The organism is Planctomycetota bacterium (assembly GCA_016125255.1).
Lineage (GTDB): Bacteria > Planctomycetota > Phycisphaerae > Phycisphaerales > Zrk34 > RI-421.
Map to the genome: position 1 here is coordinate 1 of WGMD01000005.1, position 57671 is coordinate 57671.

Consider the following 57671-nt stretch of genomic DNA (forward strand, 5'->3'; position numbering starts at 1 on the left):
GCATCAAGATGACGAGCTTCGACCGTCAACAGATCGATGCGATCCGAAAGGAACTGAATCAGACCTTCAACACCCAACACCAACCCGCCGTCCAGACACCCGCCCCTTCACGAATTTACAGCACGACAGGGACTTGACCTTGCCCAGCCGGGCGCCGAGGCGGGCGAGGGAGGCGGAGTGGTCGAGTTTGTCGAGATGCACGTTGAGGATGCTGAAGCAGGCGGTGTTGGCGGCGGCGCGGGTTAAGGCGTCTTCGAGTTCGCCTTCGGTGCGCACCTCGGCCCCCCATCCTTCGCGGACGAGCTGCGGGTACAGGTGATACGCCCAGTTGTGGATGTCGTTGTAGGGGCCTTCGTGGATGATGCGCTCGGTGGTGTAGCCCTTGTTGTTGAGGACGAAGATGATCGGGTTCAGATGATGGCGCACGAGGGTGGAGATTTCGTGACAGGTCATCTGAAACGCGCCGTCGCCGACGAAGACGACGGGGCGCTTTTTGCGGTCGGCGATCTGGGCCCCCAGCGCAGCGGGGACGGCGAAGCCCATCGAGGTGTAGTAGGCCGGCGAAAGGAACTCGGTCTTCTGGTGGATCGTCAGGTCCGTCGCGCCGAAGAGCGAGTCGCCGATGTCGCAGATGACGGTGGTGTGGTCACCGATGTATTGATCGAGCCGCTCAAAGAAGCGTCGGACGGTCACGGGCTTGCTGATGCGCGGCTTGAAGGGTTTGACGGCGGGCTTTTTCGGCACGACGTTACGGCGGCGTTTTCCGATGTCGGCCTTGGCGAGCTTTTCTATAAAATCGCGCAATGTCACGTCTTCATAGTGATGATGCGAGATGGTGATGCGCTCGGAAGTCGCGTTGATCGTGCGCGATTCGTCGAGGCGGGCGGTGTGGATGCCGAGGTTGATGTCGGTCATGAAGGCGCCGGTGATGAGCAGCGCATCGGCGTTTTCGATGGGCTTGCGCACAGCGTCGCGGCCCATCGCGCCTTCGTAGACGCCCAGGTATTGCGGGTGACGCTCGGAGAGGACGGACTTGCCCAACAGGGTCGCGGCGACGGGGTAGCCGGTGCGTTCGACGAGCTTGATGAGCTGTTTTTGCAGGGCGAAACGGTGGATTTCGACGCCGGCGAGGAGGGCGGGATGCCTGGCGGCGCGGAGCAGATCGGCGGCTTCGGCGACGGCCTCCGCGAGGGCGTGCGGATCGCTGCGCGCCGGATCGTTCTTGAGCGGGGACGGCGCGGCGCAGGGGGCGTCGACCATGTCGCGCGGGATTTCGATGTAGACCGGCCGCTTGTGACGCTGCGCGGCGGCGAGGGCATCGTCGATCTGACGCGGGGCTTCGGCGGGGTCTTCGAGGGCGACGGCGGCGACGGTGACTTTCTCGTAAATCTGAAACTGCGTGCGGTAGTCGCGGACCTGATGATGAAGCAGGGTTGAGCGGCGGCGTTCGGACAAGCCGGGGGCGCCGCTGATGACGATCAGCGGGGACTTCTCGGCGTAAGCGCCGGCGACGGCGTTGAGGGCGTTGAGTCCGCCGACGCAGTAGGTGATGCACAGGGCGCCGAGGCCGTTGACGCGGGCGTAGGCGTCGGCGGCGTAGCCCGCGCCGATTTCGGTGCATGTGCCGATGACTTTCATCTTCGAGGCGACGAGCAGGTCGTAGAAGCTCAGGACATAGTCGCCGGGGATGCCGAAGACATGAGCGAGGCCGGTCGCTTCGAGGCGGCGGACGAGGTACTGGCCGACGGTCGAGCGGGGCATGGCGAATCCTCCATCGAATACTACGCATATCGGCGAAATGAGACCTTTGGAAAACTGAACCACCAAGGCACCAAGGCCACCAAGGAATGCCTTGGTGAGTTCAAAGCCCTGCATTCGCCTTGGTGTTCTTGGTGCCTTGGTGGTTATTCAGAGATCTCAATAGTGTGCTTGCCGGTCAGCGGGCGAATCGGTAAGGTCTGGCGATGGGCGATGAGGCATCGGCTTTGAATGTGACGAATGCGGACGACGTCTGCGCGGTTTTCGCGGCGGCGGCGGCGGCGTACCGCGGCAGTTCGCTGCGTATGGGCTGCGTCGATCATCTGCCGCCCTACGGCCGGTGCACGTTCACCGGCGATCTGCACGATCACCGCGAAAACTTCACGAAGATCCTCACCGTCGCCAAACTCGAACGCGATGCGGGCAACCACCTGGTCGTGCAGGAAATCACACATCCCGATCGGCTCATCAACGGGATGGACCTGTCGTATCGCTCGCTGGTCCGGGCGGCGGAATTGAAGCAGCGGTATCCGAAACAGGTGCATCACGTTCTATCGAATCATGAGCTGGCGCAGGCGCGCGGCGAGAAGATCATGAAGGCCGGCGGATCGCAGATCGAGGCGTTCGCCAACGGGCTCGACTACGTGTTCGGCGACGGGGCGGAGGAGGTGCAGAAGGCGATCGCCGACTACATCCGCGCGCTGCCGCTGGCGGTGCGGACGGCGAGCGGGATTCTCTGTGCCCATTCGCTGCCGTCGCCGCGCATGCTTGAACGGTTCGACAAGGCGCTCCTGCTGCGCGAGATGAACGAAGCGGACATCACGGGCCCGTCGGGCAGCGCGTATCTGATGATCTGGGGCCGGAATCTGAATGAGGAACTGGCGCGGACGCTGGGCGGGATCTGGGACGTGCAGGTGTTCGTGCTCGGGCATCAGCATGCGGATATGGGTTACGAAGAAATCGGCGATTCGATCGTCGTGATCAATTCGGATCATAATCATGCGATGGCGCTGCCGGTCGATTTATCCAAAACGTACACGCGGGATCAGTTGCTCGATGCGCTGATTCCGCTGGCTTCGATCATTGTGTGAAGGTGAAACATGGCGTCGGACTATCCGCGCATCGGGCATTTCAAGACGGCGACGGCGTTCATCGAGCATGTGCGGTCGCTGGGGCTGGACCTGCCGATTGACGAGGCGATGCTCACGGCGGCGGCGGGCTCTCCGCTGGCGGAGCCGCTGCGTGTCGGCGATCGGTTGGTCGGCAACCGGTGGGCGATTCATCCGATGGAGGGATGGGACGCCACCGCCGACGGGCTGCCGACCGAGCACACGATCCGGCGATGGGTCCACTTCGGCTTGAGCGGCGCGAAGCTCATCTGGGGCGGCGAAGCGTTCGCGGTCCAGCGGGATGGGCGCGCCAATCCGAATCAGCTTTATTACGAAGCGGATCATGCGGACGCGATGCGACAGCTTCTCGAATCATTGGAGCGCGCGCATGCAGAGCGCTTCGGGCCGACGGCGGTGGACGATCTTTTGGTGGGTCTTCAACTGACGCATTCGGGTCGCTTTTCGCGCCCCAACCGCAAGGACAAACTCGAGCCGCGCATTGCGTATCACCATCCGGTGCTCGACCGCAAGTTCAACATCGCGGCGGACGACGATTCGGTGGTGCTGAGCGATGATGATGTGAAACGGCTCATCGAGGCGTACATCACCAGCGCGAAGATGGCGCAGCAGATCGGCTTCCGTTTCGTCGATGTCAAACATTGTCATGGTTATCTCGGTCACGAATTTCTCTCGGCGTACGATCGGCCGGGGGCGTACGGCGGGAGTTTCGAGAATCGCACGCGATTCCTGCGCGAGATCGTCGAGGGGATTCACGCGGAATGTCCGGGGCTTTTGATCGGGGTGCGGCTGAGCGTGTTCGACATGCCGCCGTTTCGGCCGGACCCGGCGCTGACCGGCGGCGGGAAGTTCGGGCCGGGCATTCCCGATGAATATCCCGCGAGCGGGTATCCGGGCTTTGGGTGCGTTCGCAATGATCCGCTCAAGCCGGACCTCACGGAGCCGATTGCGCTGCTGACGATGATGCGCGATGAATTGAAAATCGCGATGGTGAATTTGTCGGCGGGGTCGCCGTATTACAATCCGCACATTCAGAGGCCCGCCTATTTCCCGCCGAGCGACGGGTACACGCCGCCGGAGGATCCGATCATCGGGTGCGCCCGGCAGATCGCGATCGTGGGCCAGATCAAGAAGGCGGTCAGCGGACTGCCCATTGTCGGGTCGGCGTACAGTTATTTTCAGGAGTATCTGCCGCACGTCGGACAGGCGGCGGTGCGGTCGGGGATGGTGGACCTCATCGGGATCGGGCGCGGCGTCTTGAGCTATCCGGACATGCCGGCGGACGTGCTGGCGGGCAACCCGCTGCGCGACAAGAAAATCTGCCGCACGTTCAGCGACTGCACCACCGCGCCGCGCAACGGGATCATCTCCGGCTGCTATCCGCTGGACGACTATTACAAGAAAGCTCCGGAAGCCGAGGCGCTCAAGGAAGCCAAAGCGCAGCTTCGCATTCGGCTCAAGACGATGGATTCAGGGGCGAAATCATAATTGTCTTGCCTCCGCGGCGGCGCGTCGGTATCCTGCGATTCACGAAGTCCGCCACTGAGGCAACGATCCATGGACATTTCAAGTCGGCGTGAACTCATTCGCGTGAGCGTGCGCGTCGTCGGTGCGGCCGGGCTTTTGTTTTTCCCGCTGGCGTCGGATGTGCTGGCGGGGAAAAAGCACAAGAAGAACAACGGCAACGGTAAAAACAAGGACAACGGGCCCAAGGCCATCGAAGCGAGCGGCGCGGTGCCGGGCAAGGGATACCTGCGCGTGGCGTTTGAACTTGATCCGAACGGGCCGGCCCCGCAGTTCCGATTCACCGCCTACACAAGTGGCCTGTCCTCCACCGGGCAACCCCTCTGGCGCGCCGCCATCAACGAAGGTCTCTACGAGAAGGCCGTCACCAGCGCGACGCGTCCGATTCCCGTCAACGCCTGCAACGCCAAGATCAGCGTCGCCGGTCTGCATGTGGACTATCGCGTGCAGCTTCAGTTCAAGGCGGAGGACGGCTCCGAGTACACCTCCGTGTGCGAAAAGCAGGGCAAGGTCTGACGCTTTTTTCCGCCCCGCCGCCGCCGGGCCATCGACGAAATGTCTTTGGCAATCGCCCGCGTCGTGATACACTGATCGTCCCGCCAGTCACTCGTCGTGGGAACGGCACTATGGGCAACATGACAAGACGCGAAGTGGTCCGCGCCGGCGTGCGTGTGGTCGGGGCGATGGGGTTGATCGGCGGGCCGACGGCGACGTGGGTCATGGCGGGCGGCAAGGAGGCCAAGAGCAAGATTCCCGGCAAGGGGTATCTGCGCGTGGCGTACCAGCTCAAGCCCGTCGGCAGCTATCAGGAGTTCGAGTTCAGCGTCTGGACCAGCTACCTGAGCGTCGGCACGGAGGCGTGGCGGAATGTTTTCAACGAGGGCCCCTTCCGAAAAGCCGCCAGCGGATTCACACGGACGATCAAGGTCGGGGCGGCGGATGTGAAATTCAACTCCTCCGGCCGGGGCTTCGAGTACCGCCTCCAGCTCCAGTTCAAGGAAGAGAACGGCAACAGCTACACCGCGCTGCTGGAGGATCAGGGTCAGGTCTGACCGGATGCTCGGCGCGCCGAATTCGACGGAGTTTTACATGCAATCCAGGCGCGCTTTTTCATGGGTCATCATGTCCCTGCTGCTTGTCGCCGGCTCGGGGGTGTGCTCCGCACAGACAAAGGTCGATCCCTACATCACATTGCGCGGCTCGCTGGACAACTGCCGCATCCGCTTCGAGCGCGACAAGGTCGGCCGAGTCGTCTTCCTCGGCGGATCGATCACGCACATGAACGGCTGGCGCGCGATGGTCAGTGCCGAGATTCAGAAGCGTTTTCCCGAGACGAAGTTCGAATTCGTCGATGCGGGTATTCCATCGACCGGCTCGGTGCCCGGAGCGTTCCGTTTCGAGCGCGATGTGCTGGGGGGCGGCCCCGTCGATCTGCTCTTTGAGGAAGCGGCGGTCAACGACTCGACGAACGGGCGATCCGACACGGCCCAGGTGCGCGGCATGGAGGGCATCATCCGTCACGCCCGCCTCGCCAATCCCAACACCGATATCGTCATGCTCTACTTCGTCGATGACGAAAAAATCAACCAGTTCAAGAAAGGCATGATCCCGCCGGTCATCGCCAATCATGAAAAGGTCGCGTCGTACTACGGCGTGTCCGACATCGATCTGGCGCATCGCATCACGGACATGATCGAGGCGCATCAGATCACATGGAAAGAGTTCGGCGGGATTCACCCCGCGCCGCCCGGGCACAAGCTCTACACCGAAAGCATCATGAAGCTGCTCGATGCGGCGTGGGCCAAGCCGCTCGCCGGCGACGCCAAGATCGAGCCGCATGCCTGTCCCGACAAGCCGCTCGATACGCTGAGTTATTTTCACGGCAAACTCGCGGGGCTCGACGATGCGAAGCTCGTCGAGGGGTTTGAGCATGTGCCGACTTGGAAGCCGGCGGACCGCACGGGGACGCGCCCGGGATTCGTCGAGGTGCCGATGCTCATCGCCGAGCAGCCCGGCGCGATGCTCAAGTTTCCGTTCAAGGGCACGGCCGTGGGCATCTTCGTGGCGGCGGGCAACGATGCGGGGACCGTCGAATACCAGATCGACGGCGGCGACTGGAAGACGCAGGACCTGTTCACGCAATGGAGCAAGGGGCTGCATATTCCGTGGGCGTACGTGCTGGCGGACGAATTGTCGGACGGGCCGCACGAACTGACGCTGCGCGTCGCCAAGGACGCCAACGACAAGAGCAAGGGTCACGCCCTGCGCATCGTGCATTTTCTGGTGAACGGCGGGTGAATCGATCAGCGGGGTTTGACCGGCGGGGCGTCGGCGTCTTTGGTCAGCTTCGCGACATCCAGCTCGAAGGACACGCGGCGCTCGGTGGTTTCGGTGGCGAGGATGATGCGCATCTGAATCGGCGCGGACTTCTCATCGGTCGGGTAGAAGCGCACCATGCCCGTCCCGTTGCCGGTCACATAGTTGTAGGGCGGGGCGCGCAGGGGCACGGGCTTGGACTGCGCGTCCAGGCCGGTGATGGCGTACAGAAACGGCGGTCGGTCGAGGGCGTCGATCGACAGATTGCCCTCGCGGACATACTGGTACGCGACGTTCAGGAACGAGTTGGGGTCCTGCTTTTCGATATGGTCGACGCGCACCTTGATGCCGGGCGCGAGAGGCGTCATCGTCGCCGAGGGCGCGAGCAGGATGTCCGTCTCGTGCGTGCCGGTCACTTCGAGCAGATAGATGACGCCGCGGATTTTCGCCACGCGCGACGTGTCCGTCACGAGGCGCGACAGGTCCACGCCGATGCCCTGCGCGCCTGACCCGTCGGCGGGGGCCATGATGCGGTTGACGTTGTAGCCCTCGCTGCGCCCGCTCCAGCGCGTCGGCTTGGAGCGCATCACCGACTCGCCCGCCGCATCCGTGATCTGCGTCAGCTCGATGATGTACGCGGCGTATCGACGCTGCGCCGGGAAGGTGATCTGCCCGTTGAGCGACATCTGATTGTCGACCGAGCCGTCCTTGAGATCGAACGTCGCGGAGGAATTGATGGAGTTCCACTCGATTTCGACGCCGGTGTCGGCATCAACCTGCGGCGGCACTTCGTCGGCGGCGCGGGTATGGACCGGCAGCGCGAACAACAACAGCGTCAGACACGCAAAGCGCAGGCGTCGGTCCATTGTTCGAGCATAGCCGCCGCATCGCACGGCGGCAACGCGGCGGGCGTCAATTCATCCCCGCCTCTTCCAGGCCGTACTGCTTGATCTTCTTGTAAAGCGTGGTGCGATTGATGTCGAGCACCTCGGCGGTCTTCTGCCGGTTCCAGTCATTGGCGCGGAGCGTGGCGAGAATAATCTGGCGCTCGGGCTCCTGAAGCGCATCGCGCAGCGGCTGCGGCCGCCAGCTCGGACCGGCCCACCAGCCGGGCCGGCGACGCCGCTCCACGAACCCCGGCTCCCCGTCGGGCGACTGACAACGGATCGACTCGGGCAGATCGTCCGCATCGATCACCGGACGACGGCTCAGCACGACGGCGCGCTCCACCGCATTTTCCAATTCCCGCACATTGCCCGGCCAGCGATAGCGGATCATCGCCTCGATCGCCTCCTGACCGAATCCCGTGATGACCTTCCCGGTCTCGCGGCAATACTTGTGCAGGAAGTGCTCGGCCAGCAACGGCACATCGCTCGGCCGCTCGCGCAGCGTCGGCAGCGTCAGCAGCACGACGTTGATGCGGTAATACAAATCCTCACGGAACCGCCCCTGCTCCACGAGCTTATCGAGCGGCTCGTTGGCGGCGATCACGAAACGCACATCCGCCTTGACCGTCTGGTGCGAACCGACCGGCTCGAACTGCTTTTCCTGTAGCACGCGCAGGAGCTTGAGCTGAAGCGCGGGCGTGGCGGAGTTGATTTCATCGATGAACAGCGTGCCGCCCTCGGCCGCGCGCAGCTTGCCGAGCTTGTCGGAGTCGGCGCCGGTGAAAGCGCCTTTGACATGGCCGAACAGTTCGGATTCGAGCAGCGTTTCGGGGATCGAGCCGCAGGCGAAGGTGATGAACGGCTTGTCGCGCCGGGTGGAGCGTTCATGAATCGCGCGGGCGACCATCGTCTTGCCCGTGCCGCTCTCGCCGCCGATCGAGACGGTCGTCGTCGTCGGCGCGACGGCCTCGACGAGGTCGTACACTTTCTGCATCCGCCGATCCTGCCCGATCATCGACTCGACGCCGCCGCGGCCGGCGAGTCGATTCCGCAGCGTGGCGTTCTCGGCGATCAGCGCCTGCTGGCGCAGCGCCTTCGCCACCGTGAGCATCAGTTCCTCATCCACGACCGGCTTCGTCAGATAGTCGAATGCACCGAGCTTGACGGCTTCGACCGCTGACTCGATCGTGCCGTAGCCGGTCAGCACGATGACGACGATCGAATCGTGCTGCTTACGCACCTGTTTGAGCAATTCGAGCCCGCCGGTGCGCGGCATGTTCACATCGGTGAGCACGAGATTGAACGGGTCCTCATCGTGCTCCGCCGCATCGCGCAGCAGCGCCATCGCCTCCGACCCGTCGCAGGCGGTCGCCGTACGGTAGCCGGCGTTTTGCAGGAATTTCTCGAGGGATTCGCTGATGATTGGATCGTCATCGACGACGAGAATCCGTGCTTTTTGCGTCGGGCTGTCACTGCTCATGTCTCACCCCTGCGTTTGATGGAGTCGCCATGCGACGCTGAGGCGCGTGCCGCCGCCGTCGCGGGTTTCGATTCGGATGCTTCCGCCGATCGATTCGACGATCTGGCGGCTGATGGCCAGGCCCATGCCGTGGCCGGAGGTCTTTGTGGTGGCGCCGGGCGCGATCCATCCGTCGCCGAGGCGCGGCAAGGTCGGATCGAGCCCGGGGCCGTTGTCTTCGATGTCGAGCGTCACGATGCCCGCCGCTTCATGGGCGCGAATCATCACCTGCCCGTCGCGCCCGATGGCTTCGACGGCGTTCTGAAGGGCGTTGGCGATGACCGGATACATCGGGCCGGCGGGCGTGCGCTCGATCGTGTCGGGCACGTCGATGGTCAATTCGATGTTGGCCGCCTCCGCGGCGGGCTCGATCATCTTAAGCGCGTAATGCAGCGCATCGCCGAACGTCGACTGCTGCCAGTAGAGCCGCGCGGGATCGCCGGCGCCCCCCGCCGCCATCCATCGCCGCAGCAGCACCGCCATCTGGCGCAGCCCGTCGCTGGCGGTGCGCAGGCGGTCGTGTGCATCGTCGCCGACCGCTTCGTCGGTCTGGCGATCGATGTCGCTCAGCGCCAGCGTCATGTTGCGCAGCGAGCCGTCGAGCAGATTTGAAAGCTCGTGCGCGAATCGCCGGCCCGATTCGGGGGTCGCCTCCGGTGCCGGGGCCTCGGCGCTCTCCGCCGTGCCCACGAGGCGCAGAAATGGCGCGGTCGTGTTGCGTGAATCCGACATATACACAGAAAATCGGCCGAATCGGGGCGTCAATTCAGTGCATGTTGCGGAAAATCAACCGCCCGATAAGCGCTCAGTTGGATCGCTGCAATTCCGTGGCGATCATGCGATCGACCTCGCCGACCGCCGTCGCCGCCACCGGCTTGACCGTCATCGCCGGATCGCTCACCGCAATACTCGTCGTCGGTTTGACCGCCAACGATGCGACCGGCATCGCGCCCTGCATCGACGCCGGACCCTTGGCGACCGGCTGCGCGTTGAGGTACGTCGAATAACGATAAAGCATCTGCGGCCGGCGACCGTCGCTGGTGCTCACCGCATTGTGATACCGCGTATACGTCATCGAGTGCGACACGCCCGCCGTGTCCGCCGCCCGCACCGCGCCCGTCATCACCGCCATCGCCACCAATCCGCCGCCGATCTTCTGGATCATCCTGGACATCATCGAGTCTCCATTGAGGGTGAAAAGACTCGCCAAAACTACGATTGGAATGTCGACAAGCCAAACCCCGCGCACGACAAAGTCAGGGCGAACCCGTACCGTTCGCCGGCCAATCGTTACAACCGTCACATTTTCACAGGATCACGCCACGCCGATCGCCGCCGCGTCGCGGTCGGTGAGCATGCCGCCGTCAGCCCGCGGCCTGACCGTCCCGTCGCGCTTCCACGACCGCTCGCAGCGCGGCTCGTCTGATAAGTCGTCGACGCCGATCGTCTCGCCGCCTTGTGCTTCGACAAGCGTGAACCGGCTCACGCCGCACAGGTCCGCCATCTCGCCTGCCAGCGGTGCGATCGCCTGATAGTTCGCCGCGGGCAGCGAAGCGGTGATCCCCGCGTCGAGCGGATTGTCCAGCCCCCGCTGCGCCTTGGCGTCCTCCAGCGCCCGCAGCGCCCGGTCGCGCAGCGACATCGCCTGCGTCCAACCCGCGTGCGCCGCGACGGACTTCGCCGCCGGAAGCTCCAGCGTATGCACCGTCGCCTCCGTATCCATCGCCGCGCCGCTCAGCGCCAGGTGCGCTTCGTCCGCCGTATGCACCAGCACCGGCGCGACAAGGCGAATCAATGCGTCGGCCATGTCGTACATGACTGTCTGTGTGCGCCGTCGGCGATCGGATGCAGCCGCGTCGCAGTAGAGACGATCCTTCGTCGCGCTCAGGTAGATCGCGCTGAGCGTGTCGTTGCAGAACTGGAAGATCGCTTCGTGCACCTTGCGGAAGCGATAGGATTCGTAGCCCGCCCGCACCTCGGCGACGAGCTGCGACAATTCGTTCATCGCCCATGCGTCCAGACTCGTCGCGTCCGCCGCCGTCAGGTCACGCCGATCGGTCGCCGCGTTGAAGTCGCTCAAATTCGAGAGGAGGAAGCGAATCGTGTTCCGCACCTTGCGATACTCTTCGCCGGCCAGCTTGAAGTAATCCAGGTCCGACTTGATGTCGTTGTCCGTGTTGAGCGACGCGACCCACCACCGGCAGACATCCGCCCCGAAATCCTTGAGCAGATCCTCGACGGCCAGCGCGTTGCCGCCCGACTTGCTCATCTTCTTGCCGTGCTTGTCGACCATGAACCCGTGCGTGAGCACCGTATTGAACGGCGAAACGCCCGACGCGCCGAGTCCCGCCAGCAGCGACACCTGAAACCACCCGCGATGCTGATCGCTTCCTTCCAGGTACAGATCGACCGGATACTTCATCCCCCGCTGCCGCACCACCGCGTTCCACGAACAGCCGGAGTCGAACCAGACGTCGAAAATGTCCGCGCCTTTGCGAAGTGCGGCGTGGGGAGTGCGGAGTGCGGAGTGAACCCACTGCGGCGCATCCGCATCGTTGGCGACGTCGTATTTAGCCAGCAGTTCCTCCGGCGACGCGCTGAACCAGATGTCGCTGCCCTTTTCGCGCACCATGTCGGCGATCGCCTTGACGCTCGCCGCCGTCATCAATACTTGTCCCTTTTCCGGGCCGTAGAAAGCGGGGATCGGTAATCCCCATGAGCGTTGCCGGCTGATGCACCAGTCGGGGCGCGTCTCAAGCATGCCGCGCATCCGGTTGCGGCCCCACTCGGGGACGAACTTCACATCGCTCGCCGTCGTGTCCAGCGCCATTTGGCGCAGCGAAGTATTCGCATCATCCACGCGGATGAACCATTGTTCGGTCGCGCGGAAGATCACCGGCGTTTTGCTGCGCCAATCGTGCGGATAGCTGTGCATGAACTTGTGATCGCGGTACAGGTAGCCCGTCTCGCGCAGATGTTCGATGACCAGTTCGTTGGCCTTCCACACATCGACGCCGCGCAGCCAATCCGGCGCGGTCGAATCGAATGTGCCGTCGCCCTGCACGGGGCAGTAGATGTCCATGCCGTAGCGCAGGCCGGTCTGATAGTCCTCGACGCCGTGGCCCGGCGCGGTATGCACAAGGCCGGTGCCGTCTTCGAGCGTGACATATTCCGCGGTGACGAGCGGGCTGACGCGGTCGATGAACGGGTGGCGATACTTGACGCCCGCCGCTTCGAGTTCCTCGCCGCTGGCCAGGCCCAGCCGATCGAAGCTCGCGCCGACCGCGCCGAAAATCTGCTCCGCCATGTCCGCCGCGACGATGACCCGCGCGATGCGGTTTTCCCATGTGATGCGGTACAGCCCGTACTCCGCGCGCGGCGACGCCGCCACGGCGAGGTTCGCCGGCAAGGTCCACGGCGTCGTCGTCCAGATCATCAGATTGATCGATTCGCCCGGCCGGGCGTTGAGGCGCGACGGCAAATCCTGCGGATTCTCCACCGTGAACATCACATAAACGCTCGTGTCCTCGCGGTCCTCGTATTCGAGCTCCGCCTCCGCAAGCGCGGTCTGATTGGCGATCGACCAGTGCACGGGCTTGAGGTCGCGGTAGACGAGCCCCTTGCCGACGAGGTCCGCGAAGACTTCGAGCGTCGCCGCTTCGTAGGCCGGGTTCATGGTCAGATACGGATTCTCGTAGTCGCCGACCGTGCCGAGGCGCTGCATCTGTTTGCCTTGCAGTTTCACGAACTTGGCCGCGTCGTCCTGACAGCGCTTGCGAATCTGCGGCGCGACCATCGTCCTGGCCTTGTCGCCCAGATCCTTCATGACCTTGTGCTCGATCGGCAGACCGTGACAGTCCCAGCCGGGCACGAACGGCGTGTCGAACCCCATCATGCAGCGCGAACGCACCACAATATCCTTGAGCACCTTGTTCAAAAGATGCCCCAGATGAATCGGCCCGTTCGCGTACGGCGGACCATCGTGCAGCACGAACGATTCGCGCCCCTTGCGGGCGTCGCGCATGCGCTGATAAAGCCCGAGCTTGTCCCAGCGCTTCTGAAACTCCGGCTCGCGCTGCACCAGATTCGCCTTCATCGCGAAACTGGTCTTGGGCAGGTTCAACGTCTGTTTGTACGACCGTTTTTCGGCTTGCTCGCTCATGGCTGTCTTGATCCGTGATGGCAGACCGACATGATAGCACATGCCCCCCGGAATCTCGCATTCGGCGATGAATCAGAAGAATTGAACCGCCGAGACGCCGAGGACGCGGAGACAAAATGCCTTGAAACCTGCTTTACTGCGTGGCTCTCCGTGGCCCCCCGTGTTGAACTGCCTTCTCTCCGCGTCCTCGGCGTCTCGGCGGTTTATTCCCTCATGCCCCCCGCAAACCGCGCATCACCGCCGCGCGGTCTTTGGCGTTGAACAGGGCGCTGGCGGCGACGATGGCGTCGCAACCGGCTTCGCGGCACTGCCCCGCCGTCTTGTCGCTCACGCCGCCGTCCATCTCGATGCGCGTCGCCTGCGGCGAATGATCGCGCAGCCACCGCACCTTCGGCAGCACTTCGCGCTTGAACGACTGGCCCGAAAAGCCCGGCTGCACGCTCATCACCAGCACCATGTCCACCTTGCCAAGCACATGACCGATCGACTCGGCGGTCGTCCGCGGATTGATGACGATCCCGGCCTGACAGCCCGCCCCGTGAATCTGCTCGATCAGGTCCAGCTCATTGTGCGTCGCCCGCCCCGCCGTCGCTTCAATGTGGAAACTGATATTGTTCGCCCCCGCCTTCGCGAACGGCTCGACGTAGTCCTGCGGGTCCGTCACCATCAGATGCACATCCATGTAAACCTGCGGAAATTTCCTCCGCAGGTCTTCGAGCACCTTCGGGCCCATCGAGAGATTCGGCACGAAATGCCCGTCCATGATGTCCACATGCAGCCCGTCCGCCCCCAGCGCGATCACGTCCGCGCATTCGTCGGCGAGGCGCGAAAAGTCCGCTCCGAAAATCGAAGGGAAAATCAAGGGCAAGCGCGGCGGCGCGGCGAGTAGATGAGAGGTATTCATGCGGCCGATTGTAGCCCATTTGATCGAGGCGCTGAACCCCCTCTCCCTCCGGGAGAGGGCCGGGGTGAGGGTGGCCACGGAGTCGGGCGCGCTCGTCATCGGAAGCGGTCAGTGATTGAACGCCCCCTCACCCGGCCCTTGAGGGCCGACCTCTCCCCGAGGGAGAGGTGAAGAAAGCCGCTCATTTGATCGACACACGCCGCTCGTCCAACTCCGCTGACAACTTCCGCAGCACCTCCGCATGACCCGAATCATGCGCGAGATTGTGCATCTCGTTGGGGTCCTCATGCAGATCGTAAAGCTCCTCGAACGGCGGGGCGTCGCGGTGGTCAGGGTCGAGGGTGCGAATGTATTTGTATCGCTCGGTGCGGAGGGCCCAGAGCGGATGCGACCCCAGCGCGGGGGTCGGGGCTTCGTAATAAAAACTCGCGCGCCACTCGGTCCTTTCGTTATGCAAAAGCGGCAGCAGACTCGTGCCATGCATGTCGTCCGCGCCGCCGAGTTTCGCCAATGCGAGGATCGTCGGGGCGATGTCGGCGTTGAGCACCAGCTCATCGCGCACGGCCGGAGCGATGCCCGGGCCGGCGACCAGAAACGGGACGCGCATCGACGGCTCGTAGGCGAGGACCTTGCTGGTGAATCCGTGGTCCCCGATCATCCAGCCGTTGTCGCCCATCAGGAAGATGTACGTATTGTCGCGCAGGCCCATGCGATCGACCGCCGCCAGCAGTGCGCCGAGGCGCTGGTCCATGTCCGTCACCGCGGCGCGGTATCGCTTCATGTGATTGCGAATGTTCTCGGGCTTGTCGTAACCATATTCGAGCGCCTGCGTGCGCGAGCGCGCGGTCTTAAGATAATCGGGCTTGCCGGAAAGGTCGTCGTTCCATGTGGACGGCAGCGACATTTCGTCGGCGTCGTACTGCGCGAGCGCCGCATCAGAGGCGGGCCAATCAAAATGATTGTCCATGTGCGGCACCTGCGTGCAGTGCCACAGAAAAAACGGCTTGCCGTCCGCCTTCGCCGATTCGATGAAGCGGATCGACTGCTGCGTGTTCCAATCTTCGATGTAGCCCTTGGCGAGAGCGTCCTTGCCGTCTTCGATCACGTGGCGGTTGTGGTACGTGCCGTTGGAGTGAAAGTATTGGGCGTCGTCGAAGCCGAGGTCCTGCGGCTTGTTGCCCAGGTGCCACTTGCCGACGATCCCCGTGCGATAGCCCGCCGCCTTGAGCAGCTCGGCGACGGTCGATTGGCCCTTGCGGACGGGCTGACCAAGCGTGGTCACGCCATTGACGGACCCGTAGCGCCCGGTGAGGACGGTTGCGCGGCTCGGGCTGCAGATCGCGAGCGTGACGAACCCATGCGTAAAACGCACCCCCGACTGCGCCAGCTTGTCCATCGCCGGCGTGTGCATCTGCGGATCGCCGAGCACGCCCAACGCATCGAAGCGCTGATCGTCGGTGAGAATGACAATGAAATTCGGCGGCGAGGCACGGGCGAATGAGACCGACAGCAGAACAATCCACACCACCCTCAGCATCAGCCGCGTGCGTTGCATGTCATTTCTCGTCGAGAATCTCCACGGATTCGAACTTGCGGCCTTCGAGCATTTCCAGGGACGCGCCGCCGCCGGTGGAGACGTGACTGACCTGGTCGGCGAAGCCGAGCTGTTCGATCGCCGCCGCGGAGTCGCCGCCGCCGATGATGCTCACGGAGTCCGAGTCGGCGATGGCCTGAGCGACGGCTTTCGTTCCCGCATCGAACGGAGGCATCTCGAACACGCCCATCGGGCCGTTCCAGACGACGGTCTTGGCGCTCTTGACGATCGAGGCGAAGAGCTTCGCCGACTCGGGTCCGATGTCCAGACCTTCGTAATCGTCGGGAATCTGGCCGGCTTTGACGATCTTCTTGTTGCAGTCGCCCTTGAAGGCGTCGCCGGCGTGCGTATCGACCGGCAGCACCAGCTTGGGGCCGCCCTTGGCGATGAGTTCCTTCGCGAGTTCGACCTTGTCTTTTTCGACGAGGGACTTGCCGACCTTGCCGCCCTGCGCGAGGGAGAAGGTGTAGGCCATCGCGCCGCCGATGATGACTTTGTCGCAGATGCCCAGAAGATTGTTGATCACGTTGATTTTGTCGGAGACTTTCGCCCCGCCGAGGATCGCCACGAACGGGCGGGCCGGCTTGGCGATGGCTTCGGAGAGGTACTTGATTTCCTTTTCCACGAGGAACCCGACCACGGCCGGCTTGCCCGCATCCTTCATCGCCTTGGGCACGGCGTACATCGACGCTTCGGTGCGGTGACACGTGCCGAACGCATCGTTGCAGTACGCGTCGCCGAACCCGGCCAGCGTGCTGACATACGCCGCGTCATCGCCCTTCTTCTCCCCCGCGTTGAAGCGCACGTTCTCGAGCACGAGCACTTCGCCGGCCTTGAGCGAGGCGACCTGCTTCTTCGCATCGTCGCCGACCGTGTCGGCAGCGAACTTGACGGCCTTGCCGAGCAGGTCCGTGAGGCGGACGGCGGTGGGCGCCAGCGAGAACTCGGGCTCGGGGCCTTTGCCCTTGGGCCGGCCGAGGTGGCTCATCAGCACGGCCTTCCCGCCGCGCTCGATCACGCTCTGAATCGACGGCATCGCCATGCGGATGCGGCGGTCGTCGGTGATGTTCCGGTTGTCATCGAGCGGCACATTGAAATCGACGCGCATCAGCACGGTTTTCCCGGCCAGGTTCACGTCAGCGATGGTCTTCTTGGCCATGTCAAAAGCTCCGTAAGAATGAGCGGAATACTGTACGACCCCCGGAAGCTTGTTGCAACGCGGGGGGCGGCGGACGCGCCGCTCGTTGAGCGGCGGCTATTGTAGAATTGCGATATGAAGACTTTCACCGTTTCAACACGCTCGCGCGACCAGATGGTCCAGATCACCGACCGCGTCCGGCGGATCGTCGCGGAGGCGGGCGTCACTGATGGAACCGTCATCGTTTACGTGCCGCACACCACGGCCGGCGTGACGATCAACGAGAACGCCGACCCGGATGTGGTGCACGATTTTCTGAAGCAGCTTGATGTGATGGTGCCGTGGCGCCAGCCGTTTTATCAGCATGGGGAGGGCAACAGCGCGTCGCATGTCAAGGCGTCGATGATGGGTTCGAGCGTGACGGTGCTGATCGACGGCGGGGAGCTGGTGCTGGGCACATGGCAGGGGATTTGGTTTTGCGAGTTTGACGGCCCGCGGGAGCGGAAGGTGCATGTCAAGGTTGGGGCGGGATGAGCGAGCAGCGGCGAGATCGGATGGTGGTGATCGTCGGGCCGACGGCGGGCGGGAAAACGGCGCTGGCGGTGGCGATGGCGCGGGCGCTTGGAGGCGAGATCATCAGCGCCGATTCGATGCAGGTGTATCGACATCTGGATGCGGGGACGGCGAAGCCCGGTGCGGCGGAGCGTGCGGCGGCGGTGCATCATCTGATCGACATCGTGGAGCCGACGGAGAGTTGGACGGTGGCGCACTGGCTGGAGCGGGCGGAGGCGCTGATCGCGGACATGCACGGGCGCGGCGTCGTGCCGATCGTCGTGGGGGGGACGAATCTATATGTGAAGGCGCTTTTGGAGGGCATGTTCGACGGCCCGCCGGCGGACGAAGCTTTCCGCGCCGCAATGGCGAACGTGTCTTCGACCGAACTACACAAGCGGCTCGCGGCGATCGACCGTGACGCGGCGGATCGCATCGACCCGCAGGATCACAAGCGGCTCGTGCGGGCGCTGGAGGTGCATCATGCGACGGGACAGCCCATCAGCGTGCTCCAACAGCAATGGTCCGAGTCGGCGGACAAGACGTACCGCCACGACCCGATCATGATCGGGCTCAACTGGCCCCCGGAATTGATCAACCCGCGGATCAATGCGCGTGTCAGGCAGATGTTCGCCGCGGACAGCGGGCGGGAGGACCTGGTGGCGGAGACAAGCCGGCTCCTGGCAGCGGGCTTGCTCGGCCCGCAGGCCAAGGAAGCGATCGGGACCAAACAGGTGCTCGATCATCTGGCCGGTCGCTGCACGCGCGACGAGGCGATGGAGCGGGTCAAGATCGATACCCGCCGCTTCGCCAAGACGCAAAGGACTTGGCTCAAGCGGTATCGGCATGTCCACTGGCTCGACGCGGGGGCGCTTCCCCCCGCCGAACTGGCCGACCAGGCCATCCAAATCGCCCGCCGGGAGCTGGGTCAGAGCCGATAAGCGAACGAACCGAACGGGGGTCGAATTCGTAAATGCCATATGTGACAGTAATTTACGTTGCCGCCTTGACAAATGCCCGCTGATGCATTCAATTCCACGGCCCGGCGGAACCGCAATTCCGACTGGAACCGGACCGGGTCACGAACCGATAGACGCACTGGTGCCATGGCTAAAAAGACGCAAAAATCGACGACCCAAAAGGCCTCGACCGGCAAGTCCGGGGGGCGTGCGGATGGCGCGACCGATGCGGCCGGAAAGCACCTGGTCATCGTCGAATCCCCCGCCAAGGCCAAGACCATTAACAAATACCTCGGCCCGGGGTACGTCGTGAAGGCGTCCGTCGGCCACGTCCGCGACCTGCCCAAACGGAACCCCAAGGGTGTCAAGGCCCCCGTGCCCGGCGTCGACCTCGAAGCCGACTTCGCGCCGACCTATGAGGTCATCGAAGGCAAGGGCAAGACGATCACGGACCTGAAGCGGGCCGCCAAGTCCGCCTCCGACATCTGGCTCGCCACCGACTTGGACCGCGAAGGGGAGGCGATCGCCTGGCACCTCGCCGAGGCGCTGAAGGTGCCGGAGGAGAAGGCCAAGCGGGTCGTGTTCAACGCCATCACCAAAGACGAAATCCGCCGCGCCTTCGAGAAGCCGCGCCCGCTGAACATGGACAAGGTCAACGCGCAGCAGGCCCGCCGCATCCTCGACCGCATCGTCGGCTACCAGGTTTCGCCGCTGCTCTGGAAAAAGGTCGCCGGCGGATTGAGCGCCGGTCGCGTGCAGTCCGTCGCCGTCCGCCTCATCGTCGAGCGCGAACGCGAGATCGATGCGTTCAACCCCGAAGAATACTGGAAGGTCACCGGCTACTTCACCGCCGACCTCGCCCAGCGCGATGCCTACGCCAAGGCGTGGCGCAAGTGGCTCGACTCGGCCCCGGAAAAGTCGCCCGCCGGTCGCCCGCTGTCCGGTCGCACGGTCCGCGAGAAGAACGCCTGGCTCAACGAGCACGAAAGCATCTCGGCGGAACTCGTCGAAGTCGACGGCGAGCGGTTCGAGCCCAAGGATCAGAAAGCCGCGCTCGCCATCGCCAAACTCGCCGGCTTTGCGCTCGAAGATGAGCAGGTCACGCCCGACCCGAAGGGCAAAGGCCCCGCGGCGAACAAGACCAAGCTCATCGGCACGCTGGCGGAGCCGCAGCCGGATTGGCGCGTGCGTTCGATCAAGACCAAGCGCACCCGCAGCCGCCCGTATCCCCCGTACATCACCTCGACGCTTCAGCAGGCGGCGGCGAACGTGCTCTCCTTCGCCGCGCAGACCACCATGCGCACCGCCCAGCAGCTCTACGAAGGCGTCGAAATCGCCGGCATGGGCAGCGTCGGTCTGATCACCTACATGCGTACCGACTCGACGTTCCTGTCCAACGAAGCCATCAACATGGCTCGCGGGTACATCGAAAAAAGCTACGGCTCCGAGTACCTGCCCGAAAAGCCCAACTTCTACCGCTCCTCCAACAAGGCCGCGCAGGAAGCCCACGAAGCGATCCGCCCCACCGATGTGACGCTTCACCCGGACGACCCGGCCGTGAAACGCTCGCTCGACGAACGGCAGTACAAGCTGTACCGACTCATCTGGCAGCGCTTCGTGGCGTGTCAGATGACGCCGGCGGAATGGGATTCGACGGCCGTGCTGCTGGGCGCGAAGGTCAGCGGGACGGACCTCGTGTTCAAATGCACGGGGCGGCATCTCGTCTTCGACGGGTTTTACCGCGCGATCGGCGTGCCGAATGTCAGCGACGATCTGATTCTGCCCAAGGTGGAGGAAGGTCAGCCGTTCGGCGCGATTCAGATGGACCCGACGCAGCACTTCACCAGTCCCCCGCCGCGCTACACCGAAGCGTCGCTCGTCAAGAAGCTCGAAGCCGAGGGCATCGGCCGGCCGTCGACGTACGCCTCGATCATCAGCGTCATTCAGAACCGCAAGTACGTCGAGAAGCAGGGCACCGCGTTTCACGCCACCGATCTGGGCATGGTCGTCACCGACAAGCTCATCGAGGGGTTCCCGACGATCATGGACGTGGGCTACACCCGCGCGATGGAAGCGGAGCTTGACGCGGTCGAAGACCAGCACAACGACTGGGTGCAGATGCTGCACAATTTCTACGGCCCGTTCCGCGAGAATCTGGCCAAAGCGCATGACGCCATGACGCACGCCAAGGCCGAGACGGAGCCGGCGCCGCATACCTGTCCCGAATGCGGCGCGTCGACCGTGTATCGCTTCGGGCGCAATGGGCGCTTCCTTTCCTGCTCGCGCTATCCCGATTGCAAGTACGCCGCCCCGATCGACAAGGAAGGCAACCCGCAGACGCCGGAGCTGACGGAAGTGGCGTGCCCCAACTGCGGGCGACCGATGCTGCTGCGCAAGGGGCGCTTCGGGCCGTTCCTTTCGTGCAGCGGATATCCCGACTGCAAGGGCATCGTGAACATCGACCGCAAGGGCTTCGTCACGCCGCCGAAGGTTCCGCCGGTCTTGACGGATATTCCCTGCCCCAAGTGTCAGGCCCCGATGAACCTGCGCAGCTCCAAGCGCGGGCCGTGGCTCAGTTGCTCCAAGTTCCCCAAGTGCCGCGGGCGGCTCGCATGGACCAAATTGCCCGAAGATCAACAGAAAAAATGGGAGCTCATTCTCGCCAACCACGAGAAGGAAAACCCCCAGCCGATCATCAAAACCATCCACGGCAAACCCATCGGCGACGAGTACAAACCGACCATCGCGGGATCGGAAGAAGAAGCCGGCGAGGACTCGGAAGTCAACGAAGACCTCGACGCGGCGTGAGTTTCACCGCGTCCTCCGCCGCACCGCCGCGGCAATCGCAATCATCATCAATGGAAACAGACTCGCCGCCATCGCGTGAGCGACCCACCGTGCGCCCAGTTCCCGCCGGATCGCCTCACTGCAATCGCCGTCGAACCAGATCGCATCGCTCATCACGTACAACATGATCGCCGACAGCGCCCCCGCGATCAGCACCATCGCCCCGTCACGCCGCACGCAAGTGAAGACCATCAACAGCGGCAGCGAAACCGCGACGCAGAGGCGCCACAGGTCGACAGCCGTTGGTGTTTTGTCGGCAATTTCGGCAAGGGTGAGCATCATGCTGCATGATGATATCGGCCGGCGGTCATCGAAATGAACAAACCCACGGATTCAATCCGTGGGCTTCGGGTGGGCGCGATTCGGGTGTTTGTTCAGCGGGGAGTTTCGTCCGGGTCGGCGCGGCGAGCGGCGGATCAACTGCGCCATTTCACCCACACCGCGCGCACCGGTGTTTCGCATTTCGCGCACTGGGAAGGCAAAAAGCGCACCGGCGCGGCAAAAGGCGCATGGGCGCGACGCGTGATGGATGTAACTTCTGAAAAGTCGCGCACCGGCGCGGCGCCGCCTTCCGCGCCGGTGCGCACGGGTCTGCGCGTGCGCGCTGTTATGGCCATGCGGCGTGCGTGAAACGGCGATTTTGAGCCACGAACGACGGCGCACGCACGCGGCAAAAAAGATGGGGCGCGCCGCGCCGGTGCGAGGCGGGCAACGGGCCACAGGCGCGTGAAGCAGCCCACGGATTCAATCCGTGGGCTTCGGGTGGATGCGCGGGTGGAATGGTCGAGTCAGAAGGGAATTTCGTCGGGGTCGGTGTCGGCGTCCTCGTCGGGGTCGAGGTGGCGGTGATGGATATTGATCACTTTGACCAGGTGTTCGCCGAAGATGGGCGCGATGGCGTTCAAGGTCGCGACGGCTTCGTCGTCGAAGGGCTCGTTGGCGTCGCGGAAGAGCATCAGGCACGCGAGGACTTCGCCGTCGTGATGGCACGGCAGGCCGATGACTTCGCAATCGACGAGCCAGGCGCTGTCGTCGGAGAGCCAGAGGTTGATGTCCATGTTGTCCTTGAGATGGATCACCTCGGCGCGGTCGGCGATGCGCGGAGCGGCGACGTCGGCCAGATGCGTGAGCAACACATCGGCGGCGGATTTGTCGAAGGTGTAGTTGATGTAGCCGCCGACCGTGAACCCGCCGACCTGCGCGGGGAGGAAGACGGCGGCGTTGGTGGGGCCAAGCTGCTGCAACACGAATTCGAGCATGCGGCGCAGGAGCTGTTCGAGGTCGAGCTCCTGATCGATGATGGTCTGAAACTGCGTGGTGGCCTGCACGTGCTTGAGCTGCTCGGCGAGTTCCTGATAGGCGCTGACCAGATCGTTGCAGAGGATGTCCACCTGCTGCGTGACTTCATGGCGGGCGGTGTTGAGCTTGCGGCAGAGGTTCTTGAGCCGCTTGACCCGATCGGCGGCGCGTGTTTCGTCGCGGTGACGGCCCAGCGCGCGATCGACGCCGGCGCGAAGATCGGTCACGTTGAACGGCTTGGGCAGGAAGTCGGTGGCGCCGGCGCGGATGGCCTGCACGGCGGAATCGACGCTGGGGGCGCCGGTCATGACGATCGAGTGCACGCTGGGGGAGCGCTGCTGAAGTTCGCCGGCCAGTTCCATGCCGTCGCCGTCGGGCAGCTTCAGGTCGATCAGCGCCAGGTCGAGCCGATGACGCCGGGCCATCGCGCGGGCTTCGGTAATCGACGCGGCGTGATGGATGGTCATCGTCGACGACGCGAGCGCGTCGGCGACCGTGCTGCGGATGTCCTGTTCATCGTCGACGACAAGCACACTGAGCCGGCGGCGGCGCTTGGCGCGACGGGGCGGATCATTCGTCGATAGCGGCGGCATTGACTTCACGGACGGTTCCTCCACGAGCCGTTCCCTCGGCCCGTTGCGGCGTCTGACTCTCACTCATCGCCGCGTCGTGCGGCGAACGAATCGGAATGGCGATCCGAGCCGTGGTCCCCACGCCCACCACGCTCGTCAACTCGATCGTGCCCCCGAGCAGTTCGATCATGCGCCGGGCTCTGGAGAGGCCCAGTCCGACCTGTCGGCCGGCGGGCTTGGCGCTGAAGAACGGGTCGAAAGCGTGTTCGAGTGTCGCAGCATCCATGCCGCAGCCGTCGTCCTTGACCAGTAGGATTAATCGGTCGTTCAATGTGTCGACTGAAGCCTGCACACGCACCGACTGGGCCGGTTTCGATTCGGCCGCATTGACCAGCAGTTCCGACAGAAGCGCCGCCAACTGCTCGCGGTCCGTGAACAGCAATGGGGCCGTCTCCAGCCCGCTGACGCGGATCGCCGGCACCGCCGGCGCCCGACGCTTCATCCGCCCCACCGCGTCCTCCAGCACGTCCGCCAGATTCACGGTGGCGAGCTTGGGCTCCGGCGGATGCGCGAACAGGCGCATCGAGGTGATCAGGTCGCTGAGCCGCTCCGCCTGATGCCACACCACGTCCGCATCCTGCCGCTCGCGCGAGCCCATCGGCAGGCGCTGAATCAGAAGTTGAGCGCGGCCGCTGATGACGGCCAGGGGGTTGTTCATCTCGTGCGCCGCCCCCGCCGCCATCTCGCCCAGCTGCGCCATCGACTGCGTGCGCAGCACGGTCTGCTGCGCCTCGACGAGCTGGCGGTTGGTGTCGGCAAGCTGCTCGGCGAGGCGACGGGCGCTTTGATGCTCCGCCGCGGCGGCGATGGCGGCGCCCCACGTCTGTCGCAGCGCTTCGCAGTGCGCTTCGTTCTCGGTGTCGGCGAGGCGCGGTCGATCGTGCAGCAGCACCGCCGCGGCGCCCCATCCGCACGGCAGCGACAGCACGCTGACGTTCGCCGGCTCCACATGATCGGGAACCTGCGGCGCGATCCACGCCAGCGCGACGTTCATGTGCATCATCACCGGCTGCTGGCGGCACAATTCGGCGAGCGAACCGGACCCGACCGGCGGCTGAACGAATTCGCTGCCGACGAGGCGGCCGGCGCGACTGTATGTGTTGAAAAGCCACGGCTGGGCGGGCGCGGGCTGAAACAGCACCGCGTAGAACCCTTCGCCGAACGAGCCCACGGCGGAGGCGACGACGCTCGTGAGGGCGGTCTGCACGCTGCGCGTCGGACCGGCCGAGCGGGCGTGAAAATGAACGATGGCGTCGAGCACCTTCGACTGACCGGCGGCGGTGCGACGGTGCGTGGCCAGTTCGGTGTTGAGCCGGCCCAGCACGGCGTTGGCCTGCATGATCGATTCGAGAAACAGCTTGCGGCTGGGCGTCTGACCCAGTCCCATCGCCGCGGCGCGCCGCTCCAGTTCCTCGCGCAATCGATCGACCACGCCCTCGACTTTTTTCGGATCGAACCCGGCATCGGTCGCGCGGCGGGCCAGATCCTCGCCGATGGCGTGATTGCCGCTGTAACCGATGTGCTGACGCCGCACCAGCAGGTCCGCCAGCGCGACCAATTCGATCATCCGCCGATGCGGCAGGTCCGGCAGCGCCTGCGCCGGCGAGCCGTGAAGCCAGATGGCGTCGCGGATCATGTCCGGCATCTGCCAGTGCTCGGCCAGATGCTTGCCGACGGTCATGTGATCGAGCCCGATCACGCGGCGCTCGACGTCGGCGATGTTGACCTGGTGCTGTTCGGTCAGCTCGATGACGCGCTGATAGCTCTTGGGTAAAAGATGTTCGATCGCGAGCTTGCCCACGTCATGCAAAAGACCGCAAACGAACGCCTCGCCCGGCGGAATGTTCTTGAGGCGCGGATGCGCCGCGGCGATCAACTCGGCGGCGACGGCGACGGCCAGACTGTGACGCCAGAACGCCGCCACGCTGAAACCCGAAGCCGTATGCGCTTCGCCATTGCCGGTCTCGTCCGCGAAAACCTCGAGCACCTTGATGGACAGGACGGCATTGCGGATCGCCTCGAAGCCGAGCATCAGCACGGCCCGGCCGACGGTCGTGACCGATTCGTTGAGGCCCTTTTCAGCGGTGCGGCAGAGCGACAGAACCTTGGCGGTCAGCGCCTGGTCGGAGGCGACAAGCTCGATGACCTGCTGGGCATCGGAGTCGTCGGCGCTGGTGACCTGAAGCAGGCGCGTGGCGACGGCCGGGAGCGTCGGCAGCGCATCGAGCTGCTGCAGAATCAGCTCCAATCGATCGGCGCGCTGTGCTTCGCGAGTGTCCATGAGAAATGCTGATAGGGCGATTTCGTGAAGTGGTGACGTCTTCAAATCGCGGGATCACCACTTCGCCATATCGCCCTGTGAATCAGTTCATCTCCAGCAGGTTCGTGATCGTCCCCACGAGCTTGTCGATGTTGAAGGGCTTTTTGACGAACTCGTCGGCGCCGCTGGCGATCAGCTCGTTGATCTCATCCTGGTTGACGACGCCGGAGACGATGATGATCTTCGTGTCGGCGAACTCGGGGTTCTGGCGGATGGTGCGGCAGACGACGTTGCCGTTGATGTCCGGGAGCATGAAGTCCAGCAGGATCAGGTCGGGGTGGAACTGGTGGGTGAGGACGCCGGCGTCGTAACCGGTGCTGGCGGTCTTGACGTCGAATCGCCCGTCGCGCTCCAGCACGTCGACGAACAGCTCGACGATCTGCTCATCGTCATCCACGACAAGCACCCGCCGCTTGCCTCCGTCGAGGCGGTCGAGCGGAATGGCGTTGTCACGCATGAAACGGACGAGTTCCTCGCGCGGAATCCGCCGAAAGCGCGACCCCGGCACGCGAAATCCCCTCAGTCGCCCGGCATCAAAGCAGCGAATGATCGTCTGCTGCGAAACCTGACAAACCTCCGCCGCCTCACCGGTCGTGAAGACCTGCTTGGTACGCAATTCACCTGGTGTTTCGTCGGCCATCCCGTCGCCTCCAACCGCCCTTCCAGTGGGCCTATGTGGTTCAGTCCGTTTATTTAACCCAAATTGACTATATTAACTATTTTGACATCGGTCAATCCCATCGCGCCCTTTAAGGCGCGGGCGGGTGACGGGTCAAAGACGAAGTATGAATTGCGCGGACTACGTGGAATTAACCATCGATTGGACACACAGATGTATCGATGGTATAAAAATGTTGTTAAGCCCATACCCCTCGACCCCGGAGGGCGGTTGGGTCGCAGTTCCTGCGATCCGCCGCCTTTTTTATTGGGCGGAGCATCAGGTCGCCCTCGGGTTCAACCATGAAAAAACCCGCCGGCAGCGGCGGGTTGAATCGACGGATGATGTCCCGAAGCCATCAGGGCAGCGGCTTGATCGTCACGTTGCGGTACGACACCGCGTGGCCGTGGTCCTGGTATCCAATATGTCCGGTGCGCGGCAGGTCCTTCAGCGCGGTGTTGAACTTGTTGTCGCTGCCATCGGGGTTCTTGTGCGCCGTCGCCCATTCATCGAGATTCACTTCCAGAATCTTCTGCCCGTTGGCCGTCACCGTCACGATCGGCCCCTTGGCCCTGATGACCATCGTGTTCCATTCGCCCGGCTGCTTCACCACGTTCGCCGTCGGCGCCATCGCATCATAGAGCGCGCCGAAGTCGTGCTTGTCCGCATGATCCTTGCCGAACGAGTCGAGCACCTGGATTTCGAAGCCGTGCTGCACGGGGTCTTTCGGATCGGTGCGGAAGAACACGCCGCTGTTGCAGCCCTTGGTGGTCATCACTTCAAGCGACAGTTCGAAGTCGCCGTATGTGTCCTTCGTCCAGAGATATCCGCCGTTGGGCTGGAGCGACATTTCGCCGTTCTCGAATTTCCATCCGCCTTCCTTAAAGTCCCACTTTCCCGGATCGCCCATGTCGATCGCCGCCGCCTTCGTCTCCGCACGCGGCGAAGCATCGGCCTTCAGATCGCCCAGCGCCCATTGAATCCCGTCCAGATAGAACGCCATGATCGTCGGGTTCCACCAGATTTCCTCCCGGTGCCCGAGCGACGAATAGAACACGCGCCCTTCGCCGTACGACTTGGCCCACGCGATGGCGAAGTCGCCGTCGTGCCGGGCGATGCCGCCCTTGTTCATGTTCGTACGCGATGTGTCCATCGACAGCAGCACGCGCCGATCGCTGCGCGTGTATTCGTTGCCGAACTGATAGATCTCATCGGTGATGTCGAAGCCGGTCGCGCCGCTGAACGCCCGGCTCAAGGGATGCCCCGGCTCCTCGATGGTGACGCCGATCTTCTCGTGCCACGGATGCCCGTGAAACAATCCGCCGATCATCTTCGTGAACTCGGGCCACTGGCTGTTGGCGTCCGTCGCGGAGTGAAACCCGACAAGCCCCTTCCCGCCCGACACGAAATCGAGGAGACTCTTTTTCAGTAGCGCCTCCGCCGCATCCTTGTCGGCCGCGCCCAGCTTTTTTACATCCTCATCCGTCGGCTTGATCCACTGCCCCGTCGTGTTGCACAGCGCCACCGCATCGAACTGCGCCAGCGAATCGGGCGCGAACAGGGACAGATCATCACTGATGACCGTCTCGAAAGCGCCGGTCTTCTTGCCCATCTCGGCGATGGCCGCCGCCGTGTAGGGAATCGACGCATGCTTGTAGCCGGTCGCGCGCGTGAAGGCGAGCACCCGGCGCGGTTTGACGGGTTTGGCGCTCGCCGCAGCCGGCGCCGCCGCTTCAATCTTCGCCGCATCCTCCGGCTTGACCTGCGCGAACGCCAGCGAGGTGATGCACAACAAAACGCAAACGGCAAATTGACGGACGCGGTTCATGGCGGGCTCCGTGAAGAGAATGTCCAATGTCCGAGCACCAATGACCAAGGGAATGTTCAAAAAGCCAATGTCAAAATGAAAGGCAGCATGCCGTTCCTTCATTGGTCATCGGGGTTTGGTCATTGGTCATTCCTTTGATTAATTAATCGGCTTGATGTTCACATTGCGGAACTGCACCGGGTCGTTGTGACCGGCGAAGCCGAAGTGTCCGCTCAGGCGGTCGCGGCCCTTGAACTTGTCGATGGGGTAGTGCATCTTCGCCGGGTCGGCCTTGTCCAGATCGGTGTCGAGGATGATGAAACCGTTGAGCTCGACGGTGATGTGATGACCTTTGACGGTGACGGTCTGGTAGTTCCATTCGCCGACGGGTCGCTGGTAGCCCTGCAGCGCGGCGACCTGCGAGTAGGCCGAGCCGTGGAACTGGGCGGGGTGCAGATCCTTGTACTGCGGGGCGGTGTTGTCGAGCACCTGCAGTTCGCACATGCCCACATAAGCCGTGTCGCCCTGTCCGGGGTAACGGATGGCCAGCCCGTTGTTGCCGCCGGGGGGCAGGAGGAATTCGAGCGTGGCGACGAAATCGCCGTATTCCTTGTCGGTGTAGATGGTGCCGCCCTTGCCGGGTTTGCACATGAGCGTGCCCTGCTCGGTGACCTGGTAGTTATCGACGGGGCCTTTGAGGCCGGTCATGTCTTTGCCGTTGAACACGGGTTCGAACCCGCCGTCTTTCTCAGCCATGTCGCGCAGGAACTTGTTGGCTTCTTCCGCGGGGATTTCACGCAGGAAGACGTTGCGCCAGCGGATTTCCCCGCCGTGGGTCTGAAGCTGGATCGGGCCGTACATCGGCACGGGCAGATACCCGTCGGTCAGGTCCTTGCCCTTGCTGTAGTAGTTATGGAACGGGGCCTTGTCGACGACGAGCTGATCGTTGAGCCAGACGCTCACGTAGTCACCGACCATGAGAATGCGCAGATGATTCCACTCGCCGAAGGGTTTGTCGGCGAGGACGGAGGGATTCTTGCCGGGCCAGCTCGGCGGATTGTTCCACAGGCCGCCGGACCCCTTGTCCGCGCCGAGGTTCCACTTGCCGCCTTCCTTGGTGTAGTCCCAGATCTGCACCTGCGGCACGCCGCGCAGATACACGCCCGAGTCGGCCTGTGCGACGGTCTTGTAGTCGACGAGCAGTTCGAAGTCGCCGTAGTTCTTGTCGGTGGTCAGGTACAGGCCGTGCCCGTCATTGACCAGTTCGCCGTTGTCAACGGACCAGTGGGCCTTGATGTCGGCCTGGCTCTTTTCCTTTTTCTCCGCCAGTTTCTCGGGCGGGAGGGACAGGTAGCCGCGCGGGTCTTCGGTCGTTGCGCCCCACCAGCCGTCCAGGTCCTTGCCGTTGAACAGCGCGGTGAAACCAGCCGGCGGCTGATTGTCCGCCGCGTGCAGCGGGGCCAGGCATGAAAGCAGAATCACACCGCAGAACCAGATCGCATTTTTCATGATGAACTCCAGGGAGCTAGAGAGATCGCAGGCGGGATGGTCATTGTACAACGGCAATCAGGCGCCCGCCATTGCGGCGGACCGAGGCGGGTGGACTTATGTCCCCCCGCCTTGTTGCAGCGCGATGAACGCCTCCCAAAGGTCCTTGCGGATGTAGAGCGTCAGCACCACGCCCCGGCGGAGGCCGAAGAATTCGTGATGATGCGTCATCTCCAGCACCGGCTCCAGCACGCCGTCGATCCGCGGCCCGGCGATGACCAGGGGGGCCGACGCCAATTCCCCCGGCTCGCCCGGCGCCGCCGCGAAATACCCCACCTTCGCAAACCCGTGCAGATAAAACGGCAGCGGCCAGTAGTTGCCCTCATCGTAAAGCCGAATCGGCAGGTCGCGCTGCTCCTTCGTGAGTGCGGCGATCTGCCGGCAGCGCTCCGCGAGTCGGCGCACATCGCGACCGGGATGCGCATAGACCCAGGGATTGCGCGCATCCGTGTGGAACCGGAAGTTCGTCGCATACGCCTGCTGCGCAAGCTGACCGAAACCGGCTCCGAGCGCGAGGACGATGATCACGCGCAGCGGCAACATCCGCAGCTTCCGCACGATGACGACGGCCGCGATGCCGCCGAGCACCATCATGCCGTGATAAAAACCGAGCAGACACCACGGCGTCTTGTACGGAATCGCCGAGTACATCAGCGCCAGCATCAGCGTGTACACCGCCACGAACCGCGCCCGCGGCCGGTGCTCGATGCTCAAGCCCCACCCGGCGAAAGCAATGACCCATCCCGCCAGCGACAGCACGACGATGAACGCTTCGCTCCACCACGGACCCGCCGCGGGGTGATGCCAGATCAATAGATCAAAGTACCAGTGCCACGGATGATTGTGCACCGCCTCGCCGCCGCCGCCGCCGACCTGACCGGACCCGATCGACAGCCACGAAAAATACGTGCGGACCGAATCGAGCGGACCGGCCATGTTCGTGAAGAACGAGGAAAAGAGCGTCACCGACACGATCATCGCCGCGGCGACCGCCGCGCCGAGGTGCGCCGGTTTCCACGCGGCGGGGTGGTACGGATCGCGCTTGGAAAAGTGCGTGGCAATACCGGCGACGATCATGGCGATCCATACCAGCAGGCAGGTCTCTTTGGTGGCGTGCATGAGTCCGACGCTGACGCCGCAGGCGATGGCCCATGCGAATCGCGGCTCGCGCAGATATCGCCAGGCCGTGAAGATCGCGGAGGCGGAAAAGAGCACGAGGAGCATTTCATGAATGTAGTAGCGGCTGTAGAAGCTCATCGCGGGGCTGATCGCGCAGGCGAGGGCGGCGATGATGGCGGGCCAGAACCCCAGGCCGCGCGCGGCGAAGAGCGTGATGACGACCAGGAGCGATCCGGCCACGGCGGACACGACGCGGAAGAACGCCTCATCCGTCTGCGCGAACGATTTCGCCGGACTGATCCATGCGAAGGGCAACGTCGCGTACGGCAGCGCCGGGCCGTGAAATTCATGCGGGTCGTAGACGTAGCGTCCGTCCCGCCAGAGCGCGGCGAATTTGACGGCGTTGACCGCCTCGTCGCCGTGCATCGGGCGGGCGTCCAGATCGGGGAAGCGCAAAAAAACCGCCGCGAAGATGACGGCAATCATCGCGGCGGAAGTGATCAGGCGTGTGGTCATCACGCGTTCATTCTACGGGAAACAGGCCGCAAGCGACCCCGCTAAATTCACTGGGGCTTGCGGGCGAAGACTTCGACTTCCGCGTAGTGGTTCTGATCGTCGGCGGTCGAGCCGTTGGACCAGAGACGCACATAGCGGGCGACCTTGCCGTCGACGGGGGCCAGTTCGCCTTCGAAGTTCTCGAAGTATTCGTAGTTCTTGCCCACGCCGAAGCCGGAGGAGTTGTCGTTGTCGTTGTTGAAGACGGTCGTGACGTCTTTCTCGAACTTGGGATCATCGCTGACCTGCACGACGACATCGCGATACACGCGGGGGTCGAGGTGGTTATGCCAGAAGAGGATCGCGTAGATCTGGTAATCCTCGCCCAAGTCGATCTGGACCCACTGCTTGCCCGGCGCCAGCTCGACGTATCGGCCGTCGAGCGCTTCCTTGTCGCCGTCGGTGACGAGGTCGAGACTGCCGATGATGGGGTTGGCGTCGGAGCTGGTGACGGGCTTATTGAGCGCGACGTTGGTCAGACCCTTGGGGGCCATGAACGGTTCGCGCGGCTTGCCGTGGCGCTTGCGGTCGATGTTCACGCCCTCGGGAATCTCCTTGGGCGTCCCGGCGAAGACGGGATTGGGCAGCTCGATCTCGAGCTCGGCCAGCTCTTCCTTGCCCGCGGGCTTGGGGGCCTCGGCGGCGGGCGCGGGGGTTTCGGACTTGGGGGCCTCGGCGGCATGTTCATGCTCGGTCGCCGTCGGCGCCTGCGCATGCTCGTCGCCGTGTTCGGCCGGCATGGGCTTGGTGTTGACGGTCATGACCAGCACGACCGCCGCGATGACGATCAGCACGCCGATGCCGATCGCCACAGCCGGTCCGCCGCCGCCGCCGGGATTGCCTTGTTCATTGCTCATAAGTCGATACCTTTCATCTGTGCGTCGAAATAACCGCGGTTTTGCGTGGGAATTACCGGAGGCCCAGTCGGCCCAGAATCACAGAGTATACGTGAATCACCGCCACCGCGACAAGTGCCAGACCGGCGTAGCGATGGATGGCGATCATGCGTTCGATGTCGTGCGTGCCGAGGAGGGGGAGCATGTTGATGAGCATCGTGGCGAGCACGACGAAGCCGGCGATGAGCATCAGCCAGAAGGTCAGCTTGGTGAGGCAGGAGAAGCGCGCCGGTTTCGTCGGCGTCGCCTCGCTCGAGTCACATTTGGAGCCGGTGCAGCACTCGCTTCGTGCCGCGCCGCCCCAGGTCAGCGCGATCAGCGCGAAGGCGACGACGAACGCCCCCGCCGCCATCAGGTGCAGCCACAGCGCCCAACCGCCCATGAATCCGACGGTCAGCACCGTGTAGAACGACGTGGCCGCGAGCACGAGGATGGTGACCATCAGCGCCAGGTACAAGAGCCGCTCCCACCAGTTCCACCGCGGCCGACGACCCAGCGACTTGCCGCGCTGCGCCAGCGCCACGAACAGATGCAGCACGAGGAAGACGGCGACGGCGATGAGCGTGTAGGTGATGGTTTGAGCGTACATGCGGCGACCTCACGAATCCTTGCGGCACCGGCCCGGCGCCCACCAGCGCATCATCGCCGACAGCGCCGACAGCAGCACGGCCGCCAGCACCACGCCGACGACGCCCAGCGCGACGGTGGCGATCGTCTTGAACTTGCTGCGCGCCTCAAACGACTGCTCCCAGGCGGCGAGGAGCTTCGCGTCCTGACCCTGAAGCTCGTGCATGACGAGCGTCGGCGGGTTGGGATCGGGCGCGGGGCCGACGGCGGCGACAGTGCTGTAATAGATGGGCTTGCCCGGGCCGTGACATTCCATGCAGCCGGTCGCGCCCAGCGCCTGTCGGGCCGGGCGGACATCGTGGCCGAACGACCAGCGGTACGGATTGGCCGCTTCATTGTCGAAGCTGACGATCGTCTTGCCGTCGTCACTGAGCTTGTAGGCCCGGCCCCCGCTGACGTAGACGGGCGTGGCGTCGGGCGCATCCTTGGCGAGCGTCCCCAGCGCCTTGACCAGCGCCGCGTTGAACTGCTCCACCGACTTCGTCGCGGTCAGCTTGTCGAGCTTGGCCTTCTCGTCGGCGGTGAGCTGATCGTCGGTCGCCTTGGAGCGTTCTTCGCCGAGGGCTTCGGTGCGGTCCTTTGATGAAAGTTTGACCGCGACGACTTCCGCGCGGAAATCCTTGCGGACGCGCAGCGGGCTGCGCAGTTTGCCGTACGCGGTGTCGGGGTCGAGGGGCGTGATCCTGTTGTCCTTCATCTCGCCCCAGAAGGCGGGCCAGACGATGCGCTGCGGGTGGATCAGGCCGTCGTCGCCCTTGGCGAAGACCGGCTCGCGAATCAGCGGCATGTCGTCATCGGTGCGGGTCTGCGACATGGTGCCGAGCTGATGTGCCATGGCGGTCTTGATCGCCATCGCCGTGTCGCCGGGGCGCGGACCGGCATGGCAGGTCGTGCAGGCGATGCGGTCAAAATGCACCGGCGGCAGTCCCTTGTGCACGAGCTTGGGCGAGCCGAGCCGGCCGGTCTGGTGACAACCCATGCAGGTGAGCGAATCGACCTTCACGCCGGCGTGGTCTTCTTCGCCCTTGTAGCCGCGCACCGTGTCGTGCGCGATGCCATTGCGATGGCAGTCCACGCACATCAGCCCCGCCTTGATGTGCACATCGCCGTCGTGCGTCCAATCCTCGCCGGCATTGGGCCCGACGCGCTGGACGGTGTGGCACTGATAGCACTGATTGTTCGTCGGCTTGCGGATCACATCGAAGAAGACGCGTTTTTCCGCGTCGAACTTCGTCAGGTCATAGTTGGCTTTTTCGCCGTCGGCGGTTTTCGTCGCCTTGCCCAGTCCGATCGACTCCATCGACGCCGCCTCGTAGTCGCCCTTGCCGACGCGTTCGTTCCATGTGTCGAAGCTGAAGCGGTGCGAATTGTCGTGACAGATGAGGCAGTCGATGACGAGCGGAGCGGCGGGCTTGGCGTTTTCACCTTCGGGTTTGGCGAACAGCGTGCCGGCTCCGCCGCCGGGGATGAATCCGCCAAAGGTCTTGGTGAAGGTTTCGGGCGTGATGCCCAGGTCGGCGGGTTTGAACGTGCCCTTCCATCCGCGATAGGACAGCGGGATTTGCGAGCCGGTGCGTGCATCGGTCCAGATCCAGGGCTCCCCCGGCCGGCCGGGCGTCGCGCCTTCGAGCGCCGCATTGAAGTGATACCCGTGCGAGATCGTCGCGTAGTCGTGGCACTTGCCGCAGGTATTGGCGGGCGAGTACGGCGGCGGGTTCTCCGCGGCGGGGTCGATCTGCCGCTTCTGCGCATCGTAAAGATGGATGTTGTGCACGAACTGGCTGCGGCTGTCGGTGCGCTCGAAGTTGCTGGCCCAAGCCGCGGGGGCGATGAGCAAGAGCAGCGCGGTCCATGCCAGACACCGGGTCGTGGTGGTTTGCCTCGTTTGCATGCGCGTCAGACTCCGAACCGGGGGAAGCGGGCACAACGATGCGCGGTGTGCCATTGTCCGCCAACGCGGCTGATTTTGCAACCGTTCGCCGCCTCGCGACCCCGCCGGTAATTCCGTATCATGATCGACCCCACCGGAAGGAAATCGCCATGATTCAAAGCTGCGTGACCATCAGTCTGGTCGAACAAGCCCGCGGCGGACCGTTCGTTTTCTGGGACGATCTGGCGGACGCGATCGCCAAGGCGTCCAAGCTCAAGTACGACGCCGTCGAACTGTTCGCGCCGGGGCCCGATGCGGTCAAGGCGTCGGACCTGGCGAAGATGCTCGAAGATCATGCGCTGGCGCTGGCGGCGGTCGGCACGGGTGCGGGGTGGGTCATTCACAAACTTCAGCTCTGCGATCCCGATGAGAAGAAGCGCACGCTCGCCATCGACTTCATCAAGACGATGATCGACTTCGGCGGCCCGCTGGGCGCGCCGGCGATCATCGGGTCGATGCAGGGACGCCACGGCGGCGATGTCGATGAGATGACCGCGATGTGCTACCTGGGCGAGGCGCTGCAGGAATTGGGCGAGCACGCGGCGGGGTACGACGTACCGCTGATTTACGAGCCGCTCAATCGCTACGAGACGAACCTGATCAATCGGCTCGTCGACGCGTCGGATTTTCTGGGCACGCTCGACACGCTCAACGTGCGGCTGCTGGCGGATCTGTTTCACATGAACATCGAGGAGCAGGACGTCGCGGGGGCGCTGCTGGAAGCGGGCGGGACGGTGGGTCATGTCCACTTCGTCGACTCCAACCGCCGCCCCGCCGGCTGCGGGCACACGATCTTCGAACCCATCGTCGCGGCGCTGCGGCAGATCGGCTACGAGGGCTATGTCAGTGCCGAGGCCCTGCCGTATCCATCACCGGAGGAGGCGGCCGAGCTGCACATGCTCGCATATCAGAAGTATTTCCCGCCGGGGGAGGAGTGAGAAACCGGGAGTTGGGAGCCGAAGAGAGGCACGCCGCGAGCGGCATCGCTGAACGGAGGACGGGGTCAGTTGGGTTCGGTCGTGATGGGGGGTTCCTTTTCTTCGCCGGTCAGGGTGGATTTGACCTTTTCGTAGGTTTGCTCGGCATCGTCGAGGGCCTGGGTCATGCCAGCCTTGGCTTCGTCCCATGCTTGGCCGGTCGTATCTTTGAGCTTGGCGAGCTTCTCGGCGGCGGCGGCCTTCTGAATCTCCAGTTGCTCGCGCATCTTCCGCCATGACGACTTGGCGCTGTCGGACAATTCGCTCGTCTTGTCGGACGCCTTGTCCTTGAGCGCATCAATCTTGTCGCTCAGCTCGGCGAGCTTGACCTTCGCGGCGGCGATGAACTCGTCCTTTTTCTGATCGGCGTACTTGGCGGTCGTCGTCACGGCTTCGCCGACTTCCTTCTTGACGTCGTCGGCGGTGACCTTCGGTTCGGTCGGCTCCGCAGCGGGCGACTCCGCGGCAGGTTTGGGTTCCGCAGCGGGGGCCTGCGGTGCGGGCGGTGCGGGGGCGGGTGGCTTGTTGCATCCGACGAGCATCAACGCGATGAGGCAACTGAGGGCAAGGAGCGCTTTCATGGTGAACCTCCGATGGAAAGTTCAGGGATGGCCATCCCTGAACATTCGGCTTTTGATTGATCATAGAAGTATTCGACGCATACATACGCCGGCGGGATGATCGCGATTGCCGAAAGTGGGACATCTTCGCGGATTTGTTCGATTTCCGGCAATCGAGCGGCGGGGCGATATGATATGGGCATGGGAACGGATGCCCCCGCCAATGCCTGTGCGCTGCTGGATGAACTGGGCGCGACGTATGAGCGCGACACGCCGCTGGGGCCGCTGACATGGTACGGCGTCGGCGGGGTCGCCCGGACGCTGGCCCACCCGGCGAACACCGAACAACTGGCTGCCCTCGTCGAACGCTGCGCCGCAGCTTCGATCCCGGTGCATGTGCTGGGCAAGGGGGCGAACCTGCTCGTGCCCGAAGGCGTCGTCGAGGGCATCGTCATCGTGCTCGACGCCCCGCCCTTCCGCACGTTCGCCATCGACGCGACGCGCATCATCGCCGGCGGCGGGGCGGACCTGGAACGCATCATCACCGCCAGCGTCCGCGCGGGCCTCGCCGGTCTCGAAGGACTGGCGGGCATCCCGGCGAGCGTCGGCGGAGCGGTCCGCATGAACGCCGGGGGCGCGTACGGCGAAATCGGCCCGTATGTCGAATCCGTCACGGCCATCGAACCCGACGGCCGCATCGTCACGCTCGACCGCGCGCAGCTTCAATTCACCTACCGGCACTCGAATATCGGTGAGCGATTCATCGCGGCGGCGACGTTCGCGCTGAGCCCGACCGATGATCAACCCGCCCTGCGCGAGAAGCTCAAAAGCGTCATGGCGTACAAAAAGAACTCGCAGCCGATGGCGGCCTCGTCGGCGGGCTGCGCGTTCAAAAACCCGAAGAAAGTCAGCCCCAAAGGCGCCGGTCAACTCATCGACGAAGCTGGGCTCAAGGGCCTGCGCGTCGGCGGGGCGGAGGTGTCGAACGTACACGCCAACTTCATCGTGCTGCATCCGGGCGGGGCGGCTTCGGATGTGCTGTCGGTGATGGACGAGGTTCAGAAGCGCGTGGCGGCGCATCACGGGATCGCATTGGAGCGGGAGGTGGTGGTCTGGCCGACGAATGAGGGGGCGGCGTAGCGGGGTGTGCGGTTCGGGGTATCGATCATGAGAGGGTCACGACGGTGAACGACACATTGACGGTGCTGGTGCTGGGCGGCGGACCGGACCGGGAGCGGGACGTCTCGCTGGTCAGCGCGGCGGCGGTGGCGGCGGCGCTGCGCAGCGGCGGGTATCAGGTGATCGAATCCGACATCGGGCCGGGCAATGAATCGGCGCTGGACGGGAAGTTCGACGTGGTGTTCCCGGTATTGCACGGCAAATGGGGCGAAGGGGGCGCGCTTCAGCGGATCATGGAGATGCGGAAACTCAAATTCGTCGGCTGCGGATCGCGCGCGGCTTCGACGGCGATGGACAAATACGCATCGAAACAGGTGGCGGAAAAGTCAGGCGTGCCCACCGCCCCGTATCAACTGTTGGGCCCGAGCACGCCGATCGCCCTCGACGCCCCGATGGTCATCAAGGCCCTGACCGAAGGCAGCAGTTTCGGCATGGCGATCTGCCCGACGCTCGAGGAAGCGGTCGCGGCGCGGAAGGAGATGGTCAGCCATTTTGCCTTTCAGATGGCTGAAAAGTACATCGCTGGTCGCGAGCTGACCGTCGGCATTGTCGACGACAAGGTCCTGCCGCCGATCCAGATCGTGCCCAAGGCCAAGTTCTACGACTATCACGCCAAGTACAAGGCCAATGATACCGATTACCTGTTCGACATCGACCTTCCGCCGGAGGTGATCGAGTCGATCAAGGGTTATGCCATGACGATGCACCGGGCGATCGGCTGCCGGCATCTGAGCCGGGTGGATTTCATGGTTGATGCCGACGCCCGCCCGTGGTTTTTGGAGATCAACACGATGCCGGGGTTCACGGACCATTCGCTGGTGCCGATGGCGGCGCGGCGGTCGGGAATGGAGATGGGGGCGTTATGCGACCGATTGGTTCGGCTGGCGCGGGAAGGATGAATTTGCCGATATGAGATTCGGACACGTTGGAGCGCCGGAGGATTGTGCGCGCCGGTTTTATCGGAAGGACACGACGACATGGGTTGGTTTTTAGGTTCCAAACCGCAGAAGAAGAAAAAGCCCGCCGCCAAAAAGAGCACGGGGAAACGCGAGCCGTGGGACCCGGCCAAGACGCTGCGGGCGGTTCGGGCCGGCGTCTGGGTCGTGCTCGTCGGCGGGGCGGCCATCGGATGGGTGCTCGGGCAAAAGGCCCTCAAGCAGCACATCGCCGCCACGAAAGCCACCATGCCGATCGTCGATCTTCATGACGCCCCGGTCTGGATGCCGCCGACGGTGGCGGATCACCTGCGCAGCATCGTCGCGTCGGGCGTGGAACCCGATCCGTTCGATCAGGCGTCGCTGGCGAATGTCGTCGGCGACCTTCAGGAAAGCGCCTGGGTCGAGCATGTGCAGCGCGTGCAGCGTCTGCCCGGCGGGCGCATCGAAGTGATCGCCTCCTACCGCCGGCCCGTCGCATTGATCGAATCGGGCGACGGGTATCACCTCGTCGACGGGCGCGGCGTGCTGCTGCCCCTGACCTACCCGGCGGACAAGGCGGCGATGCTCGGACTGCCGATGATCCGCGGCGTGCAGCATGCGCCGCCGCTGCCGGGCGATACATGGGCCGGGGGCGATGTGCGGGCGGGGCTGCGGCTGGGGCTGCTGGCGTACGCCGAGCCGTGGGCCAATCAGGTGCGCTCGATCGACGTGACCAACTACGGCGGGCGCATCGACCGGTCGGCGCCGCAACTGCTCATCGCGACGCGGCACGGACTGGTGCGATGGGGCCGCGGCATCGGCGAGGAGCAGTTCTACGAGCCGCCGGCTTCGACGAAGCTCGCGCACGTCGATCTGATCATGCGCAAGTTCCACACCATCGACGCCGGCGGACAAGTCGTCGACGTGTTCGGCGACTCGGTCGTGACGCATCCGATCGCCGAGGCGCCGGAGCTGCGATACACTTCAGCACAGTGAGCGAATCGTTTCCGCATCGCGTGGTTTCCCGGCCGCTGGTCATGGGCTGGTGCGCCTGGCTGCTGGTCAGTTGGGTGTTGAATCTGGATGTGGTGTCGGCGCAGTGGCTCACCGAGCCGGCGATCGAACCGGCGGTGCGCGGGCTGATGCAGTCGATCATGATCGGATTGGGGCTGCTCTGGCCGGTGTGCCGATTGAGCATCGCGGTCGACGATCCACCGGGCATCGCGACGGCCGTCGACCTGGCGACGTTACTGATCATCGTGCAGCCGGTGCTGTGGCTGGTGCGGCTTCAAGCGGGCTGGACGCTCGACCGCACGCTGCTCATCGACGTGACGCTGACGGTCTGGGCGGCGGCGGCGGGACTGTTCATCTGGGCCGGCCGCATGAGCGCGAGCAACGCCGGTCGATCGGGGGCGATGGCGGCATGCGTCGGGCTGATGATCGGCGGATGGTTCGTTACGCTGCTGACGGGCATCGCCGAACCGGCGAGCTGGTCGCCGCCGCATATGCTCTGGGCCCTGACGCGGGAGATTTCGGTCGATGAGGCCCGCGCGGAGGCGGGGCGGCTGGTCGTGCTTTCGGCGGGAGTGGCGATTGCGTGGCTGGTGATGTTGATTCGGTATCGCCCCGCCGCTCAAACAGGGGTATAGTGTTCTCTGGCGGCGTCAAAGGTGACCCGTCTCGGTTGAAGCTTGGAGCAATGATTCATGGATTTCATCACCGCCGACGAAAAAGCCCAGATTGAGGCGCGCCTCAACGATCTGATCGCCCACCGCCCCGTCATCTCGCAGCGCATCGCCGAAGCGCGTGCGCTCGGTGACCTCAAGGAAAACGCCGAGTACCACGCCGCCCGCGAAGACCAGGGACTCGAAGAAGCCGAGATTCGCCGGCTCGAGCAGCGGCTCAAGACCGCTCAGGTCGCCGACGACGTATCGGTCCCCGAAGACATGGTCTTCCTCGGCGCCGTCGTGAAGCTGCGCGACACGGCCAACGGCGACGAAGACCTCTACAAACTCGTGGGCGAAGCGTCGGGCAATTTCGACATGGAAGTGATCGAAGTCACCGTGACGAGCCCGATGGGCGAAGCGCTGATGAAAGCGCGCGTCGGCGAAGTCGTGAAAGTCGACCTGCCCCGCGGCATCAAGCGCTTCGAAATCATCGAGCTGATCTGACCCTTTTGCATCACAACCACTGCCCAACGAGCGGCGCGGCCTCCGCGACCTACTCGGCGGCGCGACCGGCTTTGAGCATGCTCAACGTGTCGGCGCGCGCCGCGCCCGTCGCCGGGTAGAGCGCCGCCAGCGCCGCGACGATCATCGTGATCAGCACGCCGCTGACGAGCATCCGCATGGGCAGCACCAGCGGGACGACGTAGCCGAGCACCTCGGCGGACAGATGATTGGCGCAGACGCTCAGTTGCAGTCCCCCGGCCGTGCCGACGAGGGCGGCGACGATGCCGATGAGCATGGCTTCGCCGAGCACGAGGCGGAGCAGCGCCCCGCGCGTGAGCCCCAGACTGCGCAGCACGCCGAATTGCCATCGCCGGCTCCGCACCGACGCGACGATCGTGTTCGTCACGCCGATCGCCGCCACGCCGATCGCCGCCAGCGCGATCGTGCTCATCAGATCCAGTAGCTGCCCCAGCGCCTTGTCGACCCCGCGCTTGATCCGCCGCGCGTCCGCCGCGAGCAAGCCCCACGCCCCGAGTTTCTCCCTTAGCGCCTTCTCCACATCGCCCTTGTTGAGTTTCGCATCGACGTTGGCGGTCATCAGAAAAATGCGCTGCGTGCCGAAGTCGCGCTTGACGTCCTCGAGCGTCGTGATGGCGCCCGCGGCGGTGAAGCGGTCGAACTCGCGATTCATCTCGAAAATCCGCACGATCATGTCGATGCCGACGGAGCGGACGACGCCGGCGATGATGTAGTCGACCTTGCCGTTGAGCGGGGTGTCGAGCGTGATCACATCGCCGACGCCAAGGCCCTTCACGCGCTTGTAGTGTTCGGAGACGATGACATGATGGCCCATCGCCAGCATCTTCCGCGCGCTGTCGGCGTCGCCTTCGATGTATTCGAGTTCGATCATGGCGGGCGGATCGCCGGGTTTGCCCGAGCCGAACGCGCGGTTGGTGTCGAGGCCGAAGAGAATCGTGCCTTCGGGCATCTTGATGAACCCGCCGAGGCCGAAGATGTTGGCGGCCAGCGCCGGCGACACCATCGCCATCGGCAGCACGCCCGGCGGCGAAAATTCGTCGAGTGTCTGAAGTTTGGCGACCTGGTCTTCGTCGAGCCCCATCGGCGCGGCCAGAAGCATGTCGGGGAATTTCGTGGGCAGCGCCCAGCCAGTCGCCATCGACCGTCCGTGCGTCTGGAGCACCACCAGCGCCAGCAGGCCGACCATCAGCCCCGCCGCCGTGCCGGTCGTCCGCCAGAGCCCGCCCGAAAGCTGCTGCCTCAAGAGCGTCGGCTCGATCGCCACGATCTTCGCCATCAATCCCGACAACGCGCGATCCACCACCATCACCACCAGCGGCGTCACGCCCACCAGCCCCACCATCAGACTCGGCAACCCGATGAACAGATGCACATACATCCGCACGGACCGGTCGATGCCCGGCGTGAAGACGATCAACGGATCGACGCAGAGCAGCAGTGCGCCCGCCGCGATGACGATGCCCGTGACTCTTCCGCGGCGCGGTCGGCCGGCGGAGGTCAGGGCGGCGAGCGTGTCGGCCGTGCTCGCTGACCATGCGGGAATGAATGAAGCGATGAGCGCCGCGAGAATCGTCCCGCCCGCGCCGTAGATCGCGCCGCCGCTGCTGAACACCGCGCCCGCTGAAAACAGCTTCGGATACATCCACGCGAGCAGACTCACCCAAAACAATCCCAGCGGCACACCCGCCGCTGCGCCGATCGCCGCCAGCACCACGCCTTCGCCGATGACCAGCCGTCCGACCTGCGATTTGAGCGCCCCGATCGCGCGGAGCATCGCCAGTTCGCGTGTCCGCTCGCTCACGCCCATCGTCAGCGCCGAGAACACGATGAACACCGCCGCGATCATCGACAGCGTGCCGCCCAGATAGCTGAGCAAGGTCAGCGCCTCGAAGTTCGTGTCGAAGTTTTTCTGGCGCGTCGCGGCCGTCTCGATGCGCAGCATCGCCTCCGCGTGCGCCTTGCTGAACGCCGCGGCGAAGGCGTCGGTGTCTACGTCGCCCTTGAGGTCCACGTCGATTTCACTGAACCGGTTCGGCTCCTTGAGCCAGTCGCGCAGCGTGGCGATCGGCAGATACACGCTCGGCGGGCCGAAGCGCATCATGTCCGGCCGGCCCAGCACGCCGATGACCTTCAAATGCAGCGCCCCCGTTGGACTCGGCACGCCGAGGATGTCGCCGACTTTCACGTTGAGCTTCTGCGCGACCTGCTCCTCGACAACGGCCACATCGCGATCATCATTGTCGAACCACCGCCCCGAAGTCAGCGCGCTGATGGACGTGTCCGCCGGCGCGTCGATGGAGAGCCCGATCAAACTTGCCGGCCGATCGCGCACCGGTTCATCGTTGGCGTCAAGCAGCGGGCTCACGGAGATGAGGCGTGCGTTGATCCGCCGCACGCGCGGGTCGTTGCGGAGTTCGTCGGCGATCGCGCCGTCGATGAGCACGCCGCGGGATTGATCGGGGCGGATGACCATGTCGGTCGATCCGTACATCGAGCCGAGAACCGTGTAAGCCGCCGCCCGCAGCGAGGCGAACGCGCTGGTCAGCGCGGTGACGAGACTGACCGCCACGGCGATCGCGGCAAATGTCAGCACCGCCCGCGTGCGGTGATGCTGCAAATGACGCTGGATGAGATGAGCGATGGCCATGGTGTTTTCTGTTTAGCGACGCCGCTCGCGGCGTGCTTCTCTTCACCGATCCCCAACCCCCGCCCCCCGATCCCCAGTATGCAGCATCGACTGATAGCGCTGCGCCAGCGCGGCCGGGCCGTCGACGGACGCCGTGTCGAAGCGGTCGACGATGCGTCCGTCGGCGATGAAGATCACTTGTTTGGCCCATGCCGCGACGCTCGGTTCGTGCGTGACCATCAAAATCGTCACATGGTCCTTCTCGCACAGATCGCGCAGGAGTTGGCAGACGACCTGACTGGCGGCCGAGTCGAGATTGCCGGTCGGTTCGTCGGCGAGAATCAGGTCGGGCTGGGTGATGAGCGCGCGCCCGATGGCGACGCGCTGCTGTTCTCCTCCGCTCATCGCCTCGGGCCGATGATCGACGCGATGGGCCAGACCGAGCTTCCGGAGCATCGCCTGCGCCTCGTGCAGGACGCCGTCACGCGACGCCCCGCCGAGGCGCAATGGCAGGGCGACGTTTTCGACGGCGCTGAGCGTGGGGATCAGATTGAAGCTCTGGAAGATGAGCCCGATATGTTTGCGGCGAAAGAGCGTCAGCTCCTTGTCGTTCATCTTGGCCAGGTCCTGATCAGCGACGCGGATGCTCCCGCGGTCGGGCGAAGTCAGACCGGCGACCAGATGCAGCAGCGTGCTTTTGCCGGACCCGCTGGCACCCATGATGGCGACGAAGTCACCCTGCTGCACTTCAAGGTCCACGCCCGCAAGCGCTTCGACGCGGCGGCCCCCTTGTTCAAACGAACGCGCGACCTGTTGCACCACCAGTGGTTTCACGCCTACATCCTATTCAATCCGCATCATCGGCATACGCCGCGCGAACCGCATCGGTTCACATTCGCCGCCCAAAACTACTTTTTGCCGTATTGCCCGGTTGCGTTTGCCGATACAATGGGCGTGTGGGAATTACGTAGTGTCAATGGGTCAACCGTATGAAGCTGACCGTATGGGGTTGTCGCGGATCCATCCCAGTCCCCGGCCGGCACACGGTCCGGTACGGGGGGAATTCCAGTTGCTATGAAGTGCGCAGCAGCGGCGGCGAACTGCTCGTGCTCGACGCCGGGTCGGGCATCCGCGAGCTGGGCCGGTCGCTCGCCTCCCACCGGCGCGTGCAGGGTCACATCTTCGTGAGCCACACGCACTGGGATCACATCATGGGCTACCCCTTCTTCACCCCGCTCTTCCACGCCGGCAACCGCTTCTCGATGCTCGGCGCCCCGCAGGACGTTTACGATTTCCGCACGCTCATGAGCCGGCAGATGGATCACGCCTACTTCCCCGTGCGGCTCGAAGACCTGGCGGCGACGCTGACGTTCGAGAACATCGGCGAAGGCGAGTACGAGATGGGGCCGTTCCGCGTCCGGACCAAGTGGATGAATCACCCCGTCGCCTGTCTGGGGGCACGCATCGAATGCGACGGCCATGTCCTGGTGTATACGGGCGATCACGAACAATACCACGGCGTCGACGAAGCGCGCAACGGCGAGATCGTCGAGTTCATGCGCGATGCGGACCTGGTGATCTGCGACGGTATGTACACGCAGGCCGAGTACGAAACGCACGTCGGCTGGGGCCACGCTTCGATGGAGCACTTCATCGAAACCGCCCTCGCCGCCGACGCCCGCCGTCTGCTCATCTCGCATCATGAGCCGACGCGCAGCGACGATGAACTCGACGAACTGACCGCCCACTTCCAGGCCCAGCTCGCCCGACACCGCCTGCCTCTCGAAGTCGACTTCGCCATCGAAGGCCAGCGCCTCGATCTGTCCGCCGGCGCCCTGGCCGCAAGCGCCTGATCGGGGATCGGGGGTTGGAAAGTCGCATCAATCGAAGCGTGTCCGTGCCCCCGTTTAGCGTTGCCGCTTCCTGCCGTGAGCCGGTCGAACGGGTGGCGGGTTTTTGCCTTACTTGACCCCCAGCTCATCCACCATCGCCCGGAACAGATTCGCCTGCTCCCGGCTGATGGTGAATTCCAAAGTCCCCATGTGCCCGACGATCTCGCCCGGCGCCGCCGCCAGCTTCTTGAGATTGTCGATGCTCAACTCCGCCTTGACCGTCTCGTCGTCCGTCCGTTCGCGCCGCCGGGTCGTCGGCACCGCACGCATCGACGAACTGTAATGCTTCACCGGGCAGACAATCGATTCCGCCCCGACGTTGAACACGATCTGCTCGACATCGCGATAGGCGATCCCCGTCGCGTATGTCTGAACATAAAGGTCCACGCTCGCCGGCGGCCCGCTACGTTCCTTGCCCTTGTAATGATCCGCCAGACTCAGCCAGTGACGCCGCAGCGTCCCGCCCTTGGTCGTTTGCATGGGCAGCACGCGCGAAGCGATCTCCGTCTCGTTCTCGTCGCCGTCATAGTCCTTGGCAAGGTAGTACGCCCGGGCATCCGCCTTGTCCTGCGTCTGCTGCTGAACGATCGCCTGCTTTTCCTGAACAAGCTGCTGGTTCTGCTGCTGCGCGACGCCAAGCTGTTTCTCCAGCTCGGCGACGCGGGCCTTGAGCGCCGCGTTCTCCTTGCGGAGCTGCTCGACTTCCGAATCGGCCGCGCGCACCGTCGCGCTCATGATCATCAGCACACAACATCCTGCCAGCAGCGTCCGTTGCATGAATCGCTCCTTAAGCCAGCGATGGTTCGAGCTTCTTGACGACGTCGACGAGTTCCGCCACGTGATCGGCTGAGGCCTTGAGCAGCTTGGCCTCGTTTTCGTCGAGCTTGATCTCCAGGATCTTCTCGACGCCGCCCGCGCCCAGCACGCACGGCACGCCGACGAACAGACCGTTGAGCCCGTACTCGCCGTCGCAGTAGCCGGCACACGGCAGAATGCGCTTCTTGTCCTTGACGATGGCTTCGACCATCTGAATCGTCCCGCTCGCCGGGGCGTAGTACGCGCTGGTGCCCATCAATCCGACGATTTCGCCGCCGCCCTTCTTGGCGCGTTCGACGATCTCATTGAGGCGCGCTTCGCTGATGAACTCCGTGACGGGGATGCCGCTGATGTTCGTGTAGCGCGGCAGCGGCACCATGTCGTCGCCATGCCCGCCCAGGAGGAGCGCATTGATGTCCTCGACGGAAAACCCCGTCTCCATCGCGATGAACGCCTTGTAGCGCGCCACGTCCAGACACCCGGCCTGACCGAGAATGCGATTCGTCGGGAACCCCGTCGCCTTCCAGGCCGTGTACACCATCGCGTCCAGCGGATTGCTGACGACGATCACGATTGACTCGGGGGCGTACTTCTTGATGTTCTCGCTGACGCTCTTGACGATGGCGACGTTCGTCTTGATCAGATCATCGCGGCTCATGCCCGGCTTGCGCGGAATGCCCGCCGTCACGACCACCACGTCCGAGTCAGCGATGTCCTTGTAGTCCGTCGTCCCGGTGATCTTCGCGTCGAAAAGCTCGATCGGGGCGGCCTGATACAGGTCGAGCATCTTGCCCTTGACGACGCCCTCGGCCTGCGGAATGTCCAGCACGACGATGTCGCCCAGTTCCTTGCTCGCCGCCCACACGGCGCAGCTCGCCCCGACGTTGCCGCCGCCAATCACCGAAATTTTCGCCCGTCGTGCCATGGAGGAATCCTTTATCTGGAGTGCTTTTTGATGTTGATGTCGAGTCCATCATGATAAATCCCCCGCCCGCTGTTGCAAGCCGGGGCGTAACCGCCGGGACGCGAAGCTCATCTTAGAGCCGGCACGCAACCCCGCCGGACTGCCAATGAAAGGCTCGATCCATGATCGCGACCCATACAAGCAGCGAATCGAATGCAGCGGCGTTAGGGACGCTTTTCACCTCGTTCGTACTCAACGATTCGCTGACGCTGCCCAACCGCATCGTCATGGCGCCGTTGACCCGCAGCATGGCGGGCCCCGGGCTTGTTCCCACGCAGACTTCCGCCGACTACTACGCCCGCCGGGCCGACGCCGGGCTTATCATCAGTGAAGCGACCATCGTCACACCCGATGGTCAGGGCTATCCCGATACGCCCGGCCTGTTCACCGAGGCGCAAGTCGACGGCTGGCGACGTGTCACGCAAGCGGTCCATGACCGCGGCGGGCGCATGTTCGCCCAACTCTGGCACGTCGGACGACTTTCGCATCCGCACTTCCAACCCGACGGGACGCTGCCGCTCGCCCCCTCCGCCGTCCCCGCGGCCGGCCGCATCAACCGCACGCGTGATCTGAACTACGGCCCGGTGCGCGAAGCGACGCGCGCTGACATCGACCGCATCGTCGCCGCCTTCGCCGACGCCGCGACCAATGCCCGCCATGCGGGATTCGACGGCGTCGAAATCCACGGCGCCAACGGCTACCTCATCGATCAATTCCTCCACGCCTTCACCAACCGCCGCACCGATGAATACGGCGGATCCCCTGAGAATCGCGCTCGATTCGCACTGCGCGTCATCGACGCCGTCGTCGAACGCCTCGGCGCCCAGCGCGTCGGGATCCGACTCTCTCCCGCGGCGTACGTGCACATGACCGGCTCGCCGGAAGATGAGCCGACGTATGTGCATCTGCTGAGCGAAATCAGCCGGCGCGGACTCGCGTACGTGCACATCGGCATCTACGACGACACGAAGGCCCATGCCGAACTGAATCACCAGACCGCCAGCGAATTCGTCCGCGCCAATTACGACGGCGTGCTCATTGGCAACGGCGGGTACACGCCTGACCGCGCCGCCGCCGCCATCGACGATGATCGCTTCGACCTCGTCGCCATCGGTCGCCCGTTCATCGCCAATCCCGACCTCGTGAATCGCCTCCGCCAAGATCAACCGCTCGTCCCCTACGACGCCGCGATGCTCACCACGCTCTATTGACCCATCCCCGAAAGGAAATCGCCATGACCACCGCCACCGCTCATCAGAACGTCCGCATTCATGACCTGCTCGACTACATCCGCACCGGCCGAATCATGGACGCCATGCACGAGTTCTACGCCGACGACGTCGTCATGGAGGAACCCGCCTACGGCAAGACCGTCGGCCTCGCCGCGAACCTCAAGCGCGAAGAGAAATTCGTCACCGGCGTCGCCGAGTTCAGGAACTTCCAGGCCGACGCCGTCGCCGCCGGCAAGGATGTGAGCTTCTACCAAAACGTCATGGACTGGACCACCACCGACGGCAAGGACATGCACGTCGAACAGGTTGTCGTCGCCCACTGGAAAAACGGCAAGATCGTCCACGAACGCTTCTACTACAACATGGCCTGAACCGGTAAAGTCGAAACACGAACTGGATCAAGCCGCGGGCTGAGCGCAGCGAAGCCCCGGATATTACCTGGATTCCGGAGTTGACCATGTCCTGCAAACTTCCCTGCACCGCTTCGCTCGGCGCCCTGTTCATGCGCTACATGCTCGGGTTCATCTTCGTCTATCACGGGTTCGGCAAAGTCATGGACATCCAACCCATGATCGACGGCCTGACCGCCATGCAGATCCCCATGCCGACCGTCTCCGCCTGGCTCGCCGCCGGCGCGGAGTTCGGCGGGGGCATCCTGCTGGCGATCGGACTGCTCACGCGCCTGGCGACGATCCCCATGATGTTCACCATGTTTGTCGCCATCACCAAAGTCCACTGGGGCCACTACGACATCCAAGCCGGCGGCATGGAGTTCGCCCTGACCATGTTCGTCATGCTCCTGTCCCTCGCCCTCATCGGCCCCGGCCGCTTCAGCGCCGATGCGCTGATCTTCCGCGGGTGCTGCTGCGGGAAATCGACCAACATATGATGCCGACAACTTCGTGAGGTCCGTGCATCATGATTCGTATGCTTTGCGCCTTCGCGCTCACCAGTGCCGTCTCCGCCTTCGCTCAGTCGCCGCAGCGCACCGTGCTTTACACGACTTCGTTCCATCCCAAGAACGGCCCCTTCGAGGTCTATACCCCCGTCGCGCATGTCGCCGGTCATACCTTCGTGGTCATGCCTGATGAATCGCTCCTCCCGCGCGTGATCGATATCCCCGATGTCGTCGGCGAGGCGCAACCGATCCGCAACGAGCCGCTCGATCCCAACCCCGACTACAAGGCGCTCGCTGATCCACACAATGGATTCTCCATCGGCGTCGATCGCGACGGCTACCTGCATATCACCGGCGACATGCACCAGTACGGCGGAGCGGACGGGCGCAAGTACCCCGAGCGCTATCAGAAAAAGCACATGCTCTACTGGCGCTCCAACAAGCCCCTCGACGTCGCCGCCGGTTTCGCCTTCCTCGGCGACACGGAGGCGACGTCGATGCCGGGTACTTCGTTCAGTTACGGACGCTTCGTCTGGAGTCCGAGCGGCGATCTGTATTACTCATCGCGCGTGCGCGCGTTCTGGGCGAGCCGGTACAGCCGCGATACGGTCAGCGATTCGCAGGGCGCGATGGCGCTGGGGCTTTACCACTATGACCCGGATACGAAGCGATGGTCCGCCATCGGCGGCGAAGCGGACCACACCGCCCCGGAGGGCTCGCGCTACTTCCCCGTCTTCTTCTGGACGCACGCCGGCCGACCGGACACGGAATTTTCGTATCAGGTGTACCAGTCGCGTTTCGCCTTCGATCGCGGGGGACGGATGCACTTCGCCGTCAGCAGCTTTGCCGACACAAAGGGCAACTGCCGCATGATGTACGCCGCGTCGGACGACGGCGGCAAGTCGTGGCGCAAGGCCGACGGGACGATGATCCCCGGCCTGCCCCTGCGCGGCGAGAGCGGCACAGCCAACGAAGCCGACTTCCTCGTCGAGAACAAACAGGATGTCATCACGCACGTCTTCGCCGATCGCGACGGCGTGCCGGCGGTGCTCGAAGGCGTCACGGCCGACGACTGGCGATGGTGGAACGGCAAGCAGTGGACGACGGCGGACAAGAATGCGCTCTACGGCACCAGCGGCTCGCTCAGCGCCGACGGGCGCATCCTGATGTGGAGCAATTACAACATCGCCCGGGCCGACGCCATCGGCAAGCCGCTGACGAACTACAAGGGCGGACTCTGGTGCGTGTGCGAACCGGCCGTGCTGGCGACGGGCGATCTGTACGGGCTGACCTATGACAACAAGACGCGGAAAATGTCCGTCGTCAAAATCAGCTTCGACGCGGCACCCTGATAGGCACGCCTACCGGTAAATCAGATAGCGCGCCCGGCGTTTCATGAAGTCGTCGAGGTTCCACGACACTTTCGCCGGATCGTCAATCGCGGGCCAGGTCGCCTGCACTTCGTCATTGACGAGCAGCTTCTGCACGTTCGCGGCGTCGAACTGATCGCCGAAGAGCTGCCGCAGGGTCCACGCGATCGAAAGCCCGGTGCGTGCGGGGCGAAATGCGGTGCGATCGATAAGCTCGATGTGCACGCCGCCGCAGACTTCGTTGGCGAACTTCGAGGATTCGGGCGTGAAGGTGATCGGCACGAATCGCACACCCGGCAGTTTCAATTCGTTGAGGATCAGCGCGAGCTTGCGGCCGTCGATCCAGGGCGCGCCCAGCCGTTCAAACGGCTCGTCCGTCCCCCGGCCGACGCTCAGGTTCGTGAACTCCAGCAGGCCGATCGCCGGATAGAGCACCGCCTGCGTCGGATTGCGCAGATTCGGCGAGGGATTGATCCACGGCAGGCCGGTCTGGTCGTACCACATCGCGCGGTCGTACTCGACCATGGGCACGATCGCCAGATCCACATCAAGGTTCTGCTCGTACTTGAACATACGGGCCAGTTCGCCGACGGTCATGCCGTGCGTGATCGGCAGGGGTTGATACGCGGTGAACGAAAGCTTGTCCGCATCGGCGATCGGGCCGGACACGCCGACGGGCCCGATCGGGTTGGGGCGGTCGAGGACGACGAATCGGATGTGACGTTTGCCGGCTTCCTCCATGGCGTAGCCGAGCGTCGTGATGTACGTGTAGAAGCGCGTGCCCACGTCCTGAATGTCGAAGACGATCGTGTCCACGCCCTTGAGCATCGCATCGGTCGGGCGGCGGGTGTCGCCATACAAGCTGTAGACGGGCAGGCCGGTCTTCGCATCGGTGGCGTCGGCGACTTTTTCATCGACCTTGCCGACGAGTCCGTGCTCGGGACTGAGCAGCGCGACAAGCTGGACGTTCTTCGCATCATGCAGCAGGTCGATGGTGCTTTTGCCGAAGCGGTCCCGGCCGGTCTGATTGGTGATGAGCGCGACGCGGCGGCCGTCGAGCGCGGCGAACTTGCCGTGTTCGAGCACATCGATGCCGGTGTACACCTGCACCGGGCCAAGCAGCGCCATCGCCGACGCCGTCGAAACGCTGCGGTAGAGGTCGAGCACGGATCGCGAGCCGGCGTGCAGACGGTTGGTCAGGAGGATCACGAAGCATCGGTGCAGCGGGTCGATCCAGAACATGGTGCCGGTGAAGCCGGTGTGCCCGAAGGACACGCCGCGCGGGAATCGCAGGCCGCGCGCCGAGGAGTAGTCGCTGTCGATGTCGAAACCGTACGCCCGGGCGCTGGACCAGTCGGGCAGACTGCGGGACTGGATCATGGCTTCGACCGTCTTTTGCGAAAGCACGCGATGCCCGTCCAGCTCCCCGCCGCGCAGCATCATCCAGCAGAAGCGCGTCAGATCGTCGATCGAAGCAAAGAGCCCCGCGTGTCCCGCCACGCCGCCGAGCGCCGCGGCGCGCGGGTCATGCACCCGGCCGGTCAGCCACGTGTCGCCCACTTTGGCCGTCGGCGCCAGGTGTTCGCTCCACTCGGCCGGCGGATTGAAGCGCGCGTGCGTCATGCCCAGCGGCTCGTAGAAATTCTTCGTCGCGAAATCGTCGAGCGTCATGCCCGACACGACATGCACCAGTTCTCCGAGCACGATGTAGCCCAGGTCGGAATACTCGAATCGCGTGCCCGGCTCGTACATCAGCTTGCCGCGATAGATCGCCGCCATCGCCGCGTCGCGACCATCGCGATAGTACTCCATGCTGTTGTCCGGCTCGAGCCCGCCGCGATGCAGTAGAAGCTGCGCGATCGTCACCTGTTCCTTGCCGTTGGCGCCGAACGCGGGGATGTACTTGGCGACCGGATCATCGAGCGCGATTTTGCCGTCTTCGACGAGCTTCATGATCGACGGCGCGGTCGCCAGCGACTTGGTCAGCGAGGCGAGGTCGAAGATCGTATCGGCGGACATGGGCACGCGGTGGGGCTGCAAGCGCTGATCGCCGAACGCCTGCCGGTACAGGACGCCGTCGGCGTTGCCGATGAGCAGGACCGCCCCCGGAATCTGCCGGTCGGCGATGGCGCTTTCGATGGCCTGCTCGGCCTGCTTGAGATAGCGCGGGTCCAGCTCCTGCGCCGTCGCCGCACGTACGAGCACGAAACAAACCACGATCACGAGCACCCATCGCCATGCCGTCATGAGGGCATTGTACGCCGGGCGATCGCGAAGCGGCGGCGTGTGATATGATGCACCCGCCGCATTTGCAAGGGGGGTCAAATCATGGACGAAGTCGAGCTTCAGCCGGCCAAGTCGCGCGTCAACAAATGGCTCGTCGGGTGTCTGGGCGCCACGCTGATCTTCCTCGCGCTTTGCGTGGCCGGTTACTTTTACATCAAGTCCAAGGTCGTCGAATTCATCGCCACGGAGATGCACGATCAGATCGTGCACGAGATTGACGCCTCCGCCCTGCCCGACGATCAGAAGCAGGCGTTCACCGCCATCGCCGACCGGCTCGCCGACGACCTGCGCGCCGGGCGCATCAGCATTTTCGACAAGAAGAGTCTCACCGCCGCGGCGCAGGGCGCGACCACCGAGGCGATCGGCCATCTGAACCTTCCCGACGATCAGAAAGCCGGGCTCATCACGCAGGTCAACCGCGTCGCCGACGGATACCGCGAGGACAAGATCAGCGACGACCAGATGGGCGAGATCTTCGACAAACTTTTCAACGGGCCGTTCGGCGCGTCGATGGGGGCATGGGGCTTCGAAGCGGCGCATGTGTACGGGTCGGGTCTGAGCGATGAGCAAAAAAAGGATGCCGCGATTCAGCTTCGCCGCGTCGCCCGGGGCTACGCCGAGGGCAAAATCAGCAAGTCGGACCTCGACCCGCACTGGCAGAAGATCAGCATCCCCGATCCCGACAAGCCGGGCGAACGGAAGATGAAAGAACACCTCACGGACAGCGAGATTCTTGCGTTCATTGAGGACATGCGAACGGAAGCGGACAAAGCGGGCGTGCCCAATGAGCTTTACAAGATCGACTTCGCGACGGAGATGAAGAAGGCGGTGGATGAAGTCATTGGTGAGTGACGTTTGAAATCCCCCTCCCAACCTCCCCCTTCGAGGGGGAGGGGTCAAGACAATCACTTCGTAAGCCGCTCTTCAATCACGCGGCGAAAGACCTCTGTCGGAGCGGCTCTTTTTGTCCATTGTTCAAACTGCGCGGCGGCCTGGCGGATGAACATCTCGATGCCGCTGATCGTCACGCATCCGCGGGCTGACGCTTCGCGGAGCAGCTTCGTTTGCCGGGGGTTGTAGATCGTGTCGAAGACGACCGTGCCCTCATCGGCGCTGGCCTTGTCGGGCCAGTCGGTGATCGGCGAGGCGTCGACATTCGGGTGCATGCCCAGCGGGGTGCAGTTGATGAGAATGCGGCAGCAGGATTTGCTCAGGTTCGCCATCGGCGCGGCGACGACCTGGCCGGTTTGGCCATTGAACTGTTCGGCGAGTTCGGTTGCCTTGTCGAGCGTGCGGTTGTACACCACGATGGTCGCGCCGTAGTGGGCGAACCCGGCGACGATCGCGCGGGCGGCGCCTCCGGCCCCGATGACGCCGACACGCTGATCGGCGAGGTCGTCGCGCCCGATATGCATCGCATCGCAGACGGCGTCGAGCGCGGCGGCGTAGTCGGTGTTGGAGGCATACAGCGCCCCGTCATCGCCGACGGTCAACGTGTTCGCAGCGCCGATGCTTGCGGCGAGCGGCTCGATGGTTCCGCCGGATTCCGCGACGAAACGCAGCAGATTCTGCTTGTGCGGAATCGTCACCGATGCCCCGCGGAAATGCAGCGGGGCGAAGTCGAGCCACGCGCCGACGGTGGCCTTGAAGTGCACATAGTCATCGGGAATCAGCAGCGGGAGGTACACGCCGTCGTGATCGGCGGCGTCGAAGCCGGCGTTCATGATGTGCGGGCTGAGCGAGTGACCGACGGGGCAGCCGATGACGCCGTACGTGCGGGTCGATTCGGTGAGCTTGTCCCATCGGTAGAGCCGCTTGAGCGTTTCGACGCCAACCTGTCCCGGCGCGGTCGTCGCGCCGTCATCAAGACCGGCGAACGTCAGAAACGCGCCGAACTTCCTCGCCAGCACGCGCGACGGCAAGCCCGCTTCGTCCATGCACAAGGCGATCATCGGCTTGACCCGACTCGACAAGAGCTCGAACGCTTCGAGATTGTCGCGCAGCGACCGGGCGCGCCAGGCGACTTTGACCACGGAGCAGCGCGCCGCGTCGGCCATGGCGTGCACGCGCTGAAGCAGGTCGGCCGGGCGGGTCTGAAAGTCATGCGACGAGAGAATCACGCGGGCGCCCTTGGGCGGGCGCAGCCCCTTCTGATAGGCCACCAGCTCCATGTCCAGGTACGCGGCCGGGCAGGCGGCGAAGTCGATGGCGTCGAGCAGATTCTGCCGGCTGGTCTCGTCGCCTTCGTAATGCCCGCCTTCCCAGACGGGGCGGTTCGTGAGGATGCACGGCAGGGGCGAACGCTTGAGCAGATCGGTGATCGCTGCGGCGTCGGCTTTCTGTGCGAAATGATCGATGCGATACTCGACCATGTCCGCCCCGCGCTCGGCGGCGAGGGCGGCTCGGGCGAGGGCCGACTCGGCGGTGTCGACCATGATGGAGACGGTCAGGTACGTCATCGGGGCCAGTATAGCCGGGCGCGCCGGGGGTGCCGGACCCGACGGCGCGGCAACTTGAACGAGCGGGTCGGATGGCTAGAATGTTCGCTCCCCCTGGGCGGTTGCCTGAGCGGCCAAAAGGGACGGGCTGTAAACCCGTTGACGTAAAGTCTACGAAGGTTCGAATCCTTCACCGCCCATTTCCCCGCCGATTCGCGCCCTTCGATCGATCGCAGCATGGCACACGCACCGCTCTACATCGCCATGTGGTCCGGCCCGCGTAATGTGTCGACCGCCATGATGCGAAGCTGGGGCCAGCGACCCGACACCTTCGTCACCGACGAACCCCTCTACGCGCATTACCTTTCCGTCACCGGCCTGCCGCATCCGGGGGCGGACGAAACCATCGCACATCACGAAGCCGACTGGCGCCGCGTCGCCGCCTGGCTCACCGGCCCGATTCCCGAGGGCCGGACGGTGTGGTATCAGAAGCACATGGCGCATCATCTTCTGCCGATGATCGAGCATGACTGGCTTGAGAAGTTGACGCACTGTTTTCTGATTCGCGAGCCGCGGGAGATGATCACTTCGCTCATCGAGTTCATCCCGCACCCGACGATTTACGACACGGGGCTGCCGCAGCAGGTGGAGATTTTCGATCAGGTCGTGAAGCGCACGGGCGCGGTGCCGCCGGTCGTGGACGGGGCGGATGTGCTGCGCGATCCGCGCGGCATGATGACGAAACTCTGCCAGCGCCTCGGCCTCGAGTTCACCGAAGACATGCTCCGCTGGCCCCCCGGCCCGCGGAAGACCGATGGCGTCTGGGCCAAACACTGGTACGCCAAGGTCGAGAAGACCACCGGGTTCGGACCGTATCAACCCAAGGACATCCCCGTGCCCGATGCGCTCAAGCATCTCATCCCCGAATGCGAACGCCTCTACCAATACCTTCACCAGCACCGCCTCCCCGTTTAGCGGCGGGGCGTCGCACCGCGTGTCGTCACCATGCTTCAAACCTTCAACGAAAAAAACCGCAACCTCATCGTCTGCGTCAACGGCAAGCTCACGCACCGCGACGAAGCGGCCATCAACCCCTTCGATTCGTCCGTGCAGAACGGCGACGCGGTATGGGAAGGTCTGCGGCTCTACGACGGCCGCATCTTCAAACTCACCGAACACCTCGCCCGACTGCGCAAGTCCGCCACGATGCTCTCGTATGTCAACATCCCCGACGACGCCACGATCATCGACCAACTCAAAAAGACCCTCGCGGCGAACCAGATGCACGACGGCGTCCACATCCGCCTGACCCTCACGCGCGGCCCCAAGTACACCTCCGGTCTCGACCCGCGCGTCAACCTCGGCACGCCGACGCTCATCATCCTCCCCGAGCATAAACCTCCCGTCTTCAATCGCGACGGCATCACGCTCATCACCGCAAACATCCGTCGCCCCAATCCCGATGTGCTCAATCAGCACATTCACAGTTCCAACCAGCTCACCTCGATTCTCGCCAAGCTCGAAGCCAATGCCGCGCATGCCGACGACGCCCTGCTCCTCGATCAGCGCGGCTACCTCGCTGAGACGAGCTCGACGCATGTGTTCATCGTCGAGGGCGACACCGTGGTGACGCCGACGACTTTCGCCTGCCCCGAAGGCATCACCCGCGCGACGATCCTCGAACTGTGCAGACAGCACCACATGGCGCACGAAGTCTGCGATATCACGCCACGGCGCATGCACGCGGCGGACGAGATGTTCGTCACCGGCACGATGGGCGAACTGGTCCCCGTGCTGTCGGTTGACGGCCGGGCAATCGGTGACGGAAAATCGCGTGCAATCACGGACCGGCTCACGCAGTTGTTCAAAGAGCTGACCCGGACCCAAGGCGTCCCCGTCTGCTGAGCGACATACCTCCCCCGCGAGGGGGAGGGGTGACAAAGACCGAGGTTATTCAACTCATTGGAGATCGCATCATGCGACGTATTGCCGCCAGCTTCCTGCTCGTGCTCAGTCTTGTCATGAGTGCCTACGCCGAGGACCTCGCCAAGCCGCTGGACAAGATGGACCCGCAGGCGGGCGACACCATCGTCTTCCTCGGCGACTCGATCACGCATCAATGTCTTTACACGCAATACGTGGAGGATTATTTCTACACGCGCTATCCGGCGATGCGGGTTCACTTCTACAACTCGGGCGTCAGCGGCGACATCGCGGCCGACGCGCTGAAGCGTTTCGACATCGACGTGGCGGAGCTTCATCCCAAATATGTGACGATCCTGTTGGGCATGAACGATGCGTCGTACCGCGACTGGGACAAGGGGACGTTCGATCGCTACGAACACGACATGACGGAGGTGCTCGATCGGATCTCCAAGCTGGGCGCGACGGCGATCGCCATGAAGCCGACGATGCATGATTTTCGCGCGTGGCAGATTCGGCCGACGGGTCAGTGGAAGCTGCCCAAGGATGAGCACGATGCGAAGATGTACAACGCGGTGCTGAGCTACTACGGGGCGTGGCTCCAGCAGGCGTCGATGGATCGCGGGCTGGGCGTCGTCGATCTGAGCAGCCCGCTCAGCCAGTACACGCTCGAAGCCCGCCGCACTGATGCGAACTTCACCATGA

Annotated in this window: 49 protein-coding genes, 1 tRNA gene and 1 pseudogene (1 of these 51 running past the window's edge); 25 read left to right on the top strand and 26 right to left on the bottom strand. The window is 64.0% G+C overall.

The genetic code is table 11. The features are described from left to right. Window positions 1–66: 66 nt before the first annotated feature. Window positions 67–1761, bottom strand: coding sequence for an alpha-keto acid decarboxylase family protein (locus GC162_06195; protein MBI1368228.1), 1695 nt, complete (start codon window positions 1759–1761; stop codon window positions 67–69). 203 nt (window positions 1762–1964) lie between these two features. On the opposite strand from GC162_06195, the gene GC162_06200 reads away from it, so the two are divergent. The 5 genes from GC162_06200 (at window position 1965) to GC162_06220 (ending at window position 6707) form a co-directional block, all read left to right on the top strand. After that, on the top strand, window positions 1965–2849 hold the full coding sequence (locus tag GC162_06200; protein MBI1368229.1) for a hypothetical protein: 885 nt from the start codon (window positions 1965–1967) through the stop codon (window positions 2847–2849). Window positions 2850–2858: 9 nt separating this feature from the next. Then, window positions 2859–4373 carry an NADH:flavin oxidoreductase gene (locus GC162_06205; protein ID MBI1368230.1) on the top strand — a complete coding sequence of 505 codons (1515 nt, stop codon included), beginning with the start codon at window positions 2859–2861 and terminating at the stop codon, window positions 4371–4373. Between the two features lie 69 nt (window positions 4374–4442). Then, window positions 4443–4925, top strand: coding sequence for a hypothetical protein (locus GC162_06210; protein ID MBI1368231.1), 483 nt, complete (start codon window positions 4443–4445; stop codon window positions 4923–4925). A gap of 119 nt (window positions 4926–5044) precedes the next feature. Then, on the top strand, window positions 5045–5461 hold the full coding sequence (locus GC162_06215; GenBank protein ID MBI1368232.1) for a hypothetical protein: 417 nt from the start codon (window positions 5045–5047) through the stop codon (window positions 5459–5461). Window positions 5462–5465: 4 nt separating this feature from the next. Continuing rightward, window positions 5466–6707, top strand: a complete 1242-nt coding sequence (locus GC162_06220) for a hypothetical protein (GenBank protein ID MBI1368233.1) — start codon at window positions 5466–5468, stop codon at window positions 6705–6707. 5 nt (window positions 6708–6712) lie between these two features. On the opposite strand, the gene GC162_06225 is transcribed toward GC162_06220, so the two are convergent. The 8 genes from GC162_06225 to pgk form a co-directional block, all read right to left on the bottom strand. After that, window positions 6713–7591: a hypothetical protein gene (locus GC162_06225; protein ID MBI1368234.1), complete on the bottom strand. Its 879-nt coding sequence runs from the start codon at window positions 7589–7591 to the stop codon at window positions 6713–6715. 46 nt (window positions 7592–7637) lie between these two features. Beyond that, entirely contained in the window at window positions 7638–9092 is a 1455-nt protein-coding gene (locus tag GC162_06230; GenBank protein ID MBI1368235.1) for a response regulator, read from the bottom strand. A 3-nt stretch (window positions 9093–9095) separates the two neighbouring features. Next, complete coding sequence (locus GC162_06235) at window positions 9096–9863, bottom strand: hypothetical protein (GenBank protein ID MBI1368236.1); 768 nt, start codon at window positions 9861–9863, stop codon at window positions 9096–9098. Window positions 9864–9936: 73 nt separating this feature from the next. Beyond that, a complete protein-coding gene (locus GC162_06240; GenBank protein MBI1368237.1) occupies window positions 9937–10305 on the bottom strand; it encodes a hypothetical protein in 369 nt (122 codons plus the stop codon). 141 nt (window positions 10306–10446) lie between these two features. Further along, on the bottom strand, window positions 10447–13335 hold the full coding sequence (gene ileS, locus GC162_06245) for an isoleucine--tRNA ligase (GenBank protein ID MBI1368238.1): 2889 nt from the start codon (window positions 13333–13335) through the stop codon (window positions 10447–10449). A 169-nt stretch (window positions 13336–13504) separates the two neighbouring features. Beyond that, the gene (gene rpe / locus GC162_06250; GenBank protein MBI1368239.1) at window positions 13505–14161 is read right to left on the bottom strand and encodes a ribulose-phosphate 3-epimerase; all 657 of its coding nucleotides are present in this window, start codon (window positions 14159–14161) and stop codon (window positions 13505–13507) included. Window positions 14162–14378: 217 nt separating this feature from the next. Beyond that, window positions 14379–15752 (bottom strand): sulfatase-like hydrolase/transferase, encoded by a 1374-nt coding sequence (locus GC162_06255; GenBank protein ID MBI1368240.1) that lies wholly within the window; start codon window positions 15750–15752, stop codon window positions 14379–14381. Between the two features lies 1 nt (window position 15753). Beyond that, window positions 15754–16950: a phosphoglycerate kinase gene (pgk, locus tag GC162_06260; protein MBI1368241.1), complete on the bottom strand. Its 1197-nt coding sequence runs from the start codon at window positions 16948–16950 to the stop codon at window positions 15754–15756. 114 nt (window positions 16951–17064) lie between these two features. Here pgk and GC162_06265 point away from each other — a divergent pair, with 114 nt between their 5' ends. The 3 genes from GC162_06265 to topA all read left to right on the top strand — a co-directional run bounded on the left by GC162_06265 (window position 17065) and on the right by topA (window position 21248). Continuing rightward, window positions 17065–17463: a YjbQ family protein gene (locus tag GC162_06265; protein MBI1368242.1), complete on the top strand. Its 399-nt coding sequence runs from the start codon at window positions 17065–17067 to the stop codon at window positions 17461–17463. Next, window positions 17460–18422 (top strand): tRNA (adenosine(37)-N6)-dimethylallyltransferase MiaA, encoded by a 963-nt coding sequence (miaA, locus tag GC162_06270; GenBank protein MBI1368243.1) that lies wholly within the window; start codon window positions 17460–17462, stop codon window positions 18420–18422. The genes GC162_06265 and miaA overlap by 4 nt, the downstream gene beginning before the upstream one ends. 72 nt (window positions 18423–18494) lie before the next feature. Continuing rightward, complete coding sequence (gene topA, locus GC162_06275; GenBank protein MBI1368244.1) at window positions 18495–21248, top strand: type I DNA topoisomerase; 2754 nt, start codon at window positions 18495–18497, stop codon at window positions 21246–21248. Between the two features lie 3 nt (window positions 21249–21251). On the opposite strand, the gene GC162_06280 is transcribed toward topA, so the two are convergent. Next, window positions 21252–21569, bottom strand: a complete 318-nt coding sequence (locus tag GC162_06280; protein MBI1368245.1) for a hypothetical protein — start codon at window positions 21567–21569, stop codon at window positions 21252–21254. Window positions 21570–21602: 33 nt separating this feature from the next. On the opposite strand from GC162_06280, the gene GC162_06285 reads away from it, so the two are divergent. Next, window positions 21603–21917 carry a hypothetical protein gene (locus GC162_06285; GenBank protein MBI1368246.1) on the top strand — a complete coding sequence of 105 codons (315 nt, stop codon included), beginning with the start codon at window positions 21603–21605 and terminating at the stop codon, window positions 21915–21917. Window positions 21918–22075: 158 nt separating this feature from the next. On the opposite strand, the gene GC162_06290 is transcribed toward GC162_06285, so the two are convergent. The 9 genes and pseudogenes from GC162_06290 to GC162_06330 form a co-directional block, all read right to left on the bottom strand. Beyond that, window positions 22076–23188, bottom strand: a complete 1113-nt coding sequence (locus GC162_06290; GenBank protein MBI1368247.1) for a response regulator — start codon at window positions 23186–23188, stop codon at window positions 22076–22078. Further along, window positions 23157–25499 carry an HDOD domain-containing protein gene (locus GC162_06295; GenBank protein MBI1368248.1) on the bottom strand — a complete coding sequence of 781 codons (2343 nt, stop codon included), beginning with the start codon at window positions 25497–25499 and terminating at the stop codon, window positions 23157–23159. Before GC162_06295 ends, GC162_06290 begins: the two co-directional genes overlap by 32 nt. 82 nt (window positions 25500–25581) lie before the next feature. After that, window positions 25582–26178, bottom strand: a complete 597-nt coding sequence (locus GC162_06300) for a response regulator (GenBank protein MBI1368249.1) — start codon at window positions 26176–26178, stop codon at window positions 25582–25584. A gap of 376 nt (window positions 26179–26554) precedes the next feature. Further along, complete coding sequence (locus tag GC162_06305) at window positions 26555–28126, bottom strand: DUF1080 domain-containing protein (GenBank protein MBI1368250.1); 1572 nt, start codon at window positions 28124–28126, stop codon at window positions 26555–26557. 36 nt (window positions 28127–28162) lie between these two features. Then, window positions 28163–29512, bottom strand: coding sequence for a DUF1080 domain-containing protein (locus GC162_06310; protein ID MBI1368251.1), 1350 nt, complete (start codon window positions 29510–29512; stop codon window positions 28163–28165). Between the two features lie 96 nt (window positions 29513–29608). Further along, window positions 29609–31186, bottom strand: coding sequence for a TIGR03663 family protein (locus tag GC162_06315; protein MBI1368252.1), 1578 nt, complete (start codon window positions 31184–31186; stop codon window positions 29609–29611). 47 nt (window positions 31187–31233) lie between these two features. After that, window positions 31234–31839 (bottom strand): annotated as a pseudogene (locus GC162_06320) (hypothetical protein). 295 nt (window positions 31840–32134) lie between these two features. Continuing rightward, window positions 32135–32710, bottom strand: a complete 576-nt coding sequence (locus tag GC162_06325; protein MBI1368253.1) for a hypothetical protein — start codon at window positions 32708–32710, stop codon at window positions 32135–32137. A gap of 9 nt (window positions 32711–32719) precedes the next feature. Further along, complete coding sequence (locus GC162_06330) at window positions 32720–34639, bottom strand: hypothetical protein (protein MBI1368254.1); 1920 nt, start codon at window positions 34637–34639, stop codon at window positions 32720–32722. A gap of 149 nt (window positions 34640–34788) precedes the next feature. On the opposite strand from GC162_06330, the gene GC162_06335 reads away from it, so the two are divergent. Next, complete coding sequence (locus GC162_06335) at window positions 34789–35616, top strand: TIM barrel protein (protein ID MBI1368255.1); 828 nt, start codon at window positions 34789–34791, stop codon at window positions 35614–35616. Between the two features lie 65 nt (window positions 35617–35681). Here the strand turns inward: GC162_06335 and GC162_06340 are convergent, their stop codons facing one another. Further along, window positions 35682–36236 (bottom strand): hypothetical protein, encoded by a 555-nt coding sequence (locus GC162_06340; protein MBI1368256.1) that lies wholly within the window; start codon window positions 36234–36236, stop codon window positions 35682–35684. Window positions 36237–36332: 96 nt separating this feature from the next. Between GC162_06340 and murB the strand changes: the two genes are divergently transcribed. From murB to GC162_06365, 5 genes are all read left to right on the top strand, one after another. Then, a complete protein-coding gene (gene murB / locus GC162_06345; GenBank protein ID MBI1368257.1) occupies window positions 36333–37355 on the top strand; it encodes a UDP-N-acetylmuramate dehydrogenase in 1023 nt (340 codons plus the stop codon). 20 nt (window positions 37356–37375) lie between these two features. Beyond that, window positions 37376–38293, top strand: coding sequence for a D-alanine--D-alanine ligase (locus GC162_06350; GenBank protein ID MBI1368258.1), 918 nt, complete (start codon window positions 37376–37378; stop codon window positions 38291–38293). Window positions 38294–38371: 78 nt separating this feature from the next. After that, entirely contained in the window at window positions 38372–39307 is a 936-nt protein-coding gene (locus tag GC162_06355; GenBank protein ID MBI1368259.1) for a hypothetical protein, read from the top strand. Further along, entirely contained in the window at window positions 39304–39960 is a 657-nt protein-coding gene (locus GC162_06360) for a hypothetical protein (protein MBI1368260.1), read from the top strand. The genes GC162_06355 and GC162_06360 overlap by 4 nt, the downstream gene beginning before the upstream one ends. Window positions 39961–40017: 57 nt before the next feature. Beyond that, complete coding sequence (locus GC162_06365; protein MBI1368261.1) at window positions 40018–40482, top strand: transcription elongation factor GreA; 465 nt, start codon at window positions 40018–40020, stop codon at window positions 40480–40482. Between the two features lie 49 nt (window positions 40483–40531). On the opposite strand, the gene GC162_06370 is transcribed toward GC162_06365, so the two are convergent. Further along, window positions 40532–43168, bottom strand: coding sequence for an FtsX-like permease family protein (locus tag GC162_06370; protein ID MBI1368262.1), 2637 nt, complete (start codon window positions 43166–43168; stop codon window positions 40532–40534). A gap of 42 nt (window positions 43169–43210) precedes the next feature. Beyond that, on the bottom strand, window positions 43211–43981 hold the full coding sequence (locus GC162_06375) for an ATP-binding cassette domain-containing protein (GenBank protein ID MBI1368263.1): 771 nt from the start codon (window positions 43979–43981) through the stop codon (window positions 43211–43213). Window positions 43982–44136: 155 nt separating this feature from the next. Here GC162_06375 and GC162_06380 point away from each other — a divergent pair, with 155 nt between their 5' ends. Next, window positions 44137–45000, top strand: a complete 864-nt coding sequence (locus GC162_06380; GenBank protein MBI1368264.1) for an MBL fold metallo-hydrolase — start codon at window positions 44137–44139, stop codon at window positions 44998–45000. Window positions 45001–45108: 108 nt separating this feature from the next. Here the strand turns inward: GC162_06380 and GC162_06385 are convergent, their stop codons facing one another. Next, the gene (locus tag GC162_06385) at window positions 45109–45816 is read right to left on the bottom strand and encodes a hypothetical protein (GenBank protein MBI1368265.1); all 708 of its coding nucleotides are present in this window, start codon (window positions 45814–45816) and stop codon (window positions 45109–45111) included. 10 nt (window positions 45817–45826) lie between these two features. Next, window positions 45827–46780, bottom strand: a complete 954-nt coding sequence (gene mdh, locus GC162_06390) for a malate dehydrogenase (protein MBI1368266.1) — start codon at window positions 46778–46780, stop codon at window positions 45827–45829. A 161-nt stretch (window positions 46781–46941) separates the two neighbouring features. Between mdh and GC162_06395 the strand changes: the two genes are divergently transcribed. The 4 genes from GC162_06395 to GC162_06410 all read left to right on the top strand — a co-directional run bounded on the left by GC162_06395 (window position 46942) and on the right by GC162_06410 (window position 50301). Continuing rightward, the gene (locus GC162_06395) at window positions 46942–48030 is read left to right on the top strand and encodes an alkene reductase (protein ID MBI1368267.1); all 1089 of its coding nucleotides are present in this window, start codon (window positions 46942–46944) and stop codon (window positions 48028–48030) included. 23 nt (window positions 48031–48053) lie between these two features. Next, on the top strand, window positions 48054–48422 hold the full coding sequence (locus GC162_06400) for a nuclear transport factor 2 family protein (protein ID MBI1368268.1): 369 nt from the start codon (window positions 48054–48056) through the stop codon (window positions 48420–48422). An 86-nt stretch (window positions 48423–48508) separates the two neighbouring features. Next, window positions 48509–48940 (top strand): DoxX family membrane protein, encoded by a 432-nt coding sequence (locus tag GC162_06405; GenBank protein ID MBI1368269.1) that lies wholly within the window; start codon window positions 48509–48511, stop codon window positions 48938–48940. Between the two features lie 29 nt (window positions 48941–48969). Next, window positions 48970–50301, top strand: a complete 1332-nt coding sequence (locus GC162_06410; protein MBI1368270.1) for a hypothetical protein — start codon at window positions 48970–48972, stop codon at window positions 50299–50301. 9 nt (window positions 50302–50310) lie between these two features. On the opposite strand, the gene GC162_06415 is transcribed toward GC162_06410, so the two are convergent. Continuing rightward, on the bottom strand, window positions 50311–53145 hold the full coding sequence (locus tag GC162_06415) for a DUF1343 domain-containing protein (protein MBI1368271.1): 2835 nt from the start codon (window positions 53143–53145) through the stop codon (window positions 50311–50313). Between GC162_06415 and GC162_06420 the strand changes: the two genes are divergently transcribed. After that, the gene (locus GC162_06420) at window positions 53116–53457 is read left to right on the top strand and encodes a hypothetical protein (GenBank protein MBI1368272.1); all 342 of its coding nucleotides are present in this window, start codon (window positions 53116–53118) and stop codon (window positions 53455–53457) included. The two genes, GC162_06415 and GC162_06420, sit on opposite strands and share 30 nt — an antisense overlap. Before the next feature lie 53 nt (window positions 53458–53510). On the opposite strand, the gene GC162_06425 is transcribed toward GC162_06420, so the two are convergent. Beyond that, window positions 53511–55064, bottom strand: a complete 1554-nt coding sequence (locus tag GC162_06425; protein MBI1368273.1) for a type I 3-dehydroquinate dehydratase — start codon at window positions 55062–55064, stop codon at window positions 53511–53513. Window positions 55065–55159: 95 nt separating this feature from the next. Between GC162_06425 and GC162_06430 the strand changes: the two genes are divergently transcribed. The 4 genes from GC162_06430 to GC162_06445 all read left to right on the top strand — a co-directional run. After that, window positions 55160–55243, top strand: a tRNA-Tyr gene (locus GC162_06430). A 64-nt stretch (window positions 55244–55307) separates the two neighbouring features. Beyond that, the gene (locus GC162_06435) at window positions 55308–56018 is read left to right on the top strand and encodes an HAD family hydrolase (GenBank protein ID MBI1368274.1); all 711 of its coding nucleotides are present in this window, start codon (window positions 55308–55310) and stop codon (window positions 56016–56018) included. A gap of 30 nt (window positions 56019–56048) precedes the next feature. Further along, the gene (locus tag GC162_06440; GenBank protein ID MBI1368275.1) at window positions 56049–56948 is read left to right on the top strand and encodes an aminotransferase IV; all 900 of its coding nucleotides are present in this window, start codon (window positions 56049–56051) and stop codon (window positions 56946–56948) included. A gap of 71 nt (window positions 56949–57019) precedes the next feature. Next, on the top strand, window positions 57020–57671 hold the 5' portion of the coding sequence (locus GC162_06445; protein MBI1368276.1) for a hypothetical protein. Its footprint extends 647 nt past the window's final position; the window shows 652 of its 1299 coding nt (coding positions 1–652); it begins with the start codon at window positions 57020–57022; its stop codon lies beyond the right edge, outside the window.

Excerpts from the sequence above, each read along its gene's own strand:
- GC162_06195 (MBI1368228.1), bottom strand. The coding sequence starts at position 1,761 with ATGCCCCGCTCGACCGTCGGCCAGTACCTCGTCCGCCGCCTCGAAGCG.
- GC162_06200 (MBI1368229.1), top strand. The coding sequence starts at position 1,965 with ATGGGCGATGAGGCATCGGCTTTGAATGTGACGAATGCGGACGACGTC.
- GC162_06205 (MBI1368230.1), top strand. The coding sequence starts at position 2,859 with ATGGCGTCGGACTATCCGCGCATCGGGCATTTCAAGACGGCGACGGCG.
- GC162_06210 (MBI1368231.1), top strand. The coding sequence starts at position 4,443 with ATGGACATTTCAAGTCGGCGTGAACTCATTCGCGTGAGCGTGCGCGTC.
- GC162_06215 (MBI1368232.1), top strand. The coding sequence starts at position 5,045 with ATGACAAGACGCGAAGTGGTCCGCGCCGGCGTGCGTGTGGTCGGGGCG.
- GC162_06220 (MBI1368233.1), top strand. The coding sequence starts at position 5,466 with ATGCTCGGCGCGCCGAATTCGACGGAGTTTTACATGCAATCCAGGCGC.
- GC162_06225 (MBI1368234.1), bottom strand. The coding sequence starts at position 7,591 with ATGGACCGACGCCTGCGCTTTGCGTGTCTGACGCTGTTGTTGTTCGCG.
- GC162_06230 (MBI1368235.1), bottom strand. The coding sequence starts at position 9,092 with ATGAGCAGTGACAGCCCGACGCAAAAAGCACGGATTCTCGTCGTCGAT.
- GC162_06235 (MBI1368236.1), bottom strand. The coding sequence starts at position 9,863 with ATGTCGGATTCACGCAACACGACCGCGCCATTTCTGCGCCTCGTGGGC.
- GC162_06240 (MBI1368237.1), bottom strand. The coding sequence starts at position 10,305 with ATGTCCAGGATGATCCAGAAGATCGGCGGCGGATTGGTGGCGATGGCG.
- ileS (MBI1368238.1), bottom strand. The coding sequence starts at position 13,335 with ATGTGCTATCATGTCGGTCTGCCATCACGGATCAAGACAGCCATGAGC.
- GC162_06255 (MBI1368240.1), bottom strand. The coding sequence starts at position 15,752 with ATGCAACGCACGCGGCTGATGCTGAGGGTGGTGTGGATTGTTCTGCTG.
- pgk (MBI1368241.1), bottom strand. The coding sequence starts at position 16,950 with ATGGCCAAGAAGACCATCGCTGACGTGAACCTGGCCGGGAAAACCGTG.
- GC162_06265 (MBI1368242.1), top strand. The coding sequence starts at position 17,065 with ATGAAGACTTTCACCGTTTCAACACGCTCGCGCGACCAGATGGTCCAG.
- miaA (MBI1368243.1), top strand. The coding sequence starts at position 17,460 with ATGAGCGAGCAGCGGCGAGATCGGATGGTGGTGATCGTCGGGCCGACG.
- topA (MBI1368244.1), top strand. The coding sequence starts at position 18,495 with ATGCCCGCTGATGCATTCAATTCCACGGCCCGGCGGAACCGCAATTCC.
- GC162_06280 (MBI1368245.1), bottom strand. The coding sequence starts at position 21,569 with ATGATGCTCACCCTTGCCGAAATTGCCGACAAAACACCAACGGCTGTC.
- GC162_06285 (MBI1368246.1), top strand. The coding sequence starts at position 21,603 with ATGAACAAACCCACGGATTCAATCCGTGGGCTTCGGGTGGGCGCGATT.
- GC162_06295 (MBI1368248.1), bottom strand. The coding sequence starts at position 25,499 with ATGGACACTCGCGAAGCACAGCGCGCCGATCGATTGGAGCTGATTCTG.
- GC162_06300 (MBI1368249.1), bottom strand. The coding sequence starts at position 26,178 with ATGGCCGACGAAACACCAGGTGAATTGCGTACCAAGCAGGTCTTCACG.
- GC162_06305 (MBI1368250.1), bottom strand. The coding sequence starts at position 28,126 with ATGAAGGAACGGCATGCTGCCTTTCATTTTGACATTGGCTTTTTGAAC.
- GC162_06310 (MBI1368251.1), bottom strand. The coding sequence starts at position 29,512 with ATGAAAAATGCGATCTGGTTCTGCGGTGTGATTCTGCTTTCATGCCTG.
- GC162_06315 (MBI1368252.1), bottom strand. The coding sequence starts at position 31,186 with ATGACCACACGCCTGATCACTTCCGCCGCGATGATTGCCGTCATCTTC.
- GC162_06325 (MBI1368253.1), bottom strand. The coding sequence starts at position 32,710 with ATGTACGCTCAAACCATCACCTACACGCTCATCGCCGTCGCCGTCTTC.
- GC162_06330 (MBI1368254.1), bottom strand. The coding sequence starts at position 34,639 with ATGCAAACGAGGCAAACCACCACGACCCGGTGTCTGGCATGGACCGCG.
- GC162_06335 (MBI1368255.1), top strand. The coding sequence starts at position 34,789 with ATGATTCAAAGCTGCGTGACCATCAGTCTGGTCGAACAAGCCCGCGGC.
- GC162_06340 (MBI1368256.1), bottom strand. The coding sequence starts at position 36,236 with ATGAAAGCGCTCCTTGCCCTCAGTTGCCTCATCGCGTTGATGCTCGTC.
- murB (MBI1368257.1), top strand. The coding sequence starts at position 36,333 with ATGATCGCGATTGCCGAAAGTGGGACATCTTCGCGGATTTGTTCGATT.
- GC162_06355 (MBI1368259.1), top strand. The coding sequence starts at position 38,372 with ATGGGTTGGTTTTTAGGTTCCAAACCGCAGAAGAAGAAAAAGCCCGCC.
- GC162_06365 (MBI1368261.1), top strand. The coding sequence starts at position 40,018 with ATGGATTTCATCACCGCCGACGAAAAAGCCCAGATTGAGGCGCGCCTC.
- GC162_06370 (MBI1368262.1), bottom strand. The coding sequence starts at position 43,168 with ATGGCCATCGCTCATCTCATCCAGCGTCATTTGCAGCATCACCGCACG.
- GC162_06380 (MBI1368264.1), top strand. The coding sequence starts at position 44,137 with ATGAAGCTGACCGTATGGGGTTGTCGCGGATCCATCCCAGTCCCCGGC.
- GC162_06385 (MBI1368265.1), bottom strand. The coding sequence starts at position 45,816 with ATGCAACGGACGCTGCTGGCAGGATGTTGTGTGCTGATGATCATGAGC.
- mdh (MBI1368266.1), bottom strand. The coding sequence starts at position 46,780 with ATGGCACGACGGGCGAAAATTTCGGTGATTGGCGGCGGCAACGTCGGG.
- GC162_06395 (MBI1368267.1), top strand. The coding sequence starts at position 46,942 with ATGATCGCGACCCATACAAGCAGCGAATCGAATGCAGCGGCGTTAGGG.
- GC162_06400 (MBI1368268.1), top strand. The coding sequence starts at position 48,054 with ATGACCACCGCCACCGCTCATCAGAACGTCCGCATTCATGACCTGCTC.
- GC162_06405 (MBI1368269.1), top strand. The coding sequence starts at position 48,509 with ATGTCCTGCAAACTTCCCTGCACCGCTTCGCTCGGCGCCCTGTTCATG.
- GC162_06410 (MBI1368270.1), top strand. The coding sequence starts at position 48,970 with ATGATTCGTATGCTTTGCGCCTTCGCGCTCACCAGTGCCGTCTCCGCC.
- GC162_06420 (MBI1368272.1), top strand. The coding sequence starts at position 53,116 with ATGGGGGCATGGGGCTTCGAAGCGGCGCATGTGTACGGGTCGGGTCTG.
- GC162_06415 (MBI1368271.1), bottom strand. The coding sequence starts at position 53,145 with ATGCGCCGCTTCGAAGCCCCATGCCCCCATCGACGCGCCGAACGGCCC.
- GC162_06425 (MBI1368273.1), bottom strand. The coding sequence starts at position 55,064 with ATGACGTACCTGACCGTCTCCATCATGGTCGACACCGCCGAGTCGGCC.
- GC162_06435 (MBI1368274.1), top strand. The coding sequence starts at position 55,308 with ATGTGGTCCGGCCCGCGTAATGTGTCGACCGCCATGATGCGAAGCTGG.
- GC162_06440 (MBI1368275.1), top strand. The coding sequence starts at position 56,049 with ATGCTTCAAACCTTCAACGAAAAAAACCGCAACCTCATCGTCTGCGTC.